Source organism: Actinomadura miaoliensis, from assembly GCF_039536785.1.
In the GTDB taxonomy this organism is placed as follows: Bacteria; Actinomycetota; Actinomycetes; order Streptosporangiales; family Streptosporangiaceae; genus Spirillospora; species Spirillospora miaoliensis.
The window spans coordinates 55,965-112,978 of sequence record NZ_BAAAZG010000051.1 but is presented as its reverse complement, the minus strand read 5'-3'; the positions used below and the strand labels follow the sequence as shown (position 1 = coordinate 112,978).

Annotated in this window: 53 protein-coding genes and 1 riboswitch (1 of these 54 only partly in view); of the genes, 18 read left to right on the top strand and 35 right to left on the bottom strand. The window is 74.3% G+C overall.

Annotated features, from left to right (window positions below; genetic code table 11):
- The 6 genes from ABD811_RS32485 to ABD811_RS32460 all read right to left on the bottom strand — a co-directional run.
- On the bottom strand, nt 1–609 hold the 5' portion of the coding sequence (locus ABD811_RS32485) for a phosphatase PAP2 family protein (protein WP_344955419.1). It extends 357 nt beyond the left edge of the window; only the first 609 of its 966 coding nucleotides appear in the window; it begins with the start codon at nt 607–609; the stop codon falls past the left edge of the window.
- Nucleotides 610–734: 125 nt separating this feature from the next.
- Entirely contained in the window at nt 735–2,165 is a 1,431-nt protein-coding gene (locus ABD811_RS32480; RefSeq protein WP_344955417.1) for an RsmB/NOP family class I SAM-dependent RNA methyltransferase, read from the bottom strand.
- Nucleotides 2,165–3,091 carry a methionyl-tRNA formyltransferase gene (gene fmt, locus ABD811_RS32475; RefSeq protein WP_344955415.1) on the bottom strand — a complete coding sequence of 309 codons (927 nt, stop codon included), beginning with the start codon at nt 3,089–3,091 and terminating at the stop codon, nt 2,165–2,167. Before fmt ends, ABD811_RS32480 begins: the two co-directional genes overlap by 1 nt.
- 1 nt (nt 3,092) lies before the next feature.
- The gene (gene def / locus ABD811_RS32470; protein WP_344955413.1) at nt 3,093–3,638 is read right to left on the bottom strand and encodes a peptide deformylase; all 546 of its coding nucleotides are present in this window, start codon (nt 3,636–3,638) and stop codon (nt 3,093–3,095) included.
- Nucleotides 3,639–3,706: 68 nt separating this feature from the next.
- The gene (locus tag ABD811_RS32465; protein WP_344955411.1) at nt 3,707–5,383 is read right to left on the bottom strand and encodes a hypothetical protein; all 1,677 of its coding nucleotides are present in this window, start codon (nt 5,381–5,383) and stop codon (nt 3,707–3,709) included.
- A gap of 17 nt (nt 5,384–5,400) precedes the next feature.
- On the bottom strand, nt 5,401–7,533 hold the full coding sequence (locus ABD811_RS32460) for a primosomal protein N' (RefSeq protein WP_344955409.1): 2,133 nt from the start codon (nt 7,531–7,533) through the stop codon (nt 5,401–5,403).
- Between the two features lie 140 nt (nt 7,534–7,673).
- On the opposite strand from ABD811_RS32460, the gene ABD811_RS32455 reads away from it, so the two are divergent.
- Complete coding sequence (locus tag ABD811_RS32455; RefSeq protein WP_344955407.1) at nt 7,674–9,341, top strand: MFS transporter; 1,668 nt, start codon at nt 7,674–7,676, stop codon at nt 9,339–9,341.
- Nucleotides 9,342–9,545: 204 nt separating this feature from the next.
- Here ABD811_RS32455 and metK read toward each other — a convergent pair whose 3' ends face one another.
- From metK to pyrR, 13 genes are all read right to left on the bottom strand, one after another.
- A complete protein-coding gene (gene metK, locus ABD811_RS32450; RefSeq protein ID WP_344955405.1) occupies nt 9,546–10,739 on the bottom strand; it encodes a methionine adenosyltransferase in 1,194 nt (397 codons plus the stop codon).
- Nucleotides 10,740–10,940: 201 nt separating this feature from the next.
- Nucleotides 10,941–12,164 (bottom strand): bifunctional phosphopantothenoylcysteine decarboxylase/phosphopantothenate--cysteine ligase CoaBC, encoded by a 1,224-nt coding sequence (coaBC, locus tag ABD811_RS32445; RefSeq protein WP_344955403.1) that lies wholly within the window; start codon nt 12,162–12,164, stop codon nt 10,941–10,943.
- Between the two features lie 24 nt (nt 12,165–12,188).
- Nucleotides 12,189–12,443, bottom strand: a complete 255-nt coding sequence (gene rpoZ, locus ABD811_RS32440; RefSeq protein ID WP_285492526.1) for a DNA-directed RNA polymerase subunit omega — start codon at nt 12,441–12,443, stop codon at nt 12,189–12,191.
- A 24-nt stretch (nt 12,444–12,467) separates the two neighbouring features.
- Complete coding sequence (gene gmk, locus ABD811_RS32435) at nt 12,468–13,085, bottom strand: guanylate kinase (RefSeq protein ID WP_425549486.1); 618 nt, start codon at nt 13,083–13,085, stop codon at nt 12,468–12,470.
- A 106-nt stretch (nt 13,086–13,191) separates the two neighbouring features.
- On the bottom strand, nt 13,192–13,518 hold the full coding sequence (mihF, locus tag ABD811_RS32430) for an integration host factor, actinobacterial type (RefSeq protein ID WP_285492525.1): 327 nt from the start codon (nt 13,516–13,518) through the stop codon (nt 13,192–13,194).
- Between the two features lie 556 nt (nt 13,519–14,074).
- On the bottom strand, nt 14,075–14,788 hold the full coding sequence (pyrF, locus tag ABD811_RS32425) for an orotidine-5'-phosphate decarboxylase (protein ID WP_344955400.1): 714 nt from the start codon (nt 14,786–14,788) through the stop codon (nt 14,075–14,077).
- Entirely contained in the window at nt 14,785–15,774 is a 990-nt protein-coding gene (locus ABD811_RS32420) for a dihydroorotate dehydrogenase (RefSeq protein ID WP_344955398.1), read from the bottom strand. Before ABD811_RS32420 ends, pyrF begins: the two co-directional genes overlap by 4 nt.
- Entirely contained in the window at nt 15,775–16,698 is a 924-nt protein-coding gene (locus ABD811_RS32415; protein WP_344955396.1) for an iron-sulfur cluster-binding protein, read from the bottom strand.
- A 74-nt stretch (nt 16,699–16,772) separates the two neighbouring features.
- Nucleotides 16,773–20,114 (bottom strand): carbamoyl-phosphate synthase large subunit, encoded by a 3,342-nt coding sequence (gene carB, locus ABD811_RS32410; RefSeq protein ID WP_344955394.1) that lies wholly within the window; start codon nt 20,112–20,114, stop codon nt 16,773–16,775.
- Complete coding sequence (carA, locus tag ABD811_RS32405) at nt 20,114–21,235, bottom strand: glutamine-hydrolyzing carbamoyl-phosphate synthase small subunit (protein WP_344955392.1); 1,122 nt, start codon at nt 21,233–21,235, stop codon at nt 20,114–20,116. The genes carB and carA overlap by 1 nt, the downstream gene beginning before the upstream one ends.
- A complete protein-coding gene (locus ABD811_RS32400) occupies nt 21,232–22,521 on the bottom strand; it encodes a dihydroorotase (RefSeq protein WP_344955390.1) in 1,290 nt (429 codons plus the stop codon). Before ABD811_RS32400 ends, carA begins: the two co-directional genes overlap by 4 nt.
- A complete protein-coding gene (locus ABD811_RS32395) occupies nt 22,518–23,459 on the bottom strand; it encodes an aspartate carbamoyltransferase catalytic subunit (protein ID WP_344955388.1) in 942 nt (313 codons plus the stop codon). The genes ABD811_RS32400 and ABD811_RS32395 overlap by 4 nt, the downstream gene beginning before the upstream one ends.
- Nucleotides 23,459–24,070, bottom strand: coding sequence for a bifunctional pyr operon transcriptional regulator/uracil phosphoribosyltransferase PyrR (gene pyrR, locus ABD811_RS32390; protein WP_344955560.1), 612 nt, complete (start codon nt 24,068–24,070; stop codon nt 23,459–23,461). The genes ABD811_RS32395 and pyrR overlap by 1 nt, the downstream gene beginning before the upstream one ends.
- Before the next feature lie 446 nt (nt 24,071–24,516).
- Here pyrR and bldD point away from each other — a divergent pair, with 446 nt between their 5' ends.
- Nucleotides 24,517–25,011: a transcriptional regulator BldD gene (bldD, locus tag ABD811_RS32385; RefSeq protein WP_285492517.1), complete on the top strand. Its 495-nt coding sequence runs from the start codon at nt 24,517–24,519 to the stop codon at nt 25,009–25,011.
- Between the two features lie 114 nt (nt 25,012–25,125).
- Here bldD and ABD811_RS32380 read toward each other — a convergent pair whose 3' ends face one another.
- The 4 genes from ABD811_RS32380 to ABD811_RS32365 form a co-directional block, all read right to left on the bottom strand.
- Nucleotides 25,126–25,314, bottom strand: a complete 189-nt coding sequence (locus ABD811_RS32380) for a hypothetical protein (RefSeq protein ID WP_344955383.1) — start codon at nt 25,312–25,314, stop codon at nt 25,126–25,128.
- Nucleotides 25,311–26,468, bottom strand: a complete 1,158-nt coding sequence (locus ABD811_RS32375) for an MFS transporter (RefSeq protein WP_344955381.1) — start codon at nt 26,466–26,468, stop codon at nt 25,311–25,313. Before ABD811_RS32375 ends, ABD811_RS32380 begins: the two co-directional genes overlap by 4 nt.
- 930 nt (nt 26,469–27,398) lie before the next feature.
- A complete protein-coding gene (locus tag ABD811_RS32370) occupies nt 27,399–27,914 on the bottom strand; it encodes an SAV_6107 family HEPN domain-containing protein (RefSeq protein ID WP_344955379.1) in 516 nt (171 codons plus the stop codon).
- Between the two features lie 353 nt (nt 27,915–28,267).
- Nucleotides 28,268–29,017 (bottom strand): L,D-transpeptidase family protein, encoded by a 750-nt coding sequence (locus ABD811_RS32365; RefSeq protein ID WP_344955377.1) that lies wholly within the window; start codon nt 29,015–29,017, stop codon nt 28,268–28,270.
- Between the two features lie 65 nt (nt 29,018–29,082).
- Between ABD811_RS32365 and ABD811_RS32360 the strand changes: the two genes are divergently transcribed.
- From ABD811_RS32360 to ABD811_RS32340, 5 genes are all read left to right on the top strand, one after another.
- Nucleotides 29,083–29,556 (top strand): YbaK/EbsC family protein, encoded by a 474-nt coding sequence (locus ABD811_RS32360; RefSeq protein ID WP_344955375.1) that lies wholly within the window; start codon nt 29,083–29,085, stop codon nt 29,554–29,556.
- Entirely contained in the window at nt 29,553–29,912 is a 360-nt protein-coding gene (locus ABD811_RS32355) for an arsenate reductase family protein (RefSeq protein WP_344955373.1), read from the top strand. Before ABD811_RS32360 ends, ABD811_RS32355 begins: the two co-directional genes overlap by 4 nt.
- 48 nt (nt 29,913–29,960) lie before the next feature.
- On the top strand, nt 29,961–30,890 hold the full coding sequence (locus ABD811_RS32350; RefSeq protein WP_344955371.1) for a hypothetical protein: 930 nt from the start codon (nt 29,961–29,963) through the stop codon (nt 30,888–30,890).
- 25 nt (nt 30,891–30,915) lie between these two features.
- Nucleotides 30,916–31,245 (top strand): hypothetical protein, encoded by a 330-nt coding sequence (locus ABD811_RS32345; RefSeq protein ID WP_344955369.1) that lies wholly within the window; start codon nt 30,916–30,918, stop codon nt 31,243–31,245.
- A gap of 113 nt (nt 31,246–31,358) precedes the next feature.
- Entirely contained in the window at nt 31,359–31,943 is a 585-nt protein-coding gene (locus ABD811_RS32340; protein ID WP_344955367.1) for a GNAT family N-acetyltransferase, read from the top strand.
- A gap of 43 nt (nt 31,944–31,986) precedes the next feature.
- Here ABD811_RS32340 and metF read toward each other — a convergent pair whose 3' ends face one another.
- The gene (gene metF / locus ABD811_RS32335) at nt 31,987–32,919 is read right to left on the bottom strand and encodes a methylenetetrahydrofolate reductase [NAD(P)H] (protein WP_344955365.1); all 933 of its coding nucleotides are present in this window, start codon (nt 32,917–32,919) and stop codon (nt 31,987–31,989) included.
- A 179-nt stretch (nt 32,920–33,098) separates the two neighbouring features.
- Here metF and ABD811_RS32330 point away from each other — a divergent pair, with 179 nt between their 5' ends.
- Nucleotides 33,099–34,151, top strand: a complete 1,053-nt coding sequence (locus ABD811_RS32330; protein WP_344955363.1) for a polyprenyl synthetase family protein — start codon at nt 33,099–33,101, stop codon at nt 34,149–34,151.
- Between the two features lie 391 nt (nt 34,152–34,542).
- Entirely contained in the window at nt 34,543–35,526 is a 984-nt protein-coding gene (locus tag ABD811_RS32325) for a serine/threonine-protein kinase (RefSeq protein ID WP_344955361.1), read from the top strand.
- Between the two features lie 57 nt (nt 35,527–35,583).
- On the opposite strand, the gene ABD811_RS32320 is transcribed toward ABD811_RS32325, so the two are convergent.
- The 4 genes from ABD811_RS32320 to ABD811_RS32305 all read right to left on the bottom strand — a co-directional run bounded on the left by ABD811_RS32320 (nt 35,584) and on the right by ABD811_RS32305 (nt 38,401).
- Entirely contained in the window at nt 35,584–35,742 is a 159-nt protein-coding gene (locus ABD811_RS32320; protein WP_344955359.1) for a hypothetical protein, read from the bottom strand.
- Nucleotides 35,743–35,856: 114 nt separating this feature from the next.
- Nucleotides 35,857–36,543: a thiamine phosphate synthase gene (gene thiE, locus ABD811_RS32315; RefSeq protein WP_344955357.1), complete on the bottom strand. Its 687-nt coding sequence runs from the start codon at nt 36,541–36,543 to the stop codon at nt 35,857–35,859.
- A gap of 175 nt (nt 36,544–36,718) precedes the next feature.
- Nucleotides 36,719–37,093, bottom strand: a complete 375-nt coding sequence (locus tag ABD811_RS32310; protein ID WP_344955355.1) for an Rv2175c family DNA-binding protein — start codon at nt 37,091–37,093, stop codon at nt 36,719–36,721.
- Between the two features lie 105 nt (nt 37,094–37,198).
- A complete protein-coding gene (locus ABD811_RS32305; protein ID WP_344955353.1) occupies nt 37,199–38,401 on the bottom strand; it encodes an NAD(P)/FAD-dependent oxidoreductase in 1,203 nt (400 codons plus the stop codon).
- 103 nt (nt 38,402–38,504) lie between these two features.
- Nucleotides 38,505–38,618: riboswitch (TPP riboswitch) on the top strand.
- Between ABD811_RS32305 and thiO the strand changes: the two genes are divergently transcribed.
- The 6 genes from thiO to ABD811_RS32275 all read left to right on the top strand — a co-directional run bounded on the left by thiO (nt 38,610) and on the right by ABD811_RS32275 (nt 45,036).
- Nucleotides 38,610–39,731, top strand: a complete 1,122-nt coding sequence (gene thiO / locus ABD811_RS32300; RefSeq protein WP_344955351.1) for a glycine oxidase ThiO — start codon at nt 38,610–38,612, stop codon at nt 39,729–39,731. It overlaps the preceding riboswitch by 9 nt.
- On the top strand, nt 39,728–39,934 hold the full coding sequence (gene thiS / locus ABD811_RS32295; RefSeq protein ID WP_344955349.1) for a sulfur carrier protein ThiS: 207 nt from the start codon (nt 39,728–39,730) through the stop codon (nt 39,932–39,934). Before thiO ends, thiS begins: the two co-directional genes overlap by 4 nt.
- A 101-nt stretch (nt 39,935–40,035) precedes the next feature.
- The gene (locus ABD811_RS32290) at nt 40,036–40,791 is read left to right on the top strand and encodes a thiazole synthase (RefSeq protein ID WP_344955558.1); all 756 of its coding nucleotides are present in this window, start codon (nt 40,036–40,038) and stop codon (nt 40,789–40,791) included.
- A 159-nt stretch (nt 40,792–40,950) separates the two neighbouring features.
- Entirely contained in the window at nt 40,951–41,940 is a 990-nt protein-coding gene (locus tag ABD811_RS32285) for a DMT family transporter (protein ID WP_344955347.1), read from the top strand.
- 152 nt (nt 41,941–42,092) lie between these two features.
- The gene (gene pknB, locus ABD811_RS32280) at nt 42,093–44,036 is read left to right on the top strand and encodes a Stk1 family PASTA domain-containing Ser/Thr kinase (protein WP_344955345.1); all 1,944 of its coding nucleotides are present in this window, start codon (nt 42,093–42,095) and stop codon (nt 44,034–44,036) included.
- A gap of 91 nt (nt 44,037–44,127) precedes the next feature.
- The gene (locus ABD811_RS32275; RefSeq protein WP_344955343.1) at nt 44,128–45,036 is read left to right on the top strand and encodes a deoxyribonuclease IV; all 909 of its coding nucleotides are present in this window, start codon (nt 44,128–44,130) and stop codon (nt 45,034–45,036) included.
- A 477-nt stretch (nt 45,037–45,513) separates the two neighbouring features.
- Here the strand turns inward: ABD811_RS32275 and ABD811_RS32270 are convergent, their stop codons facing one another.
- The 5 genes from ABD811_RS32270 to ABD811_RS32250 form a co-directional block, all read right to left on the bottom strand.
- Nucleotides 45,514–47,268, bottom strand: a complete 1,755-nt coding sequence (locus ABD811_RS32270) for a sodium/solute symporter (RefSeq protein WP_344955341.1) — start codon at nt 47,266–47,268, stop codon at nt 45,514–45,516.
- Nucleotides 47,265–47,645, bottom strand: coding sequence for a hypothetical protein (locus tag ABD811_RS32265; RefSeq protein WP_344955339.1), 381 nt, complete (start codon nt 47,643–47,645; stop codon nt 47,265–47,267). Before ABD811_RS32265 ends, ABD811_RS32270 begins: the two co-directional genes overlap by 4 nt.
- Nucleotides 47,638–48,720: a LytR/AlgR family response regulator transcription factor gene (locus ABD811_RS32260; protein WP_344955337.1), complete on the bottom strand. Its 1,083-nt coding sequence runs from the start codon at nt 48,718–48,720 to the stop codon at nt 47,638–47,640. The genes ABD811_RS32265 and ABD811_RS32260 overlap by 8 nt, the downstream gene beginning before the upstream one ends.
- 117 nt (nt 48,721–48,837) lie before the next feature.
- A complete protein-coding gene (locus ABD811_RS32255) occupies nt 48,838–50,124 on the bottom strand; it encodes a sensor histidine kinase (protein ID WP_344955335.1) in 1,287 nt (428 codons plus the stop codon).
- 97 nt (nt 50,125–50,221) lie between these two features.
- Entirely contained in the window at nt 50,222–50,851 is a 630-nt protein-coding gene (locus ABD811_RS32250) for a sulfite oxidase-like oxidoreductase (protein WP_344955334.1), read from the bottom strand.
- A gap of 262 nt (nt 50,852–51,113) precedes the next feature.
- Here ABD811_RS32250 and aroF point away from each other — a divergent pair, with 262 nt between their 5' ends.
- The 3 genes from aroF to ABD811_RS32235 all read left to right on the top strand — a co-directional run bounded on the left by aroF (nt 51,114) and on the right by ABD811_RS32235 (nt 54,360).
- Complete coding sequence (aroF, locus tag ABD811_RS32245) at nt 51,114–52,157, top strand: 3-deoxy-7-phosphoheptulonate synthase (RefSeq protein WP_344955332.1); 1,044 nt, start codon at nt 51,114–51,116, stop codon at nt 52,155–52,157.
- A 337-nt stretch (nt 52,158–52,494) separates the two neighbouring features.
- On the top strand, nt 52,495–53,421 hold the full coding sequence (locus ABD811_RS32240) for a DMT family transporter (RefSeq protein WP_344955330.1): 927 nt from the start codon (nt 52,495–52,497) through the stop codon (nt 53,419–53,421).
- 54 nt (nt 53,422–53,475) lie between these two features.
- Nucleotides 53,476–54,360, top strand: a complete 885-nt coding sequence (locus ABD811_RS32235) for a DUF5954 family protein (RefSeq protein WP_344955329.1) — start codon at nt 53,476–53,478, stop codon at nt 54,358–54,360.
- A gap of 22 nt (nt 54,361–54,382) precedes the next feature.
- Here ABD811_RS32235 and thiI read toward each other — a convergent pair whose 3' ends face one another.
- Complete coding sequence (gene thiI / locus ABD811_RS32230; RefSeq protein ID WP_344955327.1) at nt 54,383–55,618, bottom strand: tRNA uracil 4-sulfurtransferase ThiI; 1,236 nt, start codon at nt 55,616–55,618, stop codon at nt 54,383–54,385.
- Nucleotides 55,619–55,825: 207 nt separating this feature from the next.
- Nucleotides 55,826–56,851, bottom strand: coding sequence for a 6-phosphofructokinase (locus ABD811_RS32225; RefSeq protein ID WP_344955555.1), 1,026 nt, complete (start codon nt 56,849–56,851; stop codon nt 55,826–55,828).
- Nucleotides 56,852–57,014 lie beyond the last annotated feature (163 nt).

Genomic DNA, 57,014 nt, shown 5'->3' with positions numbered 1-57,014 from the left:
CGCGATCGCGTGCGCCCAGGACGCGGGCCAGTGCCAGCCGTCCAGCGCCTCCACCGCGGCCCAGCCGAACCCGGCGAGGACCAGCGACACGCCCAGCGCCAGCCCGAGCTGCGCGGCGAGCGGACGCCGCGTCCACCACGGCACCACCAGCGGCTCCAGGTGCAGCCCGACCGCCAGCAGGACCGCGCCGATCGCGTACCCGGCGGCCACCTGCCCGACCGAGTGCACGCCCAGCACGACCCGCGACGCCCCGATCAGGCCGATCATCACCAGCGCGACCGCCCAGGCCGCGCGGCGCAGCGCCGGACGGCCCGCCGGTGCCCGCGCGGCGGCGAAGCCCCAGAACACCGCCGCGCTCTGGGCGTGCCCGGACGGCATGCCGAACGAGTCGCGCGGCTCGTGCCCGGTGATCGAGGTGTCGGTCCAGAACGGCCGCGGCTCGTGGAAGAACAGCTTCAGCACGGTGTTGAGCACCGTGCTGATCGTCAGCAGCACCGCGGCCCTGGCCCCCCACCGGGGATCCACGCACCAGTAGACGAGCACCAGAAGCGACAGGTAGACGCCGCCGCTCCCGATGAACGACATGGCCTCCATGAAATCGGTGAGCACCAAGGACTCCCCCGGGACGTTCCTGTCCGGCAGACCGCCAACGTTACTGAGACGTCCCCAGAAGAACCGCCGTCCAACACGCAAAGGTTCCCTGGCGTTACCGAGAGCAGGTCAGGGGGCGTGTCTCAGCGGCGGCGCAGCAGGGCCAGGAACATCGCGTCGGTGCCGTGCCGGTGCGGCCAGAACCGGGCGTAGCCGTCCTCGGCCGTCGCGACGCCGGTCAGGGCGGGCGCGACGGCGGCGAGCGCGGCCGGGGAGTCGAGGCGCTCCACGTCGTCGCGGCCGCGCAGCACGTCGTCCACGACCACGCTGGTCTCGGCCAGGTGCGGCGAGCACGTCACGTACGCGACCACCCCGCCGGGGCGGACCGCCTCCAGCGCCGACGTCAGCAGCCCGCGCTGCAGCGGCGTCAGCTCGGCCACGGCCTCGGGGCCGCGCCGCCACCGCGCCTCGGGACGGCGCCGCAGGGCGCCCAGGCCGGTGCACGGCGCGTCCAGCAGCACGCGGTCGAACGCGCCGGGACGCCAGGCGGGCGCGGTGCCGTCGGCGACGATCACGCCGGCGCGGTCGTCCACGGCGCCGCGGACCAGCCCGGCGCGGTGCGGCTGCACGTCGGCGGCCAGCAGGCGCGCGTCGCGCTGCGCGGCCACGGCCGACAGCAGGCCCGCCTTGCCGCCGGGCCCGGCGCACATGTCGAGCCAGCGGGCGTCGGGGCCGTCCAGCGGCACGGCGGCCAGGGCGAGCGCGACGAGCTGGCTGGCCTCGTCCTGGACGGCGGCGCGGCCCTCCTGGACGGCCGGGATCGCGGCGGGGTCTCCCTCGGGCAGCACCGCCCCGTAGGGGGAGTGCGGCGCCGGCTCGGCCCCCGCCTCGTACAACTCCTCCGGGGTGGCGCGGCCGGGCCGGGCCACCAGGGTGACGTGGGGGCGTTCGTTGTCGGCGGCCAGCAGCCGTTCGATCTCGCCGCGGTCGGGCCCGAGAGAGTCGCGCAGCGCCGAGACGATCCATGTGGGGTGGCTGTGCGCGACCGACAGCCGCGCCACCTCGTCGCCGCCCTCGGGCGCGACGATGGCCAGCCACGCCGTCAGGTCGCGGGTGGCGACCTTGCGCAGCACGGCGTTGGCGAACTTGGCGTGGCCCGGGCCGGCGACCGACCTGGCCAGGTCGACGGCGGTGCCGACGGCGGCGTGCGGCGGGATGCGGGTGGCCAGGATCTGGTGGGCGCCCAGCCGCAGCACGTCCAGCAGCGGCGGGTCGATGCGGCGCAGCTCACGGTCGCTGCACAGCGCCAGGACGGCGTCGTAGGTGCCGCGGCCGCGCAGCGTGCCGTAGGTCAGCTCGGTGGCGAGCGCGGCGTCGCGTCCGGTCAGGCCGCGCGAGCGCAGGCGGTTGGGCAGCAGCAGGTTGGCGTAGGCGTCGCGGGTCTGCACGGCCCGGATGACGTCGAACGCGGTGCGGCGGGCCAGGTCCTCGGGGGGACGGCCGGTGCGGCGGGGGCCGCCGGGCCGGCGGGGGGCGCCGCGGCGGCCGCGCTGGTTGCGGTGGGCGGGCGGCATCAGTCCAGGCGGTCCTCGTCGGTGAGCCGGACGCCGCGCGTCCAGTCGAGGGCGTTCATGCGGCGCTTGCCCTGCGGCTGGACCTCGCCGAGCACGACCGGGGACGTGCTCGTGCCGGCCAGCACCTCGTTCTTGCGCACGCGCAGCGCGCCGGGGGGCAGCGGGTCGCCGCCCACGCAGGGGCGGACGGGGCCGAGCTTGAGGCGTTCGCCGCGGAAGGTGGTCCAGGCGCCGGGCGCGGGCGTGCAGGCGCGGACGAGCCGGTCGACCCGCATGGCCGGGGCGGCCCAGTCGACCCGCGCGTCCTCCGGGGTGATCTTGGCGGCGTGCGAGACGCCGTCGCCGGGCTGCGGGCGCGGTTCCAGGATGCCCGCCTCGATGCCGTTCATCGTGTCGACCAGCAGCCGCGCGCCCGCGTGCGCGAGGCGCTCCATCAGCGTCCCGGCGGTGTCGTCGTCGCTGATCGGCTCGGTCAGCACCCCGTAGACCGGGCCGGTGTCCAGGCCCTCCTCGATCTGGAAGGTGGCGGCGCCGGTCACGTCGTCGCCGTGCAGGATGGCGTGCTGGACGGGCGCGGCGCCGCGCCAGGCCGGCAGCAGGGAGAAGTGCAGGTTCACCCAGCCGTGGCGGGGGATGGCGAGCGCGACGGGCGGCAGCAGCGCCCCGTAGGCGACGACGGGGCAGCAGTCGGGGGCGATCTCGCGCAGCCGGTCCAGGAACTCGGGGTCGCGGACCTTCGCGGGCTTGAGGACCTCGATCCCGGCCTCGGCGGCGCGCCGCCCGACCGGGCTGGGCGCCGGCCTGCGGCCGCGTCCGGCGGGCGCGTCGGGACGGGTGACGACGGCCGCCACCTCGTGCCCGGACTCCAGCAGCGCCTCCAGCGACGGCACCGCCGCCTCCGGGGTTCCGGCGAAAACGAGCTTCACCCTAGATGGCCTTCCCGAACGTGGGGTGCGGGGACTGCTTGACCACCGGCGCGGGCTCGCCGAACCACTCGGCCTCGCGGATCGCCTTCATCGCGGCCCTGCGCTGCTCGGCGTCCATCCGGTCGATGAAGATCACACCGTCCAGGTGGTCGGTCTCGTGCTGGACGCAGCGGGCCAGCAGGTGCGTGCCCTCCAGGGTGATCGGCTCGCCGTGCATGTTGAAGCCCTTGGCGACCGCGCGGACCGCGCGCGGCGTGGGGAACGACAGGCCGGGCAGCGACAGGCAGCCCTCGTCGTCGGTCTCCTGCTCCTCCGACAGGTCCAGGGTCGGGTTGACCAGGTGGCCGAGGCGGTCGTCGACGTAGTAGGTGAACACCCGCAGGCTCACGCCGAGCTGCGGCGCGGCCAGGCCCGCGCCGGGCGCGTCGATCATGGTGTCGGTCAGGTCCTTGACGAGGCGGCGCAGCTCCTTGTCGAAGTCCTTGACCGGTTCGGCCGGGGTGCGCAGCACGGGGTCGCCGAAGAGGCGGATGGGCTTGACGGCCAACGAGGACTCCGTTCCCTACGGTGCTTCTGCGAGTTCGCGCCCTGTCACGCGGTGGGTGTGCTCCCAGTCTACGAAGATCCGGAGGCGTCCCCGCCCCGCGGCGCCGCGCCGTTGCGGCTGGACCGCGCCTTGTAGGCGGCGGTGCGGGCCGCCTTCGCCAGCGCCTTGTCGGGGTGGTGGTCGCCCAGCGCCACGAGCACGTCGGTGGCGTCGGGGTGCTCGGCGCGCCAGATGTCGTCGATCAGCGCGCCCATGTCGGCGTCGGCCGGCGCCTTGGCCAGGGCCGCCCGCACCGCCTCGTCGGGTTCGGCGGTCTCCATCATCCCGGCGACCGAGTCGACGAACATCCACACGTACTCGGCGCGGCTCAGCTCGGCGCCGGGGTCGCCGTTGCGGCTCAGCCACAGCGTGGCGTACGGCCGGACGGGCGCGTGCCGCACGGCGTCCCGGACGGCGCCGGCGGCCTGCGGGCCGACGCGTTCGAGCACGGCGGCGGCCAGGTTGCGGGCGCCGGGGGTGCCGGTCCGCATGACCTCCAGCAGCTCGGCGGCGGCGTCGCGGGGGTCGCGGCGGGCCAGCCAGCCGTCGATCTCCTCGTCGGCGGTGTCGTGCCGGTGCCAGGTCAGCCCGGCCACCAGGTCCGCGGCCGGGACCTCCGCCAGCTCGCCCACCTGCGGCGCCACGAACCCGTCGGCCAGCAGCAGCTCCCGCACGCCCCACACGCCCAGCGGGGTGAGCGCGAAGCCGCCGTCGCGCGTCTCGGCCACGCCCCAGCGGACCAGGTTGTCGATCTCCTCGGCCAGCGCGGTCTCCACCGCGGCGGTCAGGGTCCGCCGGTCGTCGGCGACCTCGTACTCCTGCTCGACGTGGAGCATCAGCGCGGCCGCCAGCGGCTCGGGGGCGGTCGGCTCGTCCTGCTCGTAGAGGTGGATGAGCACGCCGGTCAGCTCGTTCTGCACCAGCTGGGCCGGGCTCAGGCCGCCGGACGGGTCGTGCTCGGGCACCGCCACGGCGTCGAACAGCCGCAGCCAGGCGTCCAGGACCGCGTGGTCGTCGCCGCCGGCGTCCTCGGTGATCCCCGCCTCGTCCGCGGCCTGCCGGAGCCGGTCGGAGCCGCCCGACAGCGCCTCGGCGACGAGTGGGGAGCGGCGCGCGGCGGCGGCCAGCTCGGCCTCGGGCGCCAGCCGGACCGGCGGGACGACCAGTTCCTCGGCCCGGCGCAGGTATTCCTCGGTGCGCGCGAACCGCTCGGCCTCCGGCAGCGCCTCGAACTCGCGCACCCACCGCTCGACCGCCTCGGCGTCGTCCGGGTCGACCCCCTCGGCCACCATCATGCCGTGGATCACCTCGGCCGCGGCCTGCCGTTCGGCGGTGTCGGCGGCCGTCACCACCTCGGCGAACCGGGGCGCGAGCGCGTCCAGCTCGGCGGTCAGCTCGGCGGCGCGCGCGGCCGGGACGGCGCCGGACTCGCCGAGGAACGCCACGAGGCGGTGCGCGGTGGCGAGGATGTCGGGCACCTCGTCGGCGCCCGCGACCACCGTCTCGGGGAAGACCTCCAGCAGCAGGCGGCGCAGCAGCGCGGGCGTCAGCCCGTCCGGCCCGGCCAGCCCGAGGTCGTCGCGCATGAGGTCGAGCAGCAGCCGCGCGCCCCGCGGGTCGACGGACTCGCCGTCGTGCTCGTCCGCCCACTCCCGCAGCGCGTCGTCCACGCCGCTGACCCAGTCGTCCACCCAGTTGTCGGCCACTCGGAGAACCCTAGTGGTCAGACCAGCTCCAGGGGGTCGATCTGGACGCGCACCGTTTCCGGAGCTTTACGCGCGCTGCGCACTCCCTGCGCCTCCTTCAGCGCGCGGGCGAGCGCGAGCCCCGCGCCGCGCGGCACCCGGATGAGGGCGCGTTCCCTGCCCTGGGCCTCCCTGTCGGGGGACGCGCCGGAGGGCGGGGTGGGCACCGGCACGGGGCCGAGCACCTCGGCGCCGTCCGGCAGGCGTGTCTCGGCCAGCAGTTCGCGGACCGCCGCCGGGGACGCGGTGAGCGAGGCCATGCGCACGGCGGGCGGGAACCCCACGCCGCGCCGTTCGGCCAGCTCCCGTTCGGCGAACGTGACCGGGTCCCAGCGAATGAGCGCCTGCACGGCCGGGAGCGACCCGTCGGCGGCCACCACGACCGGCGCCGAGGGGCGGACGAGCGCGGCGGCGTTCATCCAGCGGCGCAGGGTCTCCTCCCCCGCCCGCAGGTCGGGACGGCCCAGCAGCACCCAGCCGTCCAGCAGCAGCGCGGCCGCGTAGCCGCCGTCCGCGACCGGCTCGGCGCCGGGGGTGGACACCACCAGCGCGGGCTCCGCGCCGACCGTGTCGAGCACCCCGTCGCGCCCGGAGGTCCTGACGTTGACGCCGGGGAACGCCCTGCCCAGCTCCTCGGCCGTGCGCCGCGCCCCGACGACGACCGCCCGCACGTGGATGTGCCCGCACTGGGGGCAGCGCCAGTCGCCCGCGATCCGCCCGCACCAGCGGCAGTAGGGGGTGGCGTGCGACGACGTCAGCGCCAGCGGCCCCTGGCAGGCGCCGCACCGGGCCGGGCCGCGGCAGCGCCCGCACGCCAGGCCCGGCAGGTAGCCGCGGCGCGGCACCTGCACCAGCACCGGGCCGTCCCGCAGCGCGCCCCGGGCCGTCTCGAACGCCAGATGCGACAGGCGGGCGGTGCGGGCGGCGCCGTCGCGGGCCAGCTCGGCGTCGTCGCCGGCGGGCCGCACCCGCGGCATGACCTGGCGGACGCGGGTCCGCTCGGGCGCCAGCGCGTGCGCCCAGCCGGTCTCCACCAGCTGGGTGGCCTCGGTGGTGCGGGTGAACCCGCCGAACAGCGCGGCCGCGCCGCCCCGGTGGGCGCGCAGCGCCAGCACCTCCCGGGGATGCGGGTACGGGGCGTGCGGCTCGGCGTGCACGTCGTCGCCGTCGTCCCACAGCACGACCAGGCCGAGGTCGGCGACGGGCGCGAACATCGCCGCCCGGGTGCCGACGACGGCGCGGGCGGTGCCGCGCAGCACCGCCAGCCAGCGCCGGTAGCGTTCGGCGGGGCCGGGCTCGGCGGTCAACGCGACGTGCCGTCCCTCCCCCAGCTCGGCGGTCAGGGCCGCATCCACGCGGGCCACGTCGCGCCCGTCGGCCAGGACGACCAGCGCGCCGCGCCCGGCCGCCAGCGTCACCGCGACGGCGCGGGCGATCGCCGCCGTCCACGCGGGGCCGGGCAGGGCCGTCCACACCGCGCGGGGCGCCCGCCCGTCCGCCAGGGCGGCCAGGAACGACGGCCCGGCCGGGTACTCCCGCCACGGCCCCGGGTCGGGTGCCGGCCCGTCCGCGTCGGCGGCGGGGGCCGCGGGCGGCTGCTCGGCCTCCACCCGGGCGTGCCGCGGCGGGATCGCCAGGCGCAGCACGTCGGCGAAGGTGCCCGCGTACCGGTCGGCGACCTCGCGGGCCAGCGCCGCCACCTGCGGGGTCAGCACCGGCTCGGGCGAGACGACCCGCTCCAGGTAGGCCAGCCTGCCCTCGTGGGCGCTGTCGGCGACCCGGTCGAGCAGCACCCCGTCCACCAGCTGACCGGCGAACCGCACCCGCACCCGGCATCCGGGCACCGCCTGCGCGTCGAGCTGGGCGGGCACCAGGTAGTCGAACGGACGGTCCAGATGGGCCAGCGGCACCTCCACCGCGACCCGCGCGACCGGCAGCGTCTCGGCGGGCGTCCGGGCGCCCTTCCTGCCCGCGCCCTTCTTCCCCGCGCCCTTCTTCTCCGCGCCCTTCTTCTCCGGACGCCCGTCCGGACGGGCGGGGCGCTCGGCGGCCACGCGCGGGACGTCGTCCAGCCCCGGGATCAGCTCCGCTCCCCCGCCGTCGTTGCTCACGCCAACCGTCCTACCAGATCAGGCCGACGCCACGGCGGCCACGGGGCCCGGGCCGCCGCCGCGCACGGTTTGTAAGCCGCGGCGAATTCATTGGATTATTGCCCGATGCTCCGAGCGTCCCCTACGCCCCTTAAGTCGCTGTGACCGCGGTCCCCGACCTCTCCCACCTGCGCGAACGGCCGTCACGTGCCGACCGTCCCGGGGACGCGTCCCCGCGCTCCGGACGCCGGCGCCGCTGGACGGACCCGCGCCACCCCGTCAACGCCGCCACCCTCCTGGCGGCGGCGCTGCACCTGGTGTGGGGGCTGTTCCTGGCGGCCGAGGGCGGCGACCTGGCGGCGCAGAACGCCTGGACCCACTTCGCTCGCGACCACCCCGGCTCCCCCTACAGCCTGTTCTGGTACGGCGGCATGCACCCCGCCTCCTACAGCGTCCTGTCGCCGTACCTGATGGCCTGGGCGGGGATCCGCACGGTCGCCTGCGTCACCGGGACGCTGTCGGCCACGCTCACCGCCTACCTGCTCGTGCGCTTCCGGGCGCCGCTGACGCTGCCCGTCGCGCTGTGGGCGGCGTTCTCGCTGTCGTGCAACGCCGCCGCCGGACGGGTGACGTTCGGGCTCGGCCTGTTCTTCGCGCTGATCGCCGCCGTCGTGGCGTTCTCCCGGCGCGGCGCCCCCCTGCTGCGCGGCGCCGCGCTGACGTCGCTGACCGTGCTGACCACGCTCGCCAGCCCCGTGGCGGGCCTGTTCGTCATGGTCCTGGCGGCGGCGCTGTTCCTGACCGGACGGCGCCGCACCGGCTGCGCCCTGGCCGCCGGCCCGCCGGCGGTGGTGGCCGCCACGACGCTGCTGTTCCCGTTCAAGGGCGTTCAGCCGATCTCCTTCACCGCCGTGGTGCTGCCCACGCTCGCGAGCGTCGTCGCGCTGGTGCTGTGCGCGCCGCGGGAGTGGCGCACCATCCGCGTCGGCACCGCCGTGTACCTGGCCGGGATCACGCTGACCTTCTTCATCCCCTCCCCCGTCGGCAGCAACGTGGAGCGGCTGGCGCTGATGTTCGGCGGCGTGCTGCTGCTGTGCGCCATGGCCGTCGTCCGCGACCGGCGCAGGCTGGCCGTGCTCGGCGTCGCGTTCGCCGTCACCGCCGTGTGGCAGGTGTTCAAGCCCGTCGACGACCTGATCCACACCCGGCCCGCCATGGCCGCCGCCCGGCACTCGGACGAGCTGGTCGCCGAGCTGCTGCGGCGCGGCGCCGACCGGGGCCGCGTGGAGGTCGTCCCGCTGCGCTCGCACTGGGAGGCGTCGGGCCTCAGCCGTCACGTCGTGCTCGCCCGCGGCTGGAACCGGCAGGTCGACGCCGACCGCAACGCGCTGTTCTACGACGACACCCTCACCCCCGCCGCCTACCGCGAGTGGCTGCTGCGCTGGGGCGTGCGGTACGTCGTGCTGCCCGAGGTGGAGACCGACTGGTCGGCCGAGGAGGAGGCCGAGCTGATCAGGCGCGGCCAGCCCTGGCTGCGCGAGGTCTGGCACGACGAGCACTGGCGGCTGTTCAGCGTCACCGACCCCCAGCCCCTGGCCGACCCGCCCGCCACGGTCGTGCGCATCACCGCGGACCGGCTCGTCCTGGACGTGCCCCAGGCGGGGGCGTCACCACTCGTGCGGATCTCCTGGTCCCCGTGGCTGGCCGTCCAGGGCCCCGGGGGCGCGTGCCTGTCGCACGAGGGCGACTTCACCCGCCTCCACACCACGGCCCCCGGCCGCTACACCCTCAAGGCCGCCTACAAGCTCCCGCGCGGCACGGCCTGCTAGCCAGGCGGCACGCGACACCGAAGACCGCGGCATCGAAGACCGCGCTACAGAAGACCGCAACGTCGAAGGCCCCGTGGAGCACGGACTCCAACGGGGCCTTCGAACAAGCCTCCACGCGAACCGATCTCGCCGCTTCTGTGATCGCCCCCGGCCGTCAGGCGAGGGGACGGATCGTGAACGCGGTGGACGCGCGCGGCCGGGGCGTCACAGGCCCGCGGCGCTCGCGAGGTCCTTGGCGCGGTCGGTGCGCTCCCAGGAGAAGTCGGGCTCGGGACGGCCGAAGTGGCCGTAGGCGGCGGTCTGCTGGTAGATCGGGCGCAGCAGGTCCAGGTCGCGGACGATGGCGGCCGGGCGCAGGTCGAACACCTCCAGGACGGCCCCCTGGATCTTCTCGACCGGCAGCTTCTCGGTGCCGAAGGTCTCCACGAACACCCCGACCGGGTGGGCCTTGCCGATGGCGTAGGCGACCTGCACCTCGGCGCGGTCGGCCAGCCCGGCGGCCACGATGTTCTTGGCGACCCAGCGCATGGCGTAGGCGGCCGAACGGTCCACCTTGGAGGGGTCCTTGCCGGAGAACGCGCCGCCGCCGTGCCGCGCCATGCCGCCGTAGGTGTCGACGATGATCTTGCGGCCGGTCAGCCCCGCGTCGCCCATCGGGCCGCCGATCTCGAACCGGCCGGTGGGGTTGACCAGCAGCCGGTACCCGTCGGCGTCCAGGTCGAAGTCGGCCAGCACCGGGTCGACCACGTTCTCCTTGACGTCGGGGGTCAGCAGCTCCTTGAGGTCGATGTCGGGGGCGTGCTGGCTGGAGACCACCACGGTGTCCAGGCGCACCGCGCGGTCGCCGTCGTACTCGATGGTCACCTGGGTCTTGCCGTCCGGGCGCAGGTAGGGCACCACGCCCTGCTTGCGGACGTGCGACAGCCGCTGCGCCAGCCGGTGCGCCAGCGTGATCGGCAGCGGCATCAGGTCGGGGGTCTCGTTGGTGGCGTAGCCGAACATCAGGCCCTGGTCGCCGGCGCCCTGCCGGTCGAGCTCGTCGCCGGCCTCGCCCTCGCGGGCCTCGTAGGCGTCGTCGACGCCCTGGGCGATGTCGGGCGACTGGGCGCCGATGGAGACCGACACGCCGCAGGAGTGCCCGTCGAAGCCCTTCTTGGACGAGTCGTATCCGATCTCGAGGATCTTCTCCCGGATCACGCCCGGGATGTCCACGTAGGTCTCGGTGGTCACCTCACCGGCGACGTGCACCTGCCCTGTGGTGATCATGGTCTCGACGGCGACCCGGCTCTTCGGGTCGTCCTTGAGCATCGCGTCGAGAATCGCGTCGCTGATCTGGTCCGCGATCTTGTCCGGGTGTCCCTCGGTGACGGACTCGGAGGTGAACAGGCGGCGAGACACGTACGTGAACTCCTTGCAGCGGCTGCTGACTGATGTCGCAGGACGGATTGTGGACTCGGCGGGGACACGGGTTCCCCGCACCGTGGCGACGACGGTGTTCGAGGAAGTCTAGCGACAATGATTCCTCGGCACGGTCCGACGACACCACCGGACAAATGCGGTATTTGACCAGTTGTCGCGGTTCGTCGCCACCGGACGCGCTCAGGACGCGCCGGCGCGCGGTTCGAGACGTTCGGCGACCAGGTCCCAGACCACGTCGGCCAGATCCTCCTTGGGGCCGCGCGGCACCGGGGTCTCGGCGCCGTCGGCGGCCAGCACCACCGCGGCGTTGTCCGGCCGCCCGAACGCCAGGTCGGCGCCGACCTCGTTGACCACCAGCAGATCACAGCCCTTGCGGGCGAGCTTGTCGCGCCCCGCGGCCAGCACGTCGTCGGTCTCGGCGGCGAACCCCACCACCACCTGGCCGCCGCGCGGCCGGGCGCTCAGCTCGGCCAGGATGTCGGGGTTCTTGACCAGCGTGATCGGCTCCGGCTCCGCCCCCGGCACCTTCTTGATCTTGGAGTCCCGGTAGCCCGCGGGACGGAAGTCGGCGACGGCGGCGGCCATCACCACCGCGTCGGCGTCCGCGGCGGCCTCCAGCACGGCCGCGCGCATCTGCGCGGCCGACTCCACGGCGACCACCCGCACGCCCGCCGGGTCGGGCAGGGCGACGTTGGCGGCCACCACGGTCACCCGCGCGCCGCGCACCACCGCCGTGCGGGCCAGCGCGTACCCCTGCAGGCCCGAGGAGCGGTTGCCGATGAAGCGCACCGGGTCGATCGCCTCACGGGTGCCGCCGGCCGAGATCACCACGTGCCGGCCCGCGAGGTCGGGCGCGGCGCCGCCGCGCGCCAGCACCCGCCGGCCCACCTCGAACAGCTCGGCGGGCTCGGGCAGCCGCCCCGGCCCGGTGTCGGCGCCGGTCAGCCGTCCCGAGGCGGGATCGACGACGAGCGCGCCGCGGGAGCGCAGCACGGCCACGTTGTCCTGGGTCGCCGGGTGCTCCCACATCTCGGTGTGCATCGCGGGCGCGAACACCACCGGGCACCGGGCGGTGAGCAGGGTGCCGGTGAGCAGGTCGTCGGCCCGGCCGTGCGCGGCCCGCGCCAGCAGGTCGGCGGTGGCGGGGGCGACGAACACCAGGTCGGCCTCCTTGCCCAGGCGGACATGCGTCACCCGGTCGACGTCGTCCCACACCTGGGTCGACACCGGGTGGCCCGACAGCGCCTCCCACGTGGCGGCGCCGACGAAGCGCAGCGCGTCGGCGGTCGGCACCACGCGCACGTCGTGTCCGGACTCCGTGAACCGTCGCAGCAGCTCGCACACCTTGTAGGCGGCGATGCCGGCGCCGACGCCGAGGACGACGCGCGGCCTGGGATCGGTCATGTTTCGTTATGCGGTCGGGGCGTCTCAGCCCTCGATCGGCTCGGCGTGCAGGAGGCCCTCCCGCGTCTCGCGCAGCGCGATCGACAGCGGCTTCTCCTGCACCTGGGTCTCCACGAGCGGGCCCACGTACTCCAGCAGCCCCTCGCCGAGCTGCGCGTAGTAGGCGTTGATCTGCCGGGCGCGCTTGGCGGCGATGGTGACCAGGCCGTACTTGGTGTCGACGACCTCGAGGAGCTCGTCGATCGACGGGTTGGTGATGCCCTCGGAACTGGCTGCCACTATGTGGCCTTCCCTTAGACGTGGCTATTGACGAACAGCCATCAAGGTTAGCAGTTCGTGGCACACGTCCTGGACGGACGTGTTCACCAGCGTCACGTCGAACTCCTTCTCGGCGGCCAGCTCCACGCGTGCCGCCGCCAGCCGCCGCTCGATCACGTCCGCGGGCTCGGTGCCGCGGCCGACCAGGCGGCGGACCAGCTCCTCCCACGAGGGCGGCGCCAGGAAGACCAGCATTGCCTCGGGCATCGCCCGCCGGACCTGGCGCGCACCCTGCAGATCGATCTCCAGCAGCACGGGCCGCCCGGCGGCCAGCCGTTCCACGACCGGCCGCCGTGGGGTGCCGTAGCGGTTGCCCGCGAACTCGGCCCATTCGAGCAGTTCCCCTTCGGCGACGAGCCGGTCGAAACCGGCGTCGTCGACGAAGTAGTACTGCACCCCGTGGGTCTCACCCGGCCGGGGGGGCCGGGTGGTCACCGAGACCGACAGCCACACCTCGGGGTGGGCCCGCCGGATCTCGGCGACGACCGTGCTCTTGCCGACGCCCGACGGCCCGGACAGGACCGTCAGCCGCCGGAGCATGGAGTCGTGCGACGAGGGGGAGCCGCCCGGCGCGGTGTTGGGCGCGCCGGGACTGGACGGGATGGAGCCGGATGAGGGCGCGCCGCCGGACGTGCCGGGGGGCCTGCCGCCGGGCGCGCCGGAGCCGGCCGCGACGGTTGCACCGCCGCGCCCGCCCGTGAGTCGCTCGTCAGCGGTTTCCACCGCCGCCGAACTCACGCTCCAGGGAGGCGCGCTGGTTGGCGCCGAGACCCCGCACGCGGCGGGACTCGGCGATGCCCAGGCGCTCCATGATCTGCTTCGCACGGACCTTGCCCACACCGGGCAGCGATTCCAGGAGGGCCGACACCTTCATCTTCCCGATGACGTCGTCGGTCTGCCCCTCCTTGAGGACCTCGGCAAGCGAGGTTCCCCCGTGCTTGAGCCGGTTCTTGACCTCGGCCCGCTCCTTGCGGGCCTTGGCAGCCTTCTCCAGGGCTGCGGCGCGCTGTTCGGGGGTTAGGGGCGGAAGAGCCACGCCGGGTCACCTCAGGTTTCCACTCGACGGAGTCGGACGGGTTGGGAAACTAGCGAGTTCACGCCCTATAAAGCAACGTGAAGTGCCGTTTGGCCCGCCACAAAATCACGAAAATCACTCCCTGGGGTGTCCTGAATACGGAGTGTACACAGCCGGGGGTCGCCTCGGCGCCACCCCCGCCCCATCTGGGACTTTCGCAAGATCGTGAAAAATCCCCAGGCAACGCCCCATATGTGTCAGTTGTCACCCTTTTCTCCGGGGCTTTCGCACGAGGTACGGACCCGCGACCGCGATTCCGACACGTCGGCCGGACCATCGTCGGTGATACGCGTCACATTTTCCGCCGAGGCCGCGTTTTCCGGAAAACGGACCCGCGGAAGTGACGTCGATCACCTGTCCGGAATGTCCTAAAACTTCCCGCATGACAGGTTAATAGAGGTGACCGGCCGAGTGGCCGCCGGGGCCCGGCGGCCCGCCGGACGGCCGTTCAGGCGACCGTTCGGGGCTCGACCGTCCGGGGAACGGCCGGGCGGGGCGGGCCGTCCGGGCGGCCGTTTCAGGCGGCGGGGCCGGCCGTGGTGCGGCGCAGCGCCGCGGCGATGCCCGCGGCCGCCGCGCCCGGGTCGGCGGCGCCGGTGATGGGGCGTCCGATCACCAGCAGGTCGGCCCCGGCCGCCAGCGCCTCCTCGGGCGTGGCGACGCGCGCCTGGTCCTGCGTGTCGGCGCCTGCGGGCCGCACGCCGGGGGTGATGAGGGTGATGTCGGGGCCGACCTCCGCGCGGACCGCAGCGGCCTCCTGAGGCGAGCAGACGAGCGCTTGGGCACCGGCGTCCACCGACAGGGCCGCCAGGCGCCGTACGGCGTCGTGCGCGGGCCCCGCCAGGCCGATGCGGGCCAGATCGTCGTCGTGCAGGGACGTCAGCACCGTCACCGCCGCGATCCGGGTGTCCGGCGCGGCGTCCACGGCGGCGCGGATCATCGCCGGGCCGCCCGCCGCGTGCACGGTGAGGAACGCCGGCCTCAGCCGTCCCACGGCGCGCGCCGCGCCCGCCACGGTGGCGGGGATGTCATGCAGCTTCAGGTCCAGGAACACCTGGACGCCGCTGGCGCCGCGCACGCTGGCGACCACGTCCGGCCCGTACCGCAGGTACAGCTCCAGGCCCACCTTGACGGTGCTGACGTGCGGCGTGACCAGGGAGGCCCACCGCGCGGCCGTCTCCAGGTCGGGGGCGTCCAGCGCCACGGCGATGGGGGCGGGGGCAGCGGTCACGGCAGCTTCTCCTTCGTCTCCGCCGGCACGGGCTCCTCGGGGCGGACCTGGGGCGGGACGTAGCCGGCGGGCTTGTGGGCCAGGCCCACGGCGTCGGCCAGGGTCAGCCGGCGCGCCGCCAGGGCGTCCTCCAGCTCGCGCAGGATGCGGGTGCCCGCGGACGGGTCGTGGAACAACGTGGTGCCCACCGCGACCGCCGAGGCCCCGGCCAGCACGAACTCCAGCGCGTCCAGTCCGGTGGCCACGCCCCCCACGCCGACGATGGGGGTGCTGGGCAGCGCGGCGTGCACCTGGTAGACGCAGCGCACCGCCACGGGCCGCACGGCCGGGCCGGACAGTCCGCCCGACACGCCCGCCAGCGTGGGCCGCAGCGTGCCGGTGTCGATGGCCATGCCGACCATCGTGTTGATCAGGGTCAGCGCGTCGGCCCCGGCGTCCACGCAGGCCAGCGCGATGGTGACGATGTCGGTGACGTCGGGCGCGAGCTTGGCGATCACCGGCACCCGGCTGTTGGCGCGCACCGCCCGCACCACGGCGGCCGACGCGCGCGGGTGCCAGGCGAACATCCGGCCGCGGTCCTCGACGTTGGGGCAGGCGACGTTCACCTCGATCGCGGCGACGCCGGGCACGCCGCGCAGCCGCCGGGCCAGCTCGCCGAACTCCTCGACGCTGTTGCCGGCCAGCGACACGATCGTCCGCACGCCCTGCTCGGTCAGCCACGGCAGGTCGCGTTCGAGGAAGCCGTCGATGCCCGGGCCGGGCAGGCCCATCGCGGTCAGCAGCCCGGCGGGCGTCTCGGCCATCCGCGGGGTGGGCCGTCCCGCCCGCGGCTGCGCCATCACCGAGGTGGTGACGAACGCGCCGAGCCGCGTCAGGTCGGTGAACTGGGCCAGCTCGCGTCCGGACCCGCCGCAGCCGGACGCCGTCAGCACCGGGTTCGGCAGCTCCAGGTCGCCCAGCCGGGTCCGCATCCTGTCCGAGGACATCTACTGGGCCTCCTCGCGGGCGCGGTCGGTGACGTCGTCCCGCTCCGGGGCCGGCCGGGTGTGCAGGACGCGGGGGGCGCCCAGGGCGTCGAACGGGATGGTGCCCAGGTCGCCCCAGCGGACGCGGTCGCCGCGCAGCACCGGCCCCTCGGTGCAGGCGCGCACCATGCGGGTCACCCCGTCGTCGCCGTGGAACGGCAGCACGCACGTCATGCACACGCCGATGCCGCACGCCCCCGTCTGCTGCAGGAACTCCTCCACCGACACCTGGGAGGGCAGGCCGACGTCCCCCGCGATGCGGGTGACCGTGCGCAGCAGGGACGTGGGCCCGCAGCCGTAGACGACGTCGGAGGCGGTCTCCTCGATCACGCGGGGCAGCACCTCGCGCAGCGTGGCCTTCTCGCCCAGCGAGCCGTCCTCGGTGGCGACGGTGGCGCTGTCGCCGATGCGCTGGGCCATCCGCGACCCGAACACCTGCCGGGACGTGGCGCCCGCCAGCACGAAGTGCACCTGGCAGCCGCGCCGGTGCAGCGTGTCGGCCAGCGCGAACAGCCCGGCCGCGCCCGGCCCGCCGCCCACCAGCAGGCAGCCGACCGGGTCGCGGGGCAGCCGGAACGGGCGGCCGAGCGGACCGGCCACGTCGAGCCGGTCGCGCGACCGCAGCCCGGCCAGCCAGCGGGTGCCCGGATCGCGGACGGCGAACACCATCTCCACCGTCCCGCCGTAGTCCGACTTGACCTCGTGGACGGCCACGCACCGGCGCACGAGGCGGCTGGTGTGCTCGCCGCCCACGGCGAGCGCCACGAACTGCCCCGGCCGGAACCGCTCCGCGACCCCGGGGGCCACCGCCGTCAGCGCGTGGTAGTCGCCCACCTGGCGCACCGTCAGAACGGTTGCCGACGTCTGCACCGGTGTGTCGGACACCCGTCTCCCTCTCGTCGTCGTCGGGCCGCGCGGCCCGGCGGCTCACCCGCCGGACAGCCCCGGCCGACCTCCCGTCACGCGGGCCCGGCGCCGTGCGCGCCGCGCAGGCGTTCGGCGTGCTCCTGCAGCGAGCGCACGCCGACCTGGCCGCCGACGATGGCCTCGATGCCCTGCACGGCCGCCGCCAGGCCCTGCACGGTCGTCACGCACGGCACGCCGCGCAGCACGGCCGCGGTACGGATCTCGTAGCCGTCCAGCCGCGGCCCCGACTGTCCGGGGCTGCCGAAGGGAGTATTGACGATGAGGTCCACCTCGCCGTCGAGGACGCGCCGCACGATGGTGGGCTCGCCGTCGGGTCCCGGGCCGTCGCTGTGCTTGCGCACGATCTTGGCATGCACGCCGTTGCGGCGCAGGACCTCCGCGGTCCCCTCCGTGGCAAGAATCTCAAAGCCCAGGTCAGCAAGGCGCTTGACGGGGAACACCATGTGCCGCTTGTCCCGGTTGGCCACCGACACGAACGCGCGCCCCTTGGTGGGCAGGGAGGCGCCGTAGGCGGCCTGCTGCGACTTGGCGTAGGCGGTGCCGAACCCCTCGTCGATGCCCATGACCTCGCCGGTGGAGCGCATCTCGGGGCCGAGCACGGTGTCCACGCCCTGGCCCTCGGGGGTGCGGAACCGGTTGAACGGCAGCACCGCCTCCTTGACGGCGATCGGCGCGTCCAGCGGCAGCGACCCGCCGTCGCCGGACGCCGGCAGCACGCCCTCGGCCCGCAGCTCGGCGACGGTGGCGCCGAGCATGATCCGGGCGGCGGCCTTGGCCAGCGGCACGGCGGTGGCCTTGGACACGAACGGCACGGTGCGCGAGGCCCGCGGGTTGGCCTCCAGCACGTACAGCACGCCGGCCGACAGCGCGTACTGGACGTTCATCAGCCCCCGCACGCCGATGCCGCGGGCGAGGGCCTCGGTGGCCTCGCGGATGCGGCGCAGGTCGTCGTGGCCGAGGGTGATGGGCGGCAGCGCGCACGCCGAGTCGCCGGAGTGGATCCCGGCCTCCTCGATGTGCTCCATGACGCCGCCGAGGTAGAGCTCCTCGCCGTCGAACAGGGCGTCCACGTCGATCTCGATGGCCTCGTCGAGGAACCGGTCGACGAGCACGGGGTGCTCCAGCAGGCCGCCCTGGCTCTGCAGCTCCAGGTACGACTCCAGCGTGGCGTCGTCGTAGACGATCTCCATGCCGCGGCCGCCCAGCACGTAGGAGGGCCGCACCAGCACCGGGTAGCCGATCTCGGCGGCGATCTCGCGGGCCTCCTCGAAGGAGGTGGCGGTGCCGTGCTTGGGCGCGGGCAGCCCGGCGCGGTGCAGCACCCGGCCGAACGCGCCGCGGTCCTCGGCCAGGTGGATGCTCTCCGGCGAGGTGCCGACGATCGGCACGCCCGCGTCCTTGAGCTGCTGGGCCAGGCGCAGCGGGGTCTGCCCGCCGAGCTGGACGATCACCCCGGCGACCTCGCCGGTGCGCTGCTCGGCGTGCACCACCTCCAGCACGTCCTCCAGCGTCAGCGGCTCGAAGTACAGCCGGTGGGAGGTGTCGTAGTCGGTGGAGACGGTCTCGGGGTTGCAGTTGACCATGACGGTCTCGTAGCCCGCCTCGGCCAGGGTGAACGAGGCGTGCACGCAGGAGTAGTCGAACTCCACGCCCTGCCCGATGCGGTTCGGCCCGGAGCCCAGGATGATCACCTTGGGCTTCGTGCCGGGCGGCACCTCGGTCTCCTCGTCGTAGGAGGAGTACAGGTAGGGGGTGCGGGCGGCGAACTCGGCGGCGCAGGTGTCGACGGTCAGGTAGACGGGCCGGACGCCGAGGGCGTGCCGCAGCTCCCGCACCACCTCCTCCGACAGGCCGCGCAGCTCGCCGATCTGGGCGTCGGAGAAGCCGTGCCGCTTGGCCCGCAGCAGCTTGTCGCGGGTGAGCGCGTCCTCGGCGGTGCGGATCTCCTCGGCGATCTCGTTGAGCGCGGCGATCTGGTCCAGGAACCAGGGGTCGATGCCGGTGGCGTCGTGCAGCCGCTGGACCGACGCGCCCGCCCACATCGCCCGCTGGACGGCGCGCAGCCGCCCGTCGTGCGGACGGGTCGCCTTCTCGACCCACTCCTCGGCGTCGCCGCGGTCCCCGGCCCAGGAGAACGAGGAGCCCTTCTGCTCCAGCGACCGCAGGGCCTTCTGCAGCGCCTCGGTGAAGCACCGGCCGATCGCCATGGCCTCGCCCACCGACTTCATGTGGGTGGTGAGGCCCTGGTCGGCGCCGGGGAACTTCTCGAACGCGAACCTCGGCACCTTGACCACCACGTAGTCGAGCGTCGGCTCGAACGAGGCGGGGGTCTCGGCGGTGATGTCGTTGGGGATCTCGTCCAGCGTGTAGCCGATGGCCAGCCGGGCGGCGATCTTGGCGATGGGGAAGCCGGTGGCCTTGGACGCCAGCGCCGACGACCGCGACACCCGCGGGTTCATCTCGATGACGACCATGCGCCCGGTGCCGGGGTGCACGGCGAACTGGATGTTGCAGCCGCCGGTGTCCACCCCGACCTCGCGGATCACCGCGATCGCCACGTCCCGCATGTTCTGGTACTCGCGGTCGGTGAGCGTCATGGCGGGCGCCACGGTGATCGAGTCGCCGGTGTGCACGCCCATCGGGTCGAGGTTCTCGATGGAGCACACGATGACGACGTTGTCGGCGGCGTCCCGCATGACCTCCAGCTCGTACTCCTTCCAGCCGAGGATCGACTCCTCCAGGAGCACCTCGCTGGTCGGGGACGCGGCGAGCCCGGCGCCGGCGATGCGGCGCAGGTCGTCCTCGTCGTAGGCCATGCCGGACCCGGCGCCGCCCATGGTGAACGACGGCCGCACGACGAGCGGGTAGCCGAGCTCGGCGGCGCCGGCCAGGCACTCGTCCATGGTGTGGCAGATCACCGAGCGGGCCGACTCGGCGTTCAGGCCGTGCTCGCGGGCGACCTTGTCGACGACGGCCTTGAACCGCTCGCGGTTCTCGCCCGCCTGGATGGCGTCCACGTCGGCGCCGATCAGCTCGACGCCGTAGCGCTCCAGCACGCCCGACTCGTACAGCGCGATGGCGGTGTTGAGCGCGGTCTGGCCGCCCAGGGTGGGCAGCAGCGCGTCCGGCCGCTCCTTGGCGATGATCTTCTCGACGACCTCAGGGGTGATCGGCTCGACGTAGGTGGCGTCGGCGAACTCCGGGTCGGTCATGATCGTGGCGGGGTTGCTGTTGACCAGCACCACCCGCAGGCCCTCGGCCTTGAGCACCCGGCACGCCTGGGTGCCGGAGTAGTCGAACTCGCACGCCTGGCCGATCACGATCGGGCCGGAGCCGATCACCAGGACGGAGTTCAGGTCGGTCCGCCGCGGCATCAGCGGGCACCCCCCATCAGCTCGCAGAAGCGGTCGAACAGGTTCGTGGCGTCGTGCGGGCCCGCCGCCGCCTCCGGGTGGTACTGGACGCTGAACGCCGGGTAGTCGAGCAGCCGCAGGCCCTCGACGCAGCCGTCGTTGAGGTTGACGTGGCTGACCTCGCCGCGTCCGTACGGGGTGTCGAACGTGCCGTCGGTCGGCGCGTCCACGGCGAACCCGTGGTTGTGCGCCGAGACGTCCACCTTGCCGGTCGTGCGGTCCTGCACGGGCTGGTTGATGCCCCGGTGCCCGAACCGCAGCTTGTAGGTGCCGAGGCCCAGGGCCCGCCCGAAGATCTGGTTGCCGAAGCAGATGCCGAAGAACGGCCTGCCGGCGTCCAGCACGCCGCGCAGCGCGTCGACGGCGTAGCCGGCGGCGGCCGGGTCGCCGGGGCCGTTGCTGAAGAACACGCCGTCGGGGTCGAGCGCCAGGATGTCCTCGGCGGTGCTGGCGGCGGGCAGCACGTGCACCTCGCAGCCGCGCTCGGCCATCCGGTACGGCGTCATGGACTTGATGCCCAGGTCGACGGCGGCCACGGTGAAGCGCTTGGCGCCGTGCGCCGCGACCACGTACGGCTCGGGCGTGGACACGTCGCGGGCCAGGTCGGCGCCCACCATGGACGGGCTGGCCAGCACCTTGTCCAGCAGGTCGCCCTCGGGGGCCAGGGCGGCGTCGCCGCTGAAGATCCCGGCGCGCATGGCGCCCTTGTCGCGCAGGTGGCGGGTGAGCGCACGGGTGCCGGGGGTGGCGATGCCGACGACGCCCTGCGCACGCAGCGCCGACCCCAGCGAGCCGGTGGCGCGCCAGCTGGACGCCACGCGGGCGGGTTCGCGCACCACGTACCCGGCGACCTGGATGCGGCGCGACTCGGGGTCCTCGTCGTTGACGCCGGTGTTGCCGATGTGCGGGGCGGTCATCGCCACGATCTGCCGGGCGTAGGACGGGTCGGTGAGGGTCTCCTGGTAGCCGGTCATGCCGGTGGCGAAGACCATCTCGCCGAAGGTCTCCCCCAACGCCCCGTACGCGACCCCGCGGAACGTCTTGCCGTCTTCGAGAACCAGCACGGCGGGAGGTGGGGTCACTGCAGCTTCCCTTCCAGTACGGTCGCACGGCCGCGCAGGAACGTCGCGACGATCCGTCCCGGCAGCTCCAGCCCCAGGTAGGGGGTGTTGCGGCTCTTGGACGTCATCGCCGTCGGGTCCACCGGGCGGCGCGGCGCCGGGTCGTACAGCGTGATGTTGGCGGGCGAACCCGCGGCCAGCGGACGGCCCTGCCCGGACAGGCGGCCGATGCGCGCGGGGCGGAACGCCATGCGGTCGGCCACCCCGGCCCAGTCGAGCAGTCCGGTGTCGACCATGGCCTCCTGGACGACCGGCAGCGCGGTCTCCAGGCCGATCATGCCCATGGCGGCCTCGGCCCACTCGGTCTCCTTGGCCTCCACCGGGTGCGGGGCGTGGTCGGTGGCCACGCAGTCGATGGTGCCGTCGGCCAGCGCGTGCCGCAGCGCGTTGACGTCGTCGGCGGTGCGCAGCGGCGGGTTCACCTTGTAGATGGGGTCGTAGGTCTCGGCGCGGGTGTCGTCGAGCAGCAGGTGGTGCGGGGTGACCTCGGCGGTGACCCGGCAGCCGCGGCTCTTGGCCCACCGGATGATCTCCACCGACCCGGCGGTGGACACGTGGCACACGTGCACCCGCGAGCCCACGTGCTCGGCCAGCAGCACGTCCCGGGCGATGATCGCCTCCTCGGCCACCGCGGGCCAGCCGGGCAGGCCGAGCCGGGCCGACACCTCGCCCTCGTTCATCTGGGCGCCCTCGGTCAGCCGCGGCTCCTGGGCGTGCTGGGCGATCACGCCGTCGAACGCCTTGACGTACTCCAGCGCCCGCCGCATGATCACCGCGTCGGACACGCAGTGCCCGTCGTCGGAGAACACCCGCACCTGGGCGGCCGAGTCGGCCATGGCGCCCAGCTCGGCCAGCTGCTCCCCGGCGATGCCCCGGGTGACCGCGCCGACCGGCTGCACGTCGCAGTACCCGGCCTCGCGGCCCAGGCGCCACACCTGCTCGACCACGCCCGCGGTGTCGGCGACGGGGTCGGTGTTGGCCATCGCGTGCACGGCGGTGTACCCGCCCATCGCCGCGGCCTTGGTGCCGGACTCGACGGTCTCGGCGTCCTCGCGTCCCGGTTCCCGCAGGTGGGTGTGCAGGTCGACCAGGCCGGGCAGCGCGATCAGGCCGTCGGCCCGCACGACCTGGGCGCCCGCCGCGTCCAGCCCCCGCCCGATCTCGGCGATCACGCCGTCGCGGACGAGGATGTCGGCGGGGTCGCCGCCCAGGATCCGCGCGTCCTTGATCAGATAGGTGACGCTCACCTTGCGACGACCTCCTTGCCGATGGCGGGCTCGGAACCGCCGAGCAGCAGGTACAGCACGGCCATGCGGGCGCTGACGCCGTTGGCGACCTGCTCGACGATGGTGGAACGGGGGGAGTCGGCCACCTCGGCGGCGATCTCCACGCCGCGGTTCATCGGGCCGGGATGCATGACGATGGCGTCGTCGGACAGCCGTGCGAGCCGTTCGGCGTCCAGGCCGTAGCGGCGGCTGTACTCGCGGACGCTGGGGAAGTACGCGGCGTTCATGCGCTCGCGCTGCACCCGCAGCATCATCACCACGTCGCTCTTGGGCAGCACCGCGTCCAGGTCGTAGGACACCGAGCACGGCCAGGTGTCGACCGCGACCGGCAGCAGCGTGGGCGGCGCGACCAGCGTGACGTCGGCGCCGAGGGTGCCCAGCAGCAGCACGTTGGAGCGTGCCACACGGCTGTGCAGCACGTCGCCGACGATCGTGACGCGGCGGCCCTCCAGGTTGCCCAGGCGGCGGCGCATGGTGAACGCGTCCAGCAGCGCCTGGGTGGGGTGCTCGTGCGTGCCGTCGCCGGCGTTGACGACGCTGCCGTGCACCCAGTTGGCCAGCCGGTACGGGGCGCCCGACGCGCCGTGCCGGATGACCACGCAGTCGGCGCCCATGGCCTCCAGCGTCAGGGCGGTGTCCTTGAGGCTCTCCCCCTTGGACACGCTCGACCCCTTGGCCGAGAAGTTGATCACGTCGGCGGACAGCCGCTTGGCGGCCGCCTCGAACGAGATGCGGGTGCGGGTGGAGTCCTCGAAGAACAGGTTCACCACGGTGCGGCCGCGCAGCGTCGGCAGCTTCTTGATGGACTGGTCGGCGACCCGGGCCAGCTCCTCGGCCGTGTCCAGCACGAGCAGCGCGTCGTCCTTGCTCAGGTCGGCCGCCGAGATCAGGTGTCGCATCAGCCGTGCCTCCCCTCGGCCGCGCGCGGACGCCCGTCGGCCGGGCCCAGCAGCACCGCGTCGCGCCCGTCGTTCTCGGCCAGCATGACCTTGACGGTCTCCCGCATGGAGGTGGGCAGGTTCTTGCCCACGTAGTCGGCGCGGATCGGCAGCTGCCGGTGGCCGCGGTCGACGAGTACGGCCAGCTGCACGGCGCGCGGGCGGCCCAGGTCGCCCAGGGCGTCCAGCGCGGCGCGGACGGTGCGGCCGGAGAACAGCACGTCGTCCACCAGCACCACGATGCGGTCGTCGACGCCGCCGGCGGGCAGCTCGGTGCGGTTCAGCGCGCGGGCGGGCTTCATCCGCAGGTCGTCGCGGTACATCGTGGCGTCCAGCGAACCGCGCGGGACCGGGCGGCCCTCCACCCGCTCCAGCAGCTCGGCCAGGCGGCGCGCCAGCGTCACGCCGCGGGTCTGGATGCCCAGCAGGACGACGTCGTCGCCGCCCTTGGTGCGCTCCAGGATCTCGTGTGCGATGCGGGTGAGCGCACGCCGGATGTCGGGACCCTCCAGAACGGCCTTGTGCCCGGAGTCTTTTCCGGGATCGGTGGGCCGGGAGTCACCGTCCGCCACGCGCGCCTCCGCCGGCTCCTCCCGCCGGGGGGCAGCATTCACCACTGAAACCTCCTTTCCCGCCTCACGGGACGGGCCTTAAAGGACGCTCGTCCGTATCACCGTAGCAGTCCCCCCGCTCTGCCCCGTACCGGGGATACCGGGCGTCTTGCCTGGTGAGAGCGGTCACATTCGGGGAATGTAGGGACCGGGCGCCGGAGGTGACCGGTGCGCGCGACGGGCCGGCCCGATCCGGACGGTCCGGATCGAGACCTGCGGATTCGACCGCTTTTTTCCAATCAGCTTGACCTAGGGCCGTCCCCGTTTTACCGTCACTGTCCGTAACCATCGCTGGAGACGGACCCTTGGGGCGGTGCAGCCTCCGGGTCCGGGCTTCCCCCCGGGCACGAAGGAGCGCGTCCCGGGGGCCCGACATCGACGACGAAAGTGAGCCTGGGGGACCGCACATGCCGTCTGAATACGCTAAGGCTCTTGGGGCGCGCCTACGCGCCATCCGCACCCAGCAGGGCCTGTCCCTGCACGGCGTGGAGGAGAAGTCCCGCGGCCGCTGGAAGGCCGTCGTCGTGGGTTCGTACGAGCGGGGCGACCGCGCCGTCACCGTTCAGAAGCTGGCCGAGCTCGCCGATTTCTACGGCGTGCCGGTTTCCGAGTTGCTGCCCGGCGGAGCCGCGCCGAGCCCGCTCGGGCCTACACCGAAGCTCGTGATCGATCTCGAGCGTCTGCAGCAGCTTCCGAAGGACAAGGCCGGTCCCCTCGCCCGCTACGCCGCGACGATCCAGAGCCAGCGGGGCGACTACAACGGAAAGGTCCTGTCCATCCGGCAGGAGGATCTGCGGTCGCTGGCGGTGATCTACGACAAGTCGCCGTCCGAACTGACCGAGGAACTGATCGGCTGGGGCGTTCTCGACCCGGAGGCCCGGCGCGCCGTGGAGGCGTTCTGACCACCTGACCGGGAGCCCCTCGACCCGGCGTCCGGGGCCTGGTCTGCGAGACGAGCCCCTCGCCTCGCGTGCCAGGCCCCGGACGGCATCGCCCGCCGCGTCACCACCGGCGCGTCACCACCGGCGCGGCGCCGCCGCGGCGACGGCGAGCACGCCCGCCATGGCGACCGCGCTGACGGCGAAGCCGAGCGCGAAGCCCCACTCGGCGGGGAACCGACCGCCGTCCGGCACCGACGCCGTCACGATCACGGCGCTCACCTGCGTCCCCAGCGACGCCCCCACGGTGCGGAGCAGCGTGTTCACACCGGTGGCCACCCCCGTGTGCGCCGCGGGCACCGCCGCGACGACGAGATTGGCCACGGCCGCGTAAGCCAGCCCCAGCCCCACCCCCCGCACGGTCCCGCCCGCGTACAACTGCCACATGGCGTCGTGCGCCACGCTGACGAACCCCAGCCCGGCACCCGCGAGCACCCCGCCGGCCAGCAGCACCGTCCGCGACCCGACGCGCCTGTCCAGCACGCCCGCGGCGACCCCCGCCACCGACATCCCCACCGCCGACGGAAGCTGCAACACGGCCGCCTGCGTGGCGCTCCCCCGAAACCGAACCCCGTGCTTTCGGGCAGCTGCACGAGCAGCGGGAACAGAACCCCGCCGCCCATCAGCGCGAACCCCGACAGCAACGAGGCGGCGTTGGCCGTCCACACTCCCCGCAGCCGCATCAGCCGCAGGTGGACCAACGGCTCGTCCGTCCGCGCCTCCACCGCCAGCCACACGGCCGCCAGCACCACCGCGACGACGAGCAGCTCCGCGCCCAGGGTCAGCGCGGCCAGCCCCGCCGCCAGCCACGCGGCCAGCAGCACCGCCCCCCACCAGTCGATCCGTCCCGAAGGACGCCGCCGCCCCTCGGGAACGATCCACCAGGCGGCGAACCACCCCGGCACCAGCCCGCACACCGGCAACCACAGCAGCCAGCGCCACCCCAGATGGTCGATGACCGGCCCGGCCACGCACCACGACACCGCCCCGCCGACCCCCAGCATGGACGACATCAGCCCGACCGCCGAGGAGGTCCGCGCGGGCGGTGCCACCTCCCGGATGATCGTGTACGCCAGCGGGAACACGCCTCCGCCGACCCCGGCCAGCGCCCGCCCCGCCAGCATCACGGGCAGCGACGCCGCCGAGGCCGCCACCACCATGCCCGCCGTCGCCATCGCCAGCACGCCGAGCAGCACCCGCCGCGGCCCGAGCAGGTCGCCGAGCCCGCCCACCACCGGCGTGGCGACGGCCGCCGACAGGGTCATCGCCGTGAGCGCCCACGCCGCCCCCGCCGCGGTGGTGCCCAGCCCCTCCTGGATGAGCGGCAACGCGGGCGACACCACCGCCATCGACAGCGAGTACGCCATCACCCCGAGAAAGGCGAGCAACGGCACCAGCCCTCGCCCACCCCGCCCCGCCAACGCCGCCCCTCCTCCCCGACCACCCCAACCCTCTCACACCAGACAAAACCCCAAGATCCACAATCACCACCCCAACAGGACACCCCGAACACACGCACAAACCGCCCGTACAGCCCACCGACCAAAAGCCGATGCCGTGCCCACATGTCGACCGAGAACGCCCGACCAACCCGTCACCCGAGCCAGCGCGGGCCCGTCCGCTGGCGCCTCCACCATGAAGACGTGCGCCCACAAGACCACCCCGGCACCCGGCGCGCCTGCCGACGCGACGCAGCGATGGCCTGAACATGCGGGAATGACGCGCCAGGCATCCGAGCGTGGGGGCCCAGGCTGCCGCTGAGCATGCGCCATCAGCGGGCGCAGGAGAAAACACGGCAGGCAGCCAGGGAATGCCAGGCGGCGCAGCGATGGGCTGAACATGCGGGGATGACGCGCCAGGCATCCGAGCGTGGGGCCCGGGGCGCCGTTGAGCGTGCGCCATCGGCGGGCGCGGGAGGGAGCGTGGCAGGCGGCAGGGATTGGCGGCAGGCGGCGCGGTGGTGGGCTGGGTGTGCGGGGATGTCGCGCCGGGCATCTGAGGGGGCCGGGGCCGCCGTTGGTCCAGGGAGGGGAACGGCGGCCCCGGCGGGCGAGGCGGCCAGACCAGGGGAGGATGACCGCCTCGAGATGGGGGTCCGGGCGTCGCCCCATGGGACACCGCCCACGGGGCCGTGGCGGGGCCGACCGCGGGACGGCGAGCGGGCCGACTGGGCCCGGTTGGAGGTCCGCAGGGCCTCCCCGGCTGGGCACCGAGGACGGGGCTGCGGCGAAGTCGGCCGTAGCTCACCCGGGCGGTGGCTTTGGGGGCGTCTTCTGGGTGGGTGTCGAGGGTGGGGCGCGGTGGCGGAGCCGGGCGTGGGGTGGTGAGGTGTTGCCTGCTCCGGGCTCGGGTCAGCTGGCGCGGGAGTCGGGGATGGGGAGGGTGGGCTGGCTGGGGATGCCCAGGGTCTCCTCCACCAGGGAGACGAACACCTCGGCGTCGTGCAGGAGTTCGTCGGCCTCGCGCGCGGTCACGGCGCGGGGCAGTCCCGCCTCGGCGGCGGCGCGCTTGTCGGCGCCGGCGGCGAAGAAGGCGGCCCACTCGCGCAGGGCGGGCTCGGCCTCGGGGAGCAGCACCCACACGCTGCGGGGGCGGCCGCGGCGGTGGGTCTCCACGGGCTCCTTGGAGGCCAGCACCGCGGCGGCGGCGCGCAGCGCGGCCAGGTGGGCGCACACGTAGCGCACGGCGGGCGAGGTGGCCTCGGCCGCCTCGGCCAGGCCCATGCGGGCGGCCTGCAGCTGCCCGGTGGCCGTGTGGGCCGGGCGTGGGGCAGGAAGCGGGCGTGGACGTGGGCGGGGCAGGTCGCCGAACTGGGCGGAAGAGTGAACAGCGGAGTGGGCGCCCCGCGTGGTCTTCGTGACGGACATGGCCTGTCTCCTTCCGGCTCGGGCCGGCCTGGCCGGCCGGGCGGAGCGCTTCCCCTCGCTCCGCCCGGCCGTCCGTCCCGCCGGATCGCGCGCTGATCCGGCGGGACGGGCGGGGGTTCCGGGGGACGTGCCCCCGTGAACACCGCGGACCCCGGCGACACCGGCCGTCGGGCCGGCGAGCAGGGGGCCGCGCCCCGTAGCCCTGGCACGGTCCGCGAGTCCCGTACCACGTCGAACATAAGTTCGACGCATTCACAGTAAACCGTCCCCATGACGATTCGTCAACGTGTTCGAACACGGCGACGATCGCCCTGGTCAGGGCCAGTAGAGCAGGCGGGTCCGACAGTCGCGGGCTAGGCCGGACGGCGCACGTGGACGGCGACCCCGTTGGCGACGATCTTCGGGAAGTACTCGGCGATGTGCATGGGCAGCCGCACGCAGCCGTGCGAGGCCGGGTGGTCCGGCACGCTCGGCGCGCCGTGGAAGGCGATGCCGCCGTTGAAGTAGATCGGGTTGTAGAGCCGGCCCAGCGGCGCGACGCGCCAGCCGTCGATGCGGCGCTGCGTGCGGTAGTCGCCGGTCGGGGTGACGGCGTGGCGGCAGCGCTCCTTCTTGGTCTTGGGGTCGGTGGTGCAGAAGCGCTCGCCGGACCCCGCCGAGACATGCGAGATCAGCCGCAGCCTGCCGTCCTTGTAGACGACGAGGTACTGGCGCGTCAGGTCGACGTCGACACGGTCGGACTCACGCCGCTTGGTCAGCGGCTGGGGCTGCCTGGGGGCGTCCAGCGCCTTCCAGACGCCGGCGTCGACGGTGCCGTTGACCGCGAGGCGGTTGACCTTCTGGAAGGCCCACACCGCCATCTGGGTGGACGTCCCGAAGCGGCCGTCGGCGGTCCCCGGGTCGTAGTGGAGTTGCTTGAGGCGGGTCTGCAGCTGCCGTACGGCGTCGCCCTTGGACCCGAGCTTCAGCGTGGGACGCTGGGCGGGCGCGGCCGCCTGCTCGACGGTGGGGGTGGTGGCGCCTTCGGCGGCCGTCGCCGCCTGGGTCGTGAAGCCGGTCGCGACCACCGCGCCGGCCAGTACGGCTGCCATCCGTGCACGCATCCGCATACCTCCCTTCCTGGGCAAATGCACCCAAGGTACAGTTCTCGACACTCTAGAGTGCTGCCATGCATGCGAACGCCGAACGGGTGGCAAAGGCCCTGCGGGAGCGGGGCGCGACCGGAGAGATCGTCGAGCTGCCCGAACCCGCCCCCACCGCCCAGGCCGCCGCCGAGCAGCTCGGCTGCGCGGTCGGCGCGATCGCCAACAGCCTCGTCTTCGACGCCGACGGCGCCCCGCTGCTGGTGCTGACGAGCGGCGCCCACCGGGTCGACACGAGCCGGGTGGCCGCGCTGGTGGGGGCGCGCAAGGTCAGGCGGGCCACGCCGGAGTTCGTCCGGCAGGCGACGGGTCAGCCGATCGGGGGTGTCGCCCCGCTCGGGCACCCCGCCCCGATCCGTACGCTCGTGGACGTGTGGCTGGACAAGCACGACGTGGTCTGGGCGGCGGGCGGGCATCCCCACACCGTCTTCCCGACCTCGTACGAGGAACTGGTGCGCATCACCGGGGGCGACCCCGCCGACGTGGGAGTGGACGAATGACGACCGAGATCTGGCACAACCCGCGCTGCTCCAAGAGCAGGGCCGCCAAGGCCGCGCTGGACGAGGCGAGGGTCTCCTACACCGAGCGCCGTTACCTGGACGATCCGCCGACGGCCGAGGAGCTCGACGCGGTGCTCACCCGTATCGGCGCCGAGCCGTGGGACGTGGCACGCCTGAACGAGCCCGTCGCCAAGGAGCTCGACCTGAAGAACATGGAACGCGACCGCGCGCGCTGGATCGAGGTGATGGTCGCCAACCCGGTGCTGATCCAGCGGCCCATCGTGCTGACCGGCGACGGCGACGCGGTCGTGGCCCGCGACCCCGACTCGGTGCGGCGGGTACTCGACAGCGAGTGATGCCGGTGTGATTCTGGGGAACCGGACCCACGACGTTCGGGAGGGCGGATGACCGCGCAGATGCGCACCGGGCCGGCCGCGCGAAACGCCGACTTCCGCGGCATCGATCCGCCCGCGCTCAACCAGCTGCTCAAGCAGATGCAGGAGGCGGCCACGGCGATCCGGGGCTGGCTCAACGGCCACCGCCCCCCGCCGGGGGTGTCGGCCGCCGGGTACCGGCAGGCCGACCAGGTCGCGCAGTGGACGGCCGACCAGCTCGGCATGCTGACGCGCCGCTACAACTACGCGGTCACCCATCCCGACCGGGGCGGGGGCGTCCAGACGCCGCCCGCCCCGTCCCCGGCGCCGGGCCCGTCCGGCGGCCCGGGCACGGGTGCGACGCGGGGCGTCCCCACGCCCAGGGGCGGCGCCGGCAAGGGCGGGCAGCCGTCCAAGGGCGGCGGGGCGCCGTCGCGTCCGTTCAAGCCCGCCCCCGCGAAGCCGCCCCGCAACACGACGCCGAACGGCGCGGGCGACATCGGCAACTTCCCCACCCGGGAGGCCGCCGCCAAGGCCGCGCGCGCCGACGCGCTGGCCGTGTCCGCCGCGCTCAAGGACCACAAGCCCGTCCCCGACCAGGTGTGGAAGCACCTGAAGGCCAACGCCGACGACCCCGACTACACCGAGAAGCTCTATGAGCGGCTCGGCCCGGCCGGGGTCGCCGCCCTGCTCCAGGCGGCCGACGGGAACAAGACGCGCCTGGGCTTCGTGCAGGAGTCCCTGGGGACGGCCAGCCACCACCTCACGATGGACGTCACGTGGCTGCGCACGCTCCTGGAGGAGGCCGAGAGCCGGGAGGTCCGTTCCGTCGCGGTGCAGGTGCTCACCGGCGCGGACATGAGCCAGAAGGCCCGCGACGCGCTGGCCAAGCTGGGCCTGCACGGCCCGACGGCCGCCTCCCCCCAGTCCGACCAGCGTCAGCCCGCACTCGAAACCTGAGACACAACAGACCTGAGAGGTCGTCATGGCCGCTCCACCGCCCCCCGGGAGCCTGCCTCCACCGCTGGACGAGTCCGCGGCGGCCAAGCTGTCGCCCCACGAGCGTCCAAACCCCGCCTACCGGCAGCTCTACCAGGCGTACGCCGACGCCTACGGCAGCATCGGCAGGCTGCGCCAGGCCCTGGACGCGCCCGTCAAGACGCTGGGCGGCACGGACGCCTGGCTGGGCCCGGAGGCGCGGCAGTGGGGCGGGCAGCTCGACGAGAACCGCGCCAGCCTGCAGAAGGCCGCCGACCGCATCCTGTGGGACATCTACGACCGCCTCAACGCCACCCAGCGCACCGTCCCGGCCTGAACACCCCTCCCCCTGGACACCCCCTGAGGCCGCAACGCCCGTGGCCAGGGCGGAGCGATCGCTCCCCCCGGCCGGACACAGGCGGCGCCACGGGCGGGTCTAGGCTCTACTGCGTGAGGGAGCCGAAGCTGCGCGAGATCGACCATCGTGCCTTCCTGCGCCGCCTGAACCCCATCGTGGAGGTGTACGCGGCGGCGATGCGGCCGCCCCGCGACCAGCTTCCGGGACGGCACACGATCATGCAGCGGCACGCCGCGTACCCGGGGTTCCGGGCGTTCGTGGCCGAGCGGCGCGGGGCGCTGCCGGGCCTGAACGGGCCGGTGCGCGGGTTCATCTACGGCTTCCACGGCGGGGCCGGGCAGTGGTGGCACGACGTGGTGTACCAGGCGCTGGCCGAGAAGGGCGGCCCCGAGCACGCCGCCGCCTGGATGGACGACGCGTTCGAGGTCGCCGAACTGCACGTGCACCCCGAGCACCAGGGCCAGGGCCTGGGCCGGGCGCTGCTGAACGCGCTGTGCGAGGGCCGTTCGGAGCGCACGGCGGTGCTGTCCACGCTGAACAGCCCGCCGGACTCCCCGGCCCGCAACCTGTACCGCTCGGTGGGCATGGTCGACCTGCTCACCGACTTCGAGTTCCCCGGTGGCGGCCCCCGCTACGCGGTCATGGGCGGCACGCTGCCGCTCACTCCCAGGCACTGAGCCCGGGCCAGGCCGGCGGCCCGGGCGGCCCAACGCCCCTGGATCAGGCGGTGGCGCGGGCCGGGCGGGCGGCGCTGTGGCCGGACTCCTCCAGCAGCGCGTACACCTCACGGGTCGCCGTGGACTTGTTGAAGGTGATGAAGTGGATGCCGGGCGCGTCCTGGTCGAGCAGCTCGCGGCACAGCTCGGCGGCGTGCTCGATGCCCAGCCGCCGCACCGCCTCGGGGTCGTCCGCGACCGCCTCGAACCGCTCGCGCACCTCGGGCGGGAACGGGGCGCCCGACAGCTGCTCGGAGCGCTCGATGGTGCTCAGCTGGGTGACCGGCATGATGCCCGGGATGATCGGCACGTCGCAGCCGGCCGCCGCCACCCGGTCGCGCAGCCGGAAGTAGTCCTCGGCGCGGAAGAACATCTGGGTGATCGCGTAGTCGGCGCCCGCGCGGCACTTGGCCACGAAGTGCCGCGTGTCGCTCTCGATGTCGGGCGAGCGCGGGTGCTTGTAGGGGAAGGCGGCCACGCCCACGCAGAAGTCGCCGTACGCGCGGATCATGCCGACCAGCTCGGCGGCGTACTCGACGCCCTCGGGGTGCTTGACCCACTCGCCCATCGGGTCGCCGGGCGGGTCGCCGCGCAGGGCCAGGATGTTGCGCACCCCCGCGGCGGCGAACCGGCCGACCAGGTGGCGCAGCTCGGCGCGCGAGTGGTTGACGGCGGTGAAGTGCGCCACCGGGGTGAGGGTGGTGTCGGTGGCGATGCGCTCGACGATGTCGACGGTCGTGTCGCGGGTGCCGCCGCCGGCGCCGTACGTCACCGACACGAACGACGGGCGGAGCGTCTCCAGCTCGCGGATCGTCCGCCACAGGTTCCGCACCCCCTGCTCGGTCTTGGGGGGGAAGAACTCGAAGGAGAACGTCTTGCGGCCGTCTGCCAGCAGCTCGCGGATCGTCGGGGCGCGGTCGGGACGTACGGATCGCATCCCCCAAGCGTAGTGGTGGGGGCCCCGCCGGCACGATCCCGAGGTCGTCCGGCGGCACGATCCGAGTACCGCCCCCGGTGCGCGCGCCGATCCAGCCTGGCCGAAGATGAAATTACGGACATGGTGCGAAATACTCGCCTCGTCCGTAGGTGATCAACCAGCGAACGGAACGATCAGGAATGACGACGCGCCGCATCCGCAAGGAGGTCGACGAGGCCCTGCTGGCCTTCGTCGACCACCGGCGGCCGGACCTGCTGGCGATCAGCCCGGATCTGGCCCCCCTGCTGGACGCGCTGGACGCGCTGCTCGCGGGCGGCAAGCGGCTGCGCCCGCAGTTCTGCTACTGGGGCTGGCGCGGCGCGGGCGGCGACGAGGCGCCGGGCATCGTGACCGCCGCCGCGTCCCTGGAGCTGCTGCAGGCCAGCGCGCTCATCCACGACGACGTGATGGACTCCAGCGACACCCGGCGCGGCCAGCCGTCGGTGCACCGCCGGTTCGAGGAGCTGCACCGGCGCGACGGCCTGCTGGGCGCCCCCGAGCCGTTCGGGCTGGGTGCGGCGATCCTGCTGGGCGACATGTGCCTGGCGTGGTCGGGCGAGATGTACGAGACCAGCGCGCTGGCACCGGAGCGGCTGGCCCGGGGGCGCGCCGTCTACGACCGGATGCGCACCGAGGTGATGTGCGGCCAGTACCTGGACGTGCTGGAGGGCGCGCGCCGCGGCGGCACCGTCGACACGGCGCTGCGCGTGGTGGAGTACAAGAGCGCCAAGTACACCATCGAGCGGCCGCTGCACCTCGGCGCCGCGCTCGCCGGGGCGCCGCCCGAGGTGATCGAGACGCTCAGCGCGTACGGGCGGCCGCTCGGCATCGCCTTCCAGCTGCGCGACGACGTGCTCGGCGTGTTCGGCGACCCGGCGGAGACGGGGAAGCCCGCGGGCGACGACCTGCGCGAGGGCAAGCGCACGGTGCTGGTCGCGCTGACCGCCGAACGCGCCGAGCCCGCGCAGGCCGAGATCCTGGAGCGGCATCTCGGCGACCCGGCGCTGGACGCCCCGGGCGTCGACCGGCTGCGGACGATCATCGAGGAGAGCGGCGGGCTGGCCGCCTGCGAGGAGATGATCGACCGGTACGCGGCCGAGGCCGCCGCCGCGCTGGCGCACGCCCCGCTGGCCCCCGAGGCCGTCACCGCGCTGGAGGAGCTGGCCGTCGCCGCCACCGCCCGCCAGGCCTGACCGGCACGGCGCCGCCCGCCGGCCCGTCCGGCGCGGCGCCGTGCGCGTGCCCGTCACGTGCGGCGTGCCCGTCACGTGCGGCGTGCCCGTCACGTGCGGCGTGCCCGTCACGTGCGGCGTGCCCGTCACGTGCGGCGTGCCCGTCACGTGCGGCGTGCCCGTCACCTGCGGGGTGCCCGTCACGTGCGGCGTGCCCGTCACCTGCGGGGTGCCCGTCACCTGCGGGGTGGCCGTCACCTGCGGGGTGGCCGTCACGTGCGGGGTGGCCGTGCCGTGCGGCGCCGTGCGCCCGCGACGAGGTAAAAGATCAATGTTCGGGACGCGCGGACGGGGTCGGCACGGTACAAAAGAGGCATTCCCCAACCCCCGCCTCCCCGAGCCGGAGCCCGACGTGCCCACCACGCCCCGTCCCTCACCGCCCGAACGGCGTGCGCGACGCGACCCGCGGCCGCGTCGCGACCGGCGCGTGCGCGGCCCGCTGGCCCCGGACGACCCCCGCCGCATCGACGACTACCGGCTGCTGGGCCGGCTCGGCGAGGGCGGCCAGGGCGTCGTCTACCTGGCCCGGTCGCCGCAGGGCGAGCTGGTCACGGTCAAGCTGCTGCGGGGCGGCTCGGCGGCCGGACAGCGCGCGCTCGGCCGCTTCCGCAAGGAGGCCGACGCGGCGCTGCAGGTCGCGGGCCGGCACACCGCCCGGATGCTGGACGCCGACGTCACCGGCGACCGCCCGTACATCGTCAGCGAGTACGTCGAGGGCCCGTCGCTGCAGCGGGTCGTCGAGGAGCAGGGGCCGCTGCCGGAGGAGCGGCTGCGCACGGTGGCGCTGCGCACCGCCGCCGCGCTGGCCACCATCCACCGGGCGGGCATCGTGCACCGCGACTTCAAGCCGGGCAACGTGGTGCTCGGCCCGGACGGCGCCAAGGTCATCGACTTCGGCGTGGCCCGGATGGCGGACGCCACCACGATCACCACGGGCCCGGTGGGCACGCCCGCCTACATGGCGCCCGAGCAGATCGAGGACGAGCCGGTCGGCCCGCCCGCCGACGTGTTCGCCTGGGGCGCCACGGTGGTGTTCGCCGCCACGGGACGTCCCCCGTTCGGCAGCGGGCCGAGCGCGGCGGTGATGCGGCGGGTGACGTCGCGCCGTCCCGACCTGGGCGACATGGACGGCCCGCTGCGCGACCTGGCGCTGCGCTGCCTGGACAAGAACCCCGCCGCCCGGCCCACGGCGCGACAGCTGGTGCGCGCGCTGCGGGAGGGACGCGCGCCCGCCCCCAAGCCGCGGCCCAGGCGCATCCCCGCCTACCGCTGGCGGATGATGGTGGCGCTGGCCGTGGTGATGGCGGCCGGGTTCGTGCTCGGTCTGCTGTGGTGAGCGGGGCCGCGCGGCGCGGGACGCCGCGCGGCCGGTGAGTGCCGGGTCAGGGCCGGATCACCAGTGCGGCGGACGGTCGTCCAGGAGCCGGGAGTCGTCGTCGCCGCGCCACTCGCCCCATCCGGTGTCGGTGTCGTCGGTGGTCTGGTCGGGGAGGATCTCCAGCTCGTCGTCGGCCAGGTCGACCACACGCTCGTCGTCGGGTCCCATGCTCATGGGTCCATTGTCGGACATGCCGGCGCGTGCCCGTCGCCGGGGCGGCGATCACGGGGCGACCGTTCGGCGACCTGCGCGAACGGGCGACGACGCACCCGAGACCAGGCCCGGTGATCACACCGGATCGGCGGAGCGGGCGGCCAGGCGGCGGGCCAGCTCGGCGGCCGCGGCGCCCGGGTCGGCCGCCTCGGTGAGGGCGCGGACGACGACCACGCGGCTCGCCCCGGCGGCCAGCACCTGGTCGAGGTTGCCCGCGTCGATGCCGCCGATGGCGAACCAGGGGCGGACCTCGCGCTGCGCGGCGACGTACTCCAGCAGCTTGGGCCCGGGGGCGGGCCGTCCCGGCTTGGTGGGGGTGGGCCACACCGGGCCGGCGCAGAAGTAGTCGACGCCCGGCTCGGCGGCGGCCGCCGACGCCTGCTCGTCGGAGTGCGTGGACCGGCCGATGAGCACGTCCTGGCCGACGATGGCGCGGGCCGCCTGCACCGGCAGGTCGTCCTGGCCCAGGTGCAGGACGTCGGCGTGCGCGGCGTGGGCCACGTCGGCGCGGTCGTTGACGGCCAGCAGCGCCCCGTGCCGCTCGCAGGCCGCCCGGAACACCCGCAGGTACTCCAGTTCCTGCCGCGCCTCCAGGCCCTTCTGGCGGAGCTGGACGATGTCGACGCCGCCGGCCAGCACCGCGTCGAGGAACTCGGGCAGGTCGCCCTGCCGCTCCCTGGCGTCCGTGCAGAGGTAGAGGCGGGCCCGGCTGAGCCGGGCGCGCAGGGCGACGGCGCGTTCGGAGGGCAGGTGCCTGGACACGGTCGGGGAGGTTCCTTTCACTGTTGTGCGCGTGCGTGCGCTCTGTCTGTCCGCGCGCGGCGCGTGTCTTGCGGTTGATACCCGGCGCCGGGGGCCGGATGCGGATCACGGGGTCACGCGCCGGTGCGCACCGGCCGTGCGGCGGCCGGTGCGCACTTGTCCGGTTGCGTTCTGCCTAGAAGGCCAGGGCCTGGGCGCGGCGGCGGACCTCGGTGCCGCGGTTCTCGCTGAGGGCCTGGACCGGGGTGCCCGGGAGGGTGTCGTCGGCGGTGAACAGCCACCGCAGCGTCTCGAGGTCGCTGAAGCCCGCGTCCGACAGCACCGTCAGCGTGCCGGACAGTCCCTTGATCACTTGGCCGTCCCGCAGGAACGCGGCGGGGACCATGAGCTGGCCCTCGCGGCGGACGGCCAGCAGCTTGCGCTCGGCGAGCAGCTGCTTGATCCTGCTGTGCTTGACTCCCAGCCGCGCGGCCACCTCCTTGAGGGTGAGCCACTCCCCCGCCAGGGCGTCGGTCCGGGGATCGAGATCGCGCTCAACGGTTGCGTGCATCTGCGTCACGCCCCCTGCCTACCACGCCCCCGCTCCTCTCAAACCCCGCCGCTTCCCGGAAGGCCGCCGGGCGCCGCCGGCGTCGCGGCGCCGTCACGTGCGCCGTCACGGCTTCACCGTCTCGCGGACGGGACGCTCGGGGTCGGCGAGCAGGTCCGGGTCGACCGGCGTGCCCGCGGTCATCACGCGGCGCGCCTGCACCAGGTCGCGGGGACGGTCGACGGTGAGGATCGCGTCCAGGCGGTCGCCGGTGAGCCAGCACACCGACCACTTGGAGCCGTCGGGGTCGCCCCGGTACAGCGTGCGCTCGGCCACCGGGTGGTGGCCCGCGTACTGCACCATCCGGCCGAACTGCTCGGACCAGAAGTACGGCACGGGGTCGTACTCGGCGTCCTCCCCGACCAGGGTGGCGGCCGCGACGGCGGGGGCGTTGAGGGCGGTGTCCCAGTGCTCGACGAGCAGGCGCCGCCCGTACCTGTTCGACCACCAGGCGGCGCAGTCGCCCACCGCCACGATGTCGGACCGCGGGGTGCCCGCGACGGTGACGCGGAACGCGGCGTCGGTCGCCACGCCGCCGTCGATCTCCACGCCGGAGCCGTCCAGCCAGCCCAGCTCGGGGCGGACGCCGACGCCGACCACGATCGCGTCGGCGGCGACGCGGTCGCCGTCGGCCAGCAGCAGCGACCCGGGCTCGACGGCGGCGACCTTGACGCCCGTGCGCAGCTCCACGCCGGCCTCGCCGTACCAGCGGGCCGTCAGCGCCCCGACCTCCGGGCCGATGGCGCCCGACAGGGGGGCGTCAGCGGCCTCCACCACCGTGACCGAGCAGCCCTTCCTGGCGGCGGTGGTGGCGACCTCCGCGCCGATCCAGCCCGCGCCCACGATGACGAGGCGGACGCCGGGCGTCAGCCGCGCGCGCAGGTCGCGGGCGTCGTCGATGGTGCGCAGCACGTGCTGGGCGCCGTGGCCGGGCAGGGTGATGGGCGTGGCGCCGGTGGCGATGACCAGCCCGTCGAACTCCAGCTCGCCGGCGGTGGTGACGACGGTGCCGCCGCGCGGGTCGCCGGGCCGCAGCGCGGTGGCGCGCTCGCCGAGCAGCGTCTCGCAGCGCAGGTCGTCCCAGTCGACCTCGACGGTGGTGTCGTCGGCGTCGCCCGCCAGCACCGCCTTGGACAGCGGCGGCCGGTCGTAGGGCCGGTGCCGCTCGGCCGAGACGAGGATCACCTCTCCCTCGTGCCCCTTGCGGCGCAGGGCCTCCACCGCCCGCACGCCCGCCAGCCCGCCGCCCACCACGATCACCCTGTTCATGAAGGCTCACCTTAGTCCGCCCGGTTCCGGCCGCTTCGGACGGCCGTCCGCCACGCGCATGCCCGCACACGGGACCGGACTAATGGGACGTAGGGTGGTACATGCGAGAAACCGCGGGAGTCCGGTACGACCGGGCTGAGAGGGCGGCTGTGCGGGCCGCCGACCGCCAGGACCTGATCCGGATCATGCCGGCGAAGGGAGTGCACACTTGGAGATCGTGATCATCGGGGCCGGGGTCGTCGGGCTGGCCACGGCCTGGCGGACGGCCGCGCGCGGCGCGTCGGTCACCCTGGTCGACCCCGATCCGGCGAGCGGCGCGTCGGCCGTCGCCGCCGGGATGCTGACCCCCGTCAGCGAGCTGACCTACGGCGAGGAGCCGCTGCTGCGGCTGGGCCTGACGTCCCTGGCGCGCTACCCGGCGTTCGTCGCCGAGCTGGAGGAGCTGACCGGGGCCGACACCGGACTGCGCACCGACGGCGTCCTGCAGGTCGCCTTCGACGCCGACGACCTGGCGTACCTGGACGACCTGCGCCGTTTCCAGGAGACGCTGGGGCTGAGCCCGCAGACGCTGACCGGACGGGAGTGCCGCCGGCAGGAGCCCATGCTGGCGCCGGGCGTGCGTGGCGGGCTGCTCGTCCCCGAGGACGGCTCGATCGACCCGCGCAGGCTGACCCCCGCGCTGCTGGCCGCGGCCGAGAAGCTGGGCGTGCGGCTGGTCCGGCGGCGCGCCGAGGCCGTGCTGGTCGAGCGCGACGCCGTCGCCGGCGTGCGGCTGGACGACGGCTCGCGGCTGCCCGCCGACCGGGTGCTGCTGGCGGCCGGGCCGTGGTCGTCCGACATCGGCGGCCTGCCGCCCGGGACCGTTCCACCGGTGCGTCCGGTGAAGGGCCAGGTGCTGCGGCTGCGCACCCGGGTGCCGTTCCTGCGGCGCTGCACGCGCGGGCTGGTGAAGGGCTCGTCGATCTACCTGGTGCCGCGTGCCGACGGGGAGATCGTGGTCGGCGCCACCCAGGAGGAGATGGGCTTCGACACCCGCGTCACCGCCGGGGGCCTGTGGGAGCTGCTGCGCGACGCGCGCGAGCTGCTGCCCGGCATCACCGAGCTGGAGTTCGCCGAGGTGTCGGCGGGGCTGCGCCCCGGCTCGCCCGACAACGCGCCGGTGCTCGGCCCGTCCGCGCTGCCGGGGCTGGTGCTGGGCACCGGGCACTTCCGCAACGGCATCCTGCTGACGCCGGTCAGCGCGGACGCCCTCACCGAGACGCTGCTGGACGGGACGGTGCCCGAGGAGGCCCGTCCCTTCACCCCCGATCGCTTCGAGGTCACGGCATGAAGGTCAAGGTCATCGTCAACGGGCAGGCGCGCGAGGTGCCCGAGGGCACCAGCGTGGCCGAGCTGGTGTCGTCCGTCGCCCCCGCCGTCTCCGGCGTGGCGGCGGCGCTCAACGACGAGGTGGTACGGCGCTCCGACTGGGACGCCACGACGCTACGGGAGGCGGATCGGCTCGAGGTGCTGACCGCCGTGCAGGGAGGTTGACGGTGCGAGAGCAGACGGCCCACACGACTCCGGCCGGCACGGCCGCGGCGGGCCGGGCCCCGGGCGGCGAGGCCCCGGACGGCGGCGCGGACCGGCTCGTCATCGCGGGCGAGGAGTTCGGCTCCAGGCTGATCATGGGCACCGGCGGCGCGCCCAGCATGCACGTGCTGCGCGAGGCGCTGACCGCGTCCGGGACCGAGCTGACCACCGTCGCCATGCGCCGCGTCGACCCGGCGGCGCGCGGCTCGGTGCTGGACGTGCTGCGCGAGTGCGGCATCCGGGTGCTGCCCAACACGGCGGGCTGCTTCACGGCGGGCGAGGCCGTGCTGACGGCCAAGCTGGCCCGCGAGGCGCTGCACACCAACTGGGTGAAGCTGGAGGTGATCGCCGACGAGCGCACCCTGCTGCCCGACCCGATCGAGCTGGTGGACGCGGCCGAGCAGCTCGTGGACGACGGCTTCGTGGTGCTGCCCTACACCAACGACGACCCGGTGCTGGCGCGCCGCCTGGAGCAGGCGGGCTGCGCCGCGGTGATGCCGCTGGGCTCGCCGATCGGCTCGGGGCTGGGCATCCGCAACCCGCACAACATCGAGCTGATCGTCGAGCAGGCGAACGTGCCGGTGGTGCTGGACGCGGGCCTGGGCACCGCCAGCGACGCCGCGCTGGCCATGGAGCTCGGCTGCGACGCGGTGCTGCTGGCGACCGCCGTCACCCGCGCGCAGCATCCCGCCGTGATGGCCGCCGCCATGCGGCACGCCGTGGAGGCCGGGCGGCTGGCGCGGCTGGCGGGGCGGATCCCCAAGCGCCGCTACGCGCAGGCGTCGTCCCCCTGGGAGGGCATCAGCACCGGCGCCTGACCCTTCATGAAGGATCGCTAAACGCATCCCTGTAGAAAGATTCGCTGGACCTGAAAGATCGGCGGACGCAGACTGATCCACGTTCTCCCCCGTCCCGCGCCCTGACCGGCGGGAACGCTTCGGGGTTCATGGAAACGTCCGCTTTCTAAGGTGCAGCGCATGGAACGACAGACAGAGGCGGCGGCCCGGCCGCCGGTGGACCGGCGTGCCGTGGCCGCCGCGGCGTTCACGGTCGTGATGTGGGCGTCGGCGTTCGTGGCGATCCGCAGCGCGGGCCGGGAGTTCTCGCCGGGCGCGCTGGCGCTGGGCCGCCTGCTGGCGGGTTCGGCCACGCTCCTGCTGCTGTGCCTGGTGCGCCGGGAGGGCCTGCCGCCGCGCGCCGCCTGGCCCGGCGTCCTGGTGTCCGGGGTGCTGTGGTTCGGTGTCTACAACGTGGCCCTGAACTGGGGCGAGCAGGAGGTGGACGCGGGCACCGCCGCGATGGTGGTCAACGTCGGCCCGATCCTCATCGCACTGCTGGGCGGCTGGCTGCTCAAGGAGGGGCTGCCGGCGCGCCTGCTGGCCGGGATCGCGGTGTCGTTCACCGGCGCCGCCGTGGTGGGCGTCTCCCTGTCGGACGGCGGCCCGGACGGCGGGTCCGCGGCGCTGGGCGTGGTGCTGTGCCTGCTGGCGGCCGTCACCTACGCGGCGGGAGTGGTGAGCCAGAAGCCCGCGCTGAGGCACGGCTCCCCGCTGCAGGTCACCGCGTACGGCTGCGTGGTGGGGACGATCGCCTGCCTGCCGTTCTCCGGGCGGCTGGCCGGGGAGCTGGCCGACGCGCCCCTGTCGGCGACGCTGAACATGGTGTACCTGGGGGTCTTCCCGACCGCCCTGGCGTTCACCACCTGGGCGTACGCGCTGGCCCGCACCTCGGCGGGCAAGATGGGCGCGACCACCTACGCCGCTCCCGCCCTGGTGGTGCTGATGTCGTGGACGCTGCTGGGCGAGGTGCCGGGGCCGTTCACCCTCGCGGGCGGCGTGCTGTGCCTGGCCGGAGTGGCCGTGTCGCGCGGCGGGCTCGGCGCCGTCCGCGCGTGGATCGCCCGCCGCTCCCCCGCCCCCGCCCCCGTCCCCGAGGAACCGGCGGCCGAGCCCGCCCCCTCACGCTGAGCGACGTTCCCTGCACGTCACGTCGCCGCCTGCCCTCCTTGAAAGCGCAGTTCGCGTCGAAATGGTCACGCTGCGCAGCCGATCAAGGGCGGATCGATGCTCATACTCCCGACTGATGATGCGCACCGGAAAAGCCGCCTAGACTCGCAGCGATGGACACGACGGTTGCCGACCCCCTCGTCGGGCGGGTACTCGACGGGCGCTACCGCATTGAGTCCCGTGTCGCGCGCGGCGGCATGGCCACGGTCTACGTCGCCCGCGACCTGAGGCTCGATCGCGTGGTCGCCATCAAGGTGATGCACGCCAACCTCGCGGCCGACGACGAGTTCGTCGCCCGCTTCATCGGCGAGGCCAAGGCGGCCGCCGCGCTGTCGCACCCCAACGTGGTCGCGGTGTACGACCAGCGCACCGACGGCGAGCACGTGTTCCTGGTCATGGAGTACGTGCCCGGCCGCACGCTGCGCGACCTGCTGACCGAGCGGGGACGCCTCGGCCCCCGCGCCGCGCTCGAGATCATTCAGCCGGTGCTGGCCGCGCTGAGCGCCGCCCACCGGGCCGGCCTGGTGCACCGCGACGTCAAGCCGGAGAACGTGCTGATCACCGAGGACGGCCAGGTCAAGGTGGCCGACTTCGGGCTGGCCCGGGCCGAGAGCGCCAGCAAGATGACCAAGACCGGGCTGATCATCGGCACCGTCGGCTACCTGGCGCCCGAGCAGGTGCTGTCGGGCAACGCCGACGTGCGCACCGACGTGTACGCGGCCGGGGTGATGCTCTACGAGCTGCTCACCGGCGAGCTGCCGCACCAGGGCGACACGCCGCTGGCGGTCGCCTACAAGCACGTCAACGAGGCCGTGCCGCCGCCGTCGGGCCTCGTGCCGGGCCTGCCGCAGCAGCTGGACGTGCTGGTCACCCGGGCGACCGCGCGCGAGCCCGCGCAGCGGCCGCAGGACGCGGGGCAGTTCCTGGCGCTGGTGGCCGAGGTGCACGGCGGCCTGCCGCCCGACATCGACTGGCGCGTCGAGCAGGCGTCCTACGGCCGCACCGCCGTCATGGAGGCCCCGCAGCCCCCGCCGCCCGTGCCGGGGCTGCCGCACGGCGGGCGCACCGCCGTGCTGTCGCCCGCCGAGACCGGGCCGTCCCTGGTGCCGCCGGGCGACCACGCCCCCAGGCGAGGGGTCGGCGCGACCGGCCGGTACGTCCTGATCGCGATCGGCGCGGTCGCCGCCGTGGTGCTGGCCTGGTCGGTGTGGTACCAGACGTCCGGCCAGTACGACCACGTGCCCGACCGCCTCATCGGCATGAAGGTGGCCGACGCCCGCCAGGCGCTCGCCGACGCGGGCCTGCGGGCCCGGATCGCCCCCGAGGTCTACAGCGACCGGGTCGACAAGGGCGAGATCGCCAAGGCCGACCCGGCGCCGGGCACCCGGATCGCCAAGGGCGAGACGGTGACGCTGACCCCGTCCAAGGGCCGGGTGCCGCGCGAGGTGCCCGACGTGCGCGGCCGCTCCCTGGACGACGCCAAGCGCATACTGCGGGACAAGGGCCTGCAGCCCGGCCGTGAGAGCAGCACCCCGTCCCAGACGGTGGCCAAGGGCCGCGTGGTGCGCACGAACCCGGCCGCGGGCGAGAAGCAGTCCCCCGACGTGCCGGTGCAGATCGTCGTCAGCAGCGGCATGTCCATGCCGAACGTGGTGGGGCAGAAGGGCGACGACGCCGCCAACCGGCTGCGCTCCATGGGCCTCGACGTCAAGATCGAGCGGCGCCGGGACGGGAGGCGGCCCGGTGACACGGTGCTGTCGCAGAACCCCGAGCCGGGTACCGGCGTGTCGTCCGGGGACGAGGTCACGCTCGTGGTCAACCGCCGCGACTGCCTGTTCGGCGAGTTCTTCTGCGACGACGACCGCGGGCGCGACCGGGGCGACCGCCTCCCGGTGCCGCCGGTGATCGGCCAGTCGTTCGACGACGCCAAGCGCGCGCTCAAGAGCTCCGGCTTCAAGGTCAAGATCGGCAGCAAGCTGGGCGACCGGGTGGTCGGGCAGAACCCGCTGCCCGGCTCCTCCGCCCAGCGCGGCCAGGAGATCACCATCTGGGGCTGACCGCCTCAGGGCGGACGCGCACGACGGCCGGGCGGGGTCGACGGGCGGGATGGACGGACACGGTCCGGCGGGCAACTATGCTGAGCGGCCTATGGCCTCCTCATCCGTGACCTCGTCCTCCACCGGCACGTCCTCCGCCTCGCCGGCGCCGGCCGTCGTGGGCGGCCCGGTCGGCGCGCACGTCCCGGTCGCCGGCGGGCTGGCCACCGGCGGCCTGAAGTACGCCGCCGAGATCGGCGCCGAGGCCGTCCAGGTGTTCGTGTCCAACCCGCGCGGCTGGGCGCTGCCGGAGGGCCGGCCCGCCGAGGACGCCCGGCTGCGCGAGCAGGACGACCTGCCGGTCTACGTCCATTCGGCGTACCTGGTGAACTTCGGCTCGCCCAGCGCGGAAACGCTGGCCAAGTCGGTGGCGTCGGTGCGGCACGCGCTGCGCCGGGGCCGCGACATCGGCGCGCGCGGCGTGGTCGTGCACACCGGCTCGGCGGTCAGCCAGTCCTACGAGGACGCCATGCGGCAGGTCCGCGAGCAGGTGCTGCCGCTGCTGGAGGAGATCCCCGACGACGGGCCCGACCTGCTGCTGGAGCCCATGGCCGGGCAGGGCAGGATGCTGTGCGCCAAGGTGGAGCAGCTCGGCCCGTTCTTCGAGGCGCTGGACCACCACCCCAGGCTCGGGGTGTGCTTCGACACCTGCCACGCGTTCGCCGCCGGTCACGACCTGTCCGCCCCGGGAGGGGCGGCCGCGACGATCGACGCCCTCGTCGAGACGGTCGGCGAGGGACGGCTCAAGCTCGTCCACGCCAACGACTCCAAGGACGCCTGCGGGTCGGCCAGGGACCGGCACGAGAACATCGGCGCGGGCCGGATCGGCGAGGAGCCGTTCGCGGAGCTGTTCCGCCACCCGGCCGTGGCGGGCGTCCCGTTCATCATCGAGACGCCCGGACGCGCCCCCGAACCGCACCGCAAGGACGTGGAGACCCTCAAGCGCCTGCGCGACCGCTGAGACCGCGGGCACCGCACCGCCGAGGTCGCATTACACCGCACCGGGCCGGCCCCACAGACGGAAAACGGCCCGGGCGTCGCTGAACAACCCCCCGACTATTCAGCGACGCCCGAGCCTCACGCCGTCGGATCCCACCCCCCCGGTACGGGATCCGACGGCTCCTGATCCGGCTTTTCGGTGCCGTGCCGGATCTCCTCTGTTGTTCCGTGCGGAGGGGGCGGTTCCGCCGCCGACGGGCCGATGCGCTCGGGCCCGTGCCGCGTCCACTCGCTCCCCCCGAAGCGGTGTGGTGCGTGGTGCCAATGGAAACAGTAGAGGGATCCGATACCGATGGGGAGGCGATGGCCGGTCCCCCTCGGCCAACGGCGGGTAGCCGTCGATGTGCGTCGCGTCGCCGACCGACGAGCGGTCGATCGACGGCGACGAACGGTTTCGCCACGACGGGGGGAACGGTCCACTTTCTTCGGCGAAGAGGCGTCAACGATTGACGATTTCCTCCGGCAGGTGCAACCGGGCCAGTGCCCGGTCGGCCCGGCGGGGCACCCGGCGGCGCGTCAGCAGCGACCCGCCCACCATCACCGCGAACGTCACCGGCACGATCGCCATCGCCGGCTGCGTCAGCAGCGCGGCGGGCCAGCCGTCCCACGGCCCGCCGAACAGCCGCGTGACGGCCGCCGCCACCGCCAGGCCCCCGCCCACCAGCAGCCCGGCGCCCGCACCGAACGCCGTCAGGCCGCGCCACCAGATGCCGAGCAGCAGCAGCGGGCACAGCGAGCACGCCGACACGGAAAGCGCCAGGGTGACCAGCCTGGCCGCGCCGATCGCGCCGACGTCCTGGGCCAGCGTCAGCGGAACGCCGAGCGGCACGGCCAGCGCGAACACCGTGCCGAGGCGGAAGGCCGCCACGCCGCCGCGCAGCACCCGCTGCGACACCGTGCCCGCGATCGCCACCACGATGCCGCAGGACGTGGAGATGAACGCGGCGAACGCCCCCGCCGCGACCAGGCCCGTCAGCAGCGCGCCCGCGGTGCCGGGCACCAGCCGCTGCGGCACCATCAGGATGGTCGCGTCGGTGTCGCCGGTGACGAGCAGCTCGGGCGTGTAGAAGCGGCCGAGCGCCCCGTACACGGCCGGGAAGAGGTAGAACAGGGCCAGCAGCACCGGCACCATCGCGGCGGTGCGGCGCGCCGTCCTGCCGCAGGTGTCGGTGTAGAAGCGCATCAGGATGTGGGGCAGCCCCATCGTGCCCAGCAGCACGCCCAGCAGCGCCGAGTACGTGGCGAACAGCGGGTGGTCGTGGCCCCGGGCGAACGGCAGCGCCCAGGTGTGGTCCTCCTGGATCGGCAGCCGTTCGGCGTGCGGCACCCAGGCCCCCGCCGGGAACCGCAGCTCGGTGCCCTCGGCCACGGTGTGCCGGCCCTTCACCAGCCGTAGCGGCCGCCCGTGGTGGACCCTGCCGTCCAGCGCGCCGCGCACCGTCACGTCCGTGTCGGCGGGCACCCGCACGGCCACGTCGGTCTGCACCCGTACGACGGTGGCGCGGGGGAACTTCGGCGGCCCGTCCCCGGTGGGGTCGCGGCCTCCGTCCAGCCGCCAGACTGCCAGCACGGCCACGGCCGGGATCGCCACCGCGCAAACCTTCACCCAGTACTGCATCGCCTGGACGACGGTGATGCTGCGCATGCCGCCCGACAGCACCAGGCCCGCCACCACGGCCACCACCAGCGCCCAGCCCGCCCACGGCGGCGCGCCGGTCAGCACCCGCAGCGTGACGCCCGCGCCCTGGAACTGCGGCAGCAGGTAGAACCAGCCGATGACGCACACGCACACCGACACCAGGCGCCGCACGGCCAGCGACCCGAGCCGCCACTCGGCGAAGTCGGAGATGGTGTAGGCGCCCGAGCGGCGCAGCGGCGCGGTCACGAACGCCAGCAGCAGCACGTACCCGGCGACGGCCCCGATCGGCAGCCACAGCATGTCGGCGCCGTAGGCCAGCAGCAGCCCCGCCGACCCGAGGAACGCCGCAGCCGAGATGTACTCGCCGCTGATCGCGGCGGCGTTCCACAGCGGCGTCACCCCGCGCGAGGCGACCAGGAAGTCCGAGGCGGCGGCGTCGCCGGCGGGGACGCGGCCCCGCAGCGCGGTCGAGCCGCGCACCGTGGTCAGCGCCGTCATCAGGCCCAGGACGACGATCAGCGCGGTCAGCGCGATCGCCACCGCCGACGCGATCACTGGTGGTCCACGAAGCGCGCGAACTCCCGCTCGGTGCGTTCGGCCCGCCACAGCTGCCGGACCGCCAGGGTGATCCAGACCGGCTGCACGCACAGCACCAGCAGCGGCCAGGCCAGCGGCACCCCGTGCACCCGGGCCCGCGCCAGCGCCGGGACCAGGATCAGCAGCAGGGGCAGCCCGATGATCGCGGCCAGCACCACCCCGGCGGTCAGCAGCGCCGAGCGCAGCTGCGCGCGGATCAGCGCGCGGGCGTACACGGCGCCGAGCTCGGTCTGCTCGTCGAGGTCGCGGGCGATGCTCCAGCCCGTGCCGACCGGCCCCCGGCGGGCCCGGTGGGTGCGCGGGTTGGACACCGCCACGCGGCGCGGCTCAGTCATCGCCGTGTCCGCCGCCGCGTCCGCCGCCGGGCCCCCACTCGTCGTCCCGCCCGTCCTGGTCGCCGTCCCGCCTGCCCCGCCCGCCGGGCCCGCCGCCCTGCTGACCCCGCTCGTCGCCCTGCTGACCCCGCTCATCGCCTTGGCGGCCCGGCCCGCCGCCGCGCCCGCCCTGGTCGCCGCGGCGCCTACCGGGCTCGCCGCGCCCGCCGCCCGGCTCACCGCGCCCGCCGCCGTCGCCGCGCCTGTCACCGGGCTCGCCACGCCTGTCACCGGGCTCGCCGCGCCGGGTGCCGGGCTCGCCGTGCCGCCCGTCCTGGTCGGCGTTGCGGAAGCGGCGCACCAGCAGGTCGCGCACCTGCCGGGTGTGGCGGCGGGCGACCGGCAGCAGCTCCTGCCCGACCTGCACGGCCGCGCGGCCGCCGTCGAAGCGCAGCTCGGTGATGTGCGCCAGGGCCACCAGCGTGCTGCGGTGGATGCGGATGAACCCGGCCGCCTCCCAGCGGCGCGCCAGCTGGGCCAGCGGCATGCGCACCAGGTAGCTGCCCTCGGCGGTGTGCAGCCGCACGTAGTCGCCCTGCGCCTCCACGTACGTCACCTCCCGGCGGGGCACCAGGCGGGTGCGGCCGCCCAGCTCCACCGGCACCATCTCGTCCTCGGGCGGACGGTCGACGGCGTGCTCCTCCTGCGCCGCGACGCGGTGGACCGCCTCGTCGACGCGGCGGACGGCCTCGGCCAGCCGCTCGGGCCGCACCGGCTTGAGCAGGTAGTCCAGGGCCCCCAGCTCGTAGGCGGTGACCGCGCAGTTGTCGTGCGCGGTGACGAACACCACCACCGGCGGGGCGGCGAACCCCGACAGCAGCCGGGTGAAGTCGAGCCCGTCCAGGCCCGGCATGCGGATGTCGAGGAACACCGCGTCGAGCCGGTCGCCGGACACCAGCATCCGGCTCAGGTTGCGCAGCGCCGCGGCGGCGTCGCTGGCCCCGGTGACGCGCTCGATCCGCGGGTCCTCCCGCAGCAGGTAGACCAGTTCCTCCAGGGCGGGGACCTCATCGTCAACGGCAAGGACGCGCAGCATAAGAGGACCCTGCCGCGATTACCGATCGTCCGCAATCGGTTTCACAGAGTGAAGGAGTTTCGCCGACGACCCGTTGACCGCACACGAGCACCGTCCCCGGCGCCGGGACGCCGGCGCTCAGTCGGGGAAGACGCCCGGGCTGTACTTGGGAACGCGCAGGTTGACCTTGGTGCCCGCCCCGACCGCCGTCTCGACCGTCAGCCCGTACTCGTCGCCGTAGACCTGCCGCAGGCGCTCGTCCACGTTGGCCAGGCCGATGCCCGCGCCGCCGCGCCGCTCGCGCCCGGCCGACAAGGGTCCCGCGGCCAGGATCTCCCGCAGCCGGCCGGGGTCCATGCCGACCCCGTCGTCCTCCACGCTGATCGCCGCCTCGGCCCCCGCGTCGCGCGCCACGATCTGGATGCGGAACGACTCGCGGGCGTCGGCCATGCCGTGCCGGATCGCGTTCTCCACCAGCGGCTGCAGCGACAGGAACGGCAGCGCCACCGGCAGCACCTCCGGGGCGACCTCCACGCTGAACTGCAGCCGGTCGCCGAACCTGGCCCGCTCCAGCAGCAGGTACCGGTCGATGGAACGCAGCTCGTCGGCCAGGGTGGTGAAGTCGCGCGGGTTGCGGAACGAGTAGCGGGCGAAGTCGGCGAAGTCCAGCAGCAGGTCACGGGCCCGTTCGGGGTCGGTGCGGACGAACGAGGCGATGGTGGTCAGCGAGTTGTAGACGAAGTGCGGGGAGATCTGGGCCCGCAGCGCGCGCATCTCGGCCTCGGCCAGGCGCGCGCGGGAGGAGTCCAGCTCGGCCAGCTCCAGCTGGCTGGACACCCACCGCGCCACCTCGCCCACCGCGCGCACGCGCGCCGCCGAGGCGCTGCCCCCGTAGGCGGCCAGCGCCCCCTCCACCCGTCCCTGCACCGACAGCGGCGCCACCATGGCCACGCGGATGCGGCACCTGGCGTCCTCGCACGACAGGACGTCCGGCCCGACCACGCGCGGCCGCCCGGACTCCAGCACCGGCCGGGCGTGCCGCAGCACCGCCCAGGCGTGCCGGGAGCCGCCGGGGCCGTCCCAGACCAGCAGCCGGCCGCAGGGCGCGTCCGGCCCGTCGTCCGGCCCGCCGGGGGGCCCGTCGTGCGGTTCGTCGTCCTGCGCGGCGGCCACCAGCGCCACCGCCTCGACGCCGAGCAGCGTCCGCAGGTGCCGGGCCGCCTTGCGGGCGGAGTCGCGGTTCAGCCCGGCGCGCAGGGACGGCGAGGCCCGCGAGATGGTGTGCAGGGTCGCGAACGTCGCCTCGTCGGCCATGCTGCCGAACCCGCGCCGGGACCGCAGCCACGGCCGGAGGGCGCACGCGCCGAGGGCAGCGGCGAGGGTCGCCCCGCAGACCAGAATTCCGGTCACGGACGGTATCAACATGAAGACACACAGTAATGCCCATGAGGGGGTGCGGCCCTGCCGTTTGGGGCAACAGGTACCGTCCAGCACAGATCAAGGGCCGCCCAGGGCGCGTCGATCAGTGGGGCGGGGCCTCGCCTTCCTCCTCCTGATACGAGTAACGCTGCTCGTTCCAGGGGTCGGCGACGTTGTGGTAGCCGCGTTCCTCCCAGAAGCCGCGGCGGTCCCTGACCATGTACTCCACGCCCCGGACCCACTTGACGCTCTTCCACGCGTACAGGTGCGGCACCACCAGGCGGACGGGGAAGCCGTGGTCGGGGGTGAGCCGCTCCCCGTTGCGGTGCGTGGCGAACATCGTCTTGTCGGCCAGGAAGTCGCTCATGCGGATGTTGGCGCTGTAGCCGTACTCGGCCCACACCATCACATGGGTGACGTCCGGATGGGGCGGGGCCAGCTCCACGACGGTCGAGCCGGACACGCCCTCCCACTCGTTGTCGGGGATGGAGAACTTGGTGACGCAGTGGAAGTCGCCGACCGCCCTGGCACGCGGCAGCCGCTCGAACTCCTCCCACGTCCAGCGGTGCTGCCCGCCCGACTCGGTCGCGCCGAACACCCGGAAGTCCCACGAGTCGGGACGGAACTTGGGCACCGGACCGTAGTGGAGGACGGGCCAGCCACGGGGGACGTACTGCCCCGGCGGCAGCGGCTTGCCGGGCGGTTTACCGGAAGGCTCATCGGGTGGGGACATGACGCGGCCATACTGCCATCCGGCGTGAGCTGAGCCATATTCGCCCCCCTCCCCTCTCACCCGCCGGGCCGTGGGTTACTCTTGTCGGGTGCGCAACGTCGTGTATTTCTTTTGGTTCGACCAGCCCGGGCGGCTGGTCTGCCAGACGCTGCGCTGACAGACCTCAAGGCGACAAGCCCCGGGCCGCTACGGCCCGGGGCTTTCGTCGTTTCAGGGCGCGGACGCGGGGTCCACCGGACCCCGCCGTATGAGGAGGCACAGCATGGTCGTCGTCATGGCCCAGGAGGCCACCGAATCGGATATCCAGGCCGTCGTCTCGCTGGTCGAGACGGCGGGAGGCGAGGCGTTCGTCAGCCGGGGCGTCGAGCGCACCATCATCGGGCTGGTCGGGGACGTCCAGCAGTTCGCGTCGCTGAACCTGCGCGGCATGGGCGGCGTCAGCGACGTGATCCGCATCTCGGCCCCGTACAAGCTGGTCAGCAGGGAGAACCACGCCGAGCGTTCGGTCGTGCGGGTCGGCGGCGTGCCGATCGGGCCGGGCACGATGACGCTGATCGCGGGCCCGTGCGCGGTGGAGACGCCGGAGCAGACCCTGCAGGCGGCGCAGATGGCGCGCGCGGCGGGCGCCACCCTGCTGCGCGGCGGCGCGTTCAAGCCGCGCACCTCGCCGTACGCCTTCCAGGGCCTCGGCGAGGCCGGGCTGAAGATCCTGGCGGACGTGCGGGCCGAGACGGGCATGCCGATCGTCACCGAGGTCGTCGACGCCCACGACGTGGAGCTGATCGCCGGATACGCCGACATGCTGCAGATCGGCACCCGCAACGCGCAGAACTTCGCGCTGCTGCAGGCCGCCGGCGAGTCGGGCATGCCGGTGCTGCTCAAGCGGGGGATGAGCGGCACCATCGAGGAGTGGCTGATGGCCGCCGAGTACATCGCCCAGCGCGGCAACCTCGACATCGTCCTCTGTGAGCGGGGCATCCGCACCTTCGAGAAGGCGACCCGCAACACCCTGGACATCTCCGCGGTGCCGGTGGCGCAGCGCCTGGGCCACCTGCCGGTGATCGTCGACCCGTCCCACTCGGGCGGCAGCCGCGACCTGGTGCTGCCGCTGACCCGCGCGGCCATCGCGGTCGGCGCGGACGGTGTGATCATCGACGTGCACCCGCACCCGGAGACCGCGCTGTGCGACGGCCCGCAGGCGCTGGTGGACGGCGACCTGCGCGAGCTGGCCCGCGTCGTGCGCGAGCTGCCGCCGCTGGTCGGCCGCAGGCTCACCGAGTCCGCCGACGAGCCCGTCCCGGCCTGACGCCTCCCCAGGCCGGACGCAGAGATCGACGCGAGACGGACGAGAGAAGGACGCGGACCGCTCGCGGGCCGCGCGGTCACCTCGATGATCGCGCGGCCCGCGCCGGATGGTAGTGTCGCGGCCATGGCGTACTGGACGGCGAACCTTGGGCCGCCCCGCTCCTGACCGGGGTGCGGCGACCTTTTCCTCTTCTTTTCCTCCGCCCGGCCCGGCGCAGACGCGCCCGGCCCGGCGACGCGTGCCGCCCGCCGCGTGACCGCGGCCCGGCGGCGGCGCGTCCGGCTGCGCCCCGGACCCGGATCATCTCGTCCGATTCGAGTTCAGGAGCGAGTCTCTGTTGTCCGTACGTCCTGATTCACCGCGCGCGCTCTCGCGCGTCGCGGCGCGCCGCGACGGCCGCCGCTCCGGCGCCTCCGACATCCTGCTGGCCGCCGTCCTGTGGGGCACCGCCGGGCCGGTCTTCACCTTGGCGCCGCACTCGGCGTCGCCGGTCTCGGTGGCCTCGGCCCGCATCGTCCTGGGCGGCGCGCTGCTGTTCGCCCTGGTGGTGTTCACCTCCCGCCGCACTGCCCTGCGGGGCCTGCTGCGGCAGGGCCGCCGGGCCTGGGTCCCGCTGGCGGTCGGCGCCGTCTGCGGGGCCGTCTACCAGGTCACCTACCTCGCCTCTGTCGCCCTCACGGGCGTGGCGATCGCGACCGTGGTGTCGCTGGGCAGCGCGCCCGCCTTCGCGGGCCTGCTGACCCGGCGGGGCCTGGGCCGCCGCTGGCTGGCGACCACGGCGGGCGCCGTCGCCGGCTGCGCCCTGCTGATGAGCGGGGGCGAGACGTCCGGGGTCGACCCGGGCGGGGTGGCGCTCGCGCTGTTCTGCGGGTTCACCTACGCCGCGTACACGATGGTGGCCGCGCGCCTGATCGAACGCGGCGCGGACGACCAGGTGGTGATGGGTTCCATCTTCGGCGGGGCGGCGGTGCTGCTGCTGCCGGTGCTGCTGGCGGGCTCACCCGGGTGGCTGCTGGACGTCCGGGGCGCGGCGGTGGCCTGCTACCTGGGCGTGGTCGGCACGACGGTGTCGTACGTGCTGTTCGCGCGCGGGCTGCGCACCACGCCGGGCGCGACCGCCACCACCCTGAGCCTGGCCGAGCCCGCCGTGGCCGCCGTCATCGGCCTCGTGCTGCTCGGCGAGCACCTCGGCGGCGTCGCGCTGGCCGGGCTCGGCCTGCTCGCCGTCAGCCTGGTGACGTTGGTGTTCCCTGCGCGAAGGTAACAAATTGGTCTGAACCACTCGCCAGGACGGGCCCGGGCGAGGATGATGACCGGCATGACGACGGGCGAGGGCGACGCCGCCGGACGGCTGTTCCCCGAGGACCTGGACGGCGTCGATCCGGTCGCCGCCGTGATGCTGGCCGACGCGTGCCGGTCCATCGCCGCCTACCCCGAGCCGGTCGCGGTGGGCGCCCTGTTCACCGCCGCCGAACGGGTCCCCGGCGGCTGGCAGGTCGTCTGCGCGTGCGATCCGCTGCCGCAGGGCGCCCTGGAGCTGCTGGCCGACCATCTCGACGACCGCGCCGCGTTCGCCGGCGGCGAGCGCGGCGCGGCGTTGCGCGCGGCGGCACGGGACCTGTGCGCCGGGCCGCCGCGCGACGAGGTGCGGGCGGGCGGCCTGCGGTTCCGCGTGGTGCGGATCGAGCAGCTGGTGCGCAACGGGCCGGACGGTCCCGAGCCGCCCCGTCCCACCGATCTCGACCTCGACCCGGGCCGCGAGCACCCGCGCGGCCCGGCGGGCCGCGCCCACGACTTCCTGCCCGACGGCTGGGCCACGCCCGACATCGCCACGGCCGAGCTGCTGTGGCAGCTGCTGGACGCGGCGGCGCGCGCGGGCACCCGGCCGCCCGAGCCGTTCCTGACGCCGCTGCCGCTGGCCCCGGCGTTCACCGTGGCCGAGCGGACGGGCGGCCGCTGGCGCCCGGTGGGCCGTCTGCACGACGCGCCGCGGCAGGCGCGCGAGGCGCTGGCCGTCTACTTCCGGCACATCGTCCCGGCGGTGGAACGCCCGGACGCGGGCCATCTGGCCGAGTACGCCGAGGCCGCCGAGCTGATGGCCGACGGCACCCGCCGCAACGGCATCACGGTCGCGGGCCGCCGGTTCCGGATCGTCCGCATCGAACGCCTGGCCCTGATGGGCTCCGACGGCCCGCGGTGCTAGCGCCGCGCCGACCGCGGGACGGTCAGCCGGCCGCTTCGGTGTAGACGGGCCGGTGCTCCTGGACGGACTCGGCGAGGCGCTCGGCCAGCTCGCCGACGTCCAGGCGCTTCTCCAGCATCCGCAGGTCCTCGATGCGGGCGCGGGTCTCGGCGCGGCGCGGGGCCAGCACGGTGCAGCAGTCCTCGTCGGGCAGCTCGGAGATCGACAGGGTGCGGATGCGGCGGGCCTGGTCCATGATCTCGGTCTTGTCCATGCCGATCAGCGGCCGCAGGATCGGCAGCTCCACCGCGTCGTCCAGGGCGGTGATGTTGGCCAGGGTCTGGCTGCTGACCTGGCCGAGGGCGTCCCCGGTGACCAGCGCGGCGCCGCCCAGGCCGCGGGCGACCAGCTCGGCGGTGCGCAGCATGACCCGGCGCTGCGCCACGACCGCCAGCCGGTCGGCGCCCGAGGACTTGATCTGCTGTTGGGCCTTGCCGAACGGCACCACCAGCAGCCGCGAACCGCCCTGGAAGCGGTCGAGCTCGCGCACCAGCGCGTACGCCTTGTAGATCGACTCCGGGCCGGTGAACGGCATGCCGGAGTAGTGCAGGAAGTCCACGCGCAGGCCGCGGCGCATCATCCGGTAGGCGGCCACGGGCGAGTCGATGCCGCCCGACAGCAGCACCAGGGCGCGGCCGCTCATGCCGACCGGCAGCCCGCCCTGGCCGGGCAGCCCGCCGGTGAACACGAACACCTCGTCCCGGTCGACCTCGATCGACAGCGTGTGGTCGGGGTTCGACAGCCGCACCGGCAGCCCGTAGGCCTCGACGATCGCGGCGCCGATGGCGCGGTCCAGCTCGGTGGAGGTCATCGGGAAGCGCTTGTCGCGGCGGCGCGAGCGCACCGCGAAGCTGCCGGTGCGCCCGGCCATCAGCGCCAGCGCGGCGCTCTCCACGCTGGCCGGGTCCTTGCCGACCGCCCAGGCGCGGTGCGCCCACACGATGCCCATCACGTCGGTGATGCGCGCGGCGAGCCGCTCGACGGCGGCCTCGTCGGAGCCGGGCGCGCGCACCACCATCACCCCGTGGCGGCGGATGATCTCCACCCGGGGCGCCATGCCGCGCACGGCCGCCCGCACGTTCTCGGCCAGCCGCCGTTCGAACCGCTCGCGGTTCTTGCCCTTGAGCACGACCTCGCCGAGTTTGAGCAGCACGCACGGCTCGCCGTCGACCGGCGGGTGCCCGGTGACGGACGCGGTCGCGGCGTCGAGCGTGGGCATGCGGGATCCTTCCTGCGAAAGTCCAGAAATGGGCAGATTTCTAGTGTGGCCCACACGCCCCAACGCCGCGACTCGTAAAGCTGTTCCCGGGCCCGTCCCGCCGTTTTCGGGCCGGGAGACCGGCCCCGGGCGAGCGCGCCAGCCGCGCGTGAAGCGAGCCGCCGGGGACGCTCCACGCGCGGATGGCGGACGAACCTTCGTCGCGGCTCAGCCGAAGAAGACCTCGGCCTCCTGGTAGCGCTCCAGCGGGACGGTCTTGAGCTCCTTGGTCGCCTCGTCCAGCCCGACCCGGACGATCTCGGTGCCGCGCAGCCCGACCATCTTGCCGAAGTCGCCGTCGCGGACGGCGTCGATGGCCTGCAGGCCGAACCGGGTGGCCAGGACCCGGTCGAACGCCGAGGGCGTGCCGCCGCGCTGGATGTGGCCGAGCACGGTGCAGCGCGCCTCCTTGCCGGTGCGCTTCTCGATCTCGTCGGCGAGCCGCTGGCCGATGCCGCCGAGCCGGACGTGCCCGAACGCGTCGAGCTCGCCGGTCTGCAGCTGCATCTGCCCGTCGATCGGGTGGGCGCCCTCGGCGACCACGATGATCGGGGCGTAGCGGGTCTTGAACCGGCTCTCGACGTACTCGACGACCTTGTCGATGTCGAAGGGCCGCTCGGGGATGAGGATGACGTTGGCGCCCGCGGCCATTCCGGCGTGCAGGGCGATCCAGCCCGCGTGCCGGCCCATGACCTCGCAGATCAGCGCGCGGTGGTGGCTCTCGGCGGTGGTGTGCAGCCGGTCGATGGCCTCCATCGCGATGTTGACCGCGGTGTCGAACCCGAAGGTGTAGTCGGTGGCGTTCAGGTCGTTGTCGATGGTCTTGGGCACGCCGACCACGTTGACGCCGTTGGCGTACAGCTCGCGCGCCACGCCCAGGGTGTCCTCGCCGCCGATGGCGATCAGGGCGTCCACGCCCAGCCCGGCCAGGTTGTCCTTGATCCGCTCGATGCCGCCCTCGACCTTGATCGGGTTGGTCCGCGAGGAGCCCAGGATGGTGCCGCCGCGCGGCAGGATCCCGCGCACCGCCTGCACGTCGAGGGCCACCGTGTCGCCCTCGAGCGGACCGCGCCAGCCCGCCCGGAAGCCCACGAACTCATAGCCGAAGTTCTGGACGCCCTTGCGCACCACCGCGCGGATGACGGCGTTCAGCCCGGGGCAGTCGCCACCGCCGGTCAGCACTCCGACGCGCATGCCCTCTCCCTCTCCTGCCATGATGGGCCCTCCCTCGACTTCTTCACTGGTCAGCCTAGTCGTCCGCACGGTCGCACAGGAGCCGACCGGCGCGCCGGGGCGCGCCGGCGGACGGCGTCATTGGTCTAGACCATAGCCGTTCGGCGGAGCCGCGTGGGCGGTT

What these genes read in the sequence shown, in the direction of transcription:
- ABD811_RS32480 (WP_344955417.1), bottom strand. Translation starts at nt 2,165, where the DNA reads ATGCCGCCCGCCCACCGCAACCAGCGCGGCCGCCGCGGCGCCCCCCGC.
- coaBC (WP_344955403.1), bottom strand. Translation starts at nt 12,164, where the DNA reads ATGACCGATCCCAGGCCGCGCGTCGTCCTCGGCGTCGGCGCCGGCATC.
- ABD811_RS32420 (WP_344955398.1), bottom strand. Translation starts at nt 15,774, where the DNA reads ATGTCCTCGGACAGGATGCGGACCCGGCTGGGCGACCTGGAGCTGCCG.
- carB (WP_344955394.1), bottom strand. Translation starts at nt 20,114, where the DNA reads ATGCCGCGGCGGACCGACCTGAACTCCGTCCTGGTGATCGGCTCCGGC.
- ABD811_RS32395 (WP_344955388.1), bottom strand. Translation starts at nt 23,459, where the DNA reads ATGCGACACCTGATCTCGGCGGCCGACCTGAGCAAGGACGACGCGCTG.
- bldD (WP_285492517.1), top strand. Translation starts at nt 24,517, where the DNA reads ATGCCGTCTGAATACGCTAAGGCTCTTGGGGCGCGCCTACGCGCCATC.
- ABD811_RS32370 (WP_344955379.1), bottom strand. Translation starts at nt 27,914, where the DNA reads ATGTCCGTCACGAAGACCACGCGGGGCGCCCACTCCGCTGTTCACTCT.
- ABD811_RS32365 (WP_344955377.1), bottom strand. Translation starts at nt 29,017, where the DNA reads ATGCGTGCACGGATGGCAGCCGTACTGGCCGGCGCGGTGGTCGCGACC.
- ABD811_RS32360 (WP_344955375.1), top strand. Translation starts at nt 29,083, where the DNA reads ATGCATGCGAACGCCGAACGGGTGGCAAAGGCCCTGCGGGAGCGGGGC.
- ABD811_RS32355 (WP_344955373.1), top strand. Translation starts at nt 29,553, where the DNA reads ATGACGACCGAGATCTGGCACAACCCGCGCTGCTCCAAGAGCAGGGCC.
- ABD811_RS32350 (WP_344955371.1), top strand. Translation starts at nt 29,961, where the DNA reads ATGACCGCGCAGATGCGCACCGGGCCGGCCGCGCGAAACGCCGACTTC.
- ABD811_RS32345 (WP_344955369.1), top strand. Translation starts at nt 30,916, where the DNA reads ATGGCCGCTCCACCGCCCCCCGGGAGCCTGCCTCCACCGCTGGACGAG.
- metF (WP_344955365.1), bottom strand. Translation starts at nt 32,919, where the DNA reads ATGCGATCCGTACGTCCCGACCGCGCCCCGACGATCCGCGAGCTGCTG.
- ABD811_RS32330 (WP_344955363.1), top strand. Translation starts at nt 33,099, where the DNA reads ATGACGACGCGCCGCATCCGCAAGGAGGTCGACGAGGCCCTGCTGGCC.
- ABD811_RS32320 (WP_344955359.1), bottom strand. Translation starts at nt 35,742, where the DNA reads ATGAGCATGGGACCCGACGACGAGCGTGTGGTCGACCTGGCCGACGAC.
- ABD811_RS32310 (WP_344955355.1), bottom strand. Translation starts at nt 37,093, where the DNA reads ATGCACGCAACCGTTGAGCGCGATCTCGATCCCCGGACCGACGCCCTG.
- ABD811_RS32305 (WP_344955353.1), bottom strand. Translation starts at nt 38,401, where the DNA reads ATGAACAGGGTGATCGTGGTGGGCGGCGGGCTGGCGGGCGTGCGGGCG.
- thiS (WP_344955349.1), top strand. Translation starts at nt 39,728, where the DNA reads ATGAAGGTCAAGGTCATCGTCAACGGGCAGGCGCGCGAGGTGCCCGAG.
- ABD811_RS32285 (WP_344955347.1), top strand. Translation starts at nt 40,951, where the DNA reads ATGGAACGACAGACAGAGGCGGCGGCCCGGCCGCCGGTGGACCGGCGT.
- pknB (WP_344955345.1), top strand. Translation starts at nt 42,093, where the DNA reads ATGGACACGACGGTTGCCGACCCCCTCGTCGGGCGGGTACTCGACGGG.
- ABD811_RS32275 (WP_344955343.1), top strand. Translation starts at nt 44,128, where the DNA reads ATGGCCTCCTCATCCGTGACCTCGTCCTCCACCGGCACGTCCTCCGCC.
- ABD811_RS32265 (WP_344955339.1), bottom strand. Translation starts at nt 47,645, where the DNA reads ATGACTGAGCCGCGCCGCGTGGCGGTGTCCAACCCGCGCACCCACCGG.
- ABD811_RS32260 (WP_344955337.1), bottom strand. Translation starts at nt 48,720, where the DNA reads ATGCTGCGCGTCCTTGCCGTTGACGATGAGGTCCCCGCCCTGGAGGAA.
- ABD811_RS32255 (WP_344955335.1), bottom strand. Translation starts at nt 50,124, where the DNA reads ATGTTGATACCGTCCGTGACCGGAATTCTGGTCTGCGGGGCGACCCTC.
- ABD811_RS32250 (WP_344955334.1), bottom strand. Translation starts at nt 50,851, where the DNA reads ATGTCCCCACCCGATGAGCCTTCCGGTAAACCGCCCGGCAAGCCGCTG.
- aroF (WP_344955332.1), top strand. Translation starts at nt 51,114, where the DNA reads ATGGTCGTCGTCATGGCCCAGGAGGCCACCGAATCGGATATCCAGGCC.
- ABD811_RS32235 (WP_344955329.1), top strand. Translation starts at nt 53,476, where the DNA reads ATGACGACGGGCGAGGGCGACGCCGCCGGACGGCTGTTCCCCGAGGAC.
- thiI (WP_344955327.1), bottom strand. Translation starts at nt 55,618, where the DNA reads ATGCCCACGCTCGACGCCGCGACCGCGTCCGTCACCGGGCACCCGCCG.
- ABD811_RS32225 (WP_344955555.1), bottom strand. Translation starts at nt 56,851, where the DNA reads ATGCGCGTCGGAGTGCTGACCGGCGGTGGCGACTGCCCCGGGCTGAAC.